Source organism: Microvirga massiliensis (assembly GCF_001006805.1).
Taxonomy (GTDB): domain Bacteria; phylum Pseudomonadota; class Alphaproteobacteria; order Rhizobiales; family Beijerinckiaceae; genus Microvirga; species Microvirga massiliensis.
In genome coordinates, this window is the sequence record NZ_LN811356.1 from 207314 (window position 1) to 264984 (window position 57671).

The following is a 57671-nucleotide window of genomic DNA, read 5'->3' on the forward strand; positions in this document are numbered from 1 at the left end:
ACCGCCACCGGCTCGATCGGGGCCGAGCCGCCTTCGCCTGTGGCCGGGAAAGCCTCCGTGCGCACGATGATCACCTTCTTAGGTCATGGGGACGAACTAAGAGTTTATTAACCATACTGCTGTGAGCATCCGGTCTCTCCGCGGAGGTTGCCCGATGCTGACGCGCCTAACCGATGAGGAGTGGACAGTTGTCGTGACGCTGTCCCCTGCTTGGTTTCGGCTTTGTCTGCTACGCGGAGCCGGCAGGGCCGGAATGCCGACGAGGACCGCTGGGCATCGCTGGAGATGGGGGGAGCCAGCACCGTCAGGCGCCGCACGGCGATGAGCACGCCGCTCCCGCCAATCGATGCGCCGCCTGAGGCTGCGATCGAATCTGCTGTGAACAGCAATCCGACAGCATCCGACATGCCTCCCAAGCTGGATACCGTCCTACTGGTGAGGCGCCTGCAAATCGACATCCGCGAGCTCCTCCGGCACGTTGCATGTCGGGCCGGGTCATCGGTCCAAGTCGTTCCAGGGACGAACGGCCGAGCGGAGCCGTCCGGTTCCACTGTCCCAAGGCCTGCCCTGGAACCCTATGCCGCGCTCCTGGTGATCGCGCCGGAGGTCATCGCCCGAGATGGACAGCTGCTCGGACAGCTCTACGAGAGCCTGGCGATTCTGACGGACTTGGCGGCCCCCGCCGATGTGAAATCCATCTCCCTCACACGAGCCTTTGTATGGGGCGACGACGAGGAACTGCCTGGCGAGACGAGGTCCGAAGCCCGGTGGCTGATCCGCTGGGCGCGGGGGAGCGCGGTGTTCGGCGTCTTGGTCTTCATGGCCACGATCGTGCTGTTGGTCCATGTGGACAGGGGGCGACGGGCCCTCCAGCAGCTCGAGCAGATCCGCACGGAGTACCAAGCCGCCGCGAACAGTCTTGGCGTGGCGCGCGCCGCGTCCACGGCCGCCGGCAGCGCTGCAGAATACGACTGCCCCCAGCCAACCGGGCCGCCAGCGGCATACGGGCCGAGCGCGCCCGCGGGAGAAGCTGGCCGGAGCGGCCAAGCGCACCTCCTGTGCGCGCAGATGTTGGATGCGCTAAGTCGCATGAAGATCGTCCGGCAGGAGCTGCGCACTTGGAACGTGATCTCCAGCCGCCTTGCCAACGTCTCGCCGATCAATTGGCTCGCCCCGCGGGAGCCGGACCGCACGATTAGACTCCCGGAGGAGGAGTGGGAGTCCAGCGAGGTGCGGACCCTGATCCTCCTGGCCGCGCTGACGGGCTTCGTCATGCCGATGCTGCTGGGCCTGCTCGGCGCGTGCGTCTACGTCGTCCGCGAGATAGACCAGCAAATCCAGACCTCCACGCTTGAGGCGCGGGAGAGCATCCACGGTAGCCTGCGCCTGCTGCTGGGCGCGACCTTGGGCGGGCTGCTCGGCGTGATGTGGACCGATGGCCAGCCGGTTCGGCTTGAGGGCGTGTCGCTGACGCTCGGCGCTCTCGCCTTCTTCGTCGGCTTCAGTGTCGAGATCGTCTTCCGCTTGGTGGATACCCTGGTGCGGACGGTGGCCAACAGGATCAGCAAGCCGAGCTGACGCCCGCAGGGTGCAGCGGGCGGTAATCGCGCGCCGTCATCGGCCGGCAGCCTCAGACGTCGATGGTCCCGCCGTCCCCCTGCAGCATGGCCAGTGCTGCCTGCCTGCGACGCTCGGTCCGGTCGAGCCAGCCCCGCCCGAAGCGGTCGAATTCCGGGAGGCCGCGGTAGTAGGCGGCCTGATGCCTGGCCAAGGCGCCAATCACCTCCGACGCGTTCGCGGCCAGGGCGGCGCGCAGCGTCTCCGGGCCGACGGAGCCGTCCACCTGGTCCGGGGGGAGGCCGAGCACCTGCTGCAGCAGCTCCGCGCCGCGCCGGGTGCCCGCGTTCACGCCGAAGTCGAAGGTACTGAGATCGACACCTGCCGGCAGGGCGTCACCCCGCAGCGCGTTCCAGTAGAGCGTGCGGTAGATCGCCGCCGCGATCTGCCGAGGCATGTCTTGCACGTCGGCGGGACCAAGCGTCGGGCTGTGATCCCAGTGCCGCAGGGTGGCCAGCGTGATGCCCATGTTGGTCGCACCCCCAGGGTCGGCCGGATCATCGACATAGCCGCCCTCCTGGGCGAGCGTGAAGGCGAGGCAAGTGTCGAACAGGTCAGCCATCGGTGTTCTCCATCAGGTCGGAACGTGTCCAGGCTAGGTCCTGCGGATGGATTTGACGAGGCTGAAGCGGAGTGCAAAGGCCACGCTGGAGCTGAGGTTTCTGGCGGTCTTCTCGCAGCGGAGCGCAATGCGCTTGAAGCGTTTGAGCTTGCCGATCGCGTGCTCGATGCGGGCGCGGTAGAGCGCCTTTGGGAAGAGCGCGGGCCGGTTCTTCTCGCTGGACTTGTGCGAGATCATCGGAGTGATGCCGCGCTCGCGACGGCTGTGCGTTTGCCCTTGCCGGCATAGCCCCTATCGCCCACCGCAACTCGGGGTGCGATCTCGGGGCCACCGTCGAGGTGCATCTCGAATTGCACTTGCCCGCTCCTGGGATGGCGCGGATCGCACGGCGATCGTTCGCGGCCTGCAAGCGGACACTCTGACGGTCCGAACTGCGTCAAACCTGGTAATATAGCGAAGACCTGGGAAGGTCCGCTGTGCCGGTGTTGACGGACCTTGAGCGCCACTAAGCCAATTTGACATTGCCTGAGCACTCGCGGGATTCATAGTATCCGTAGCTCTCGGAGTCCCGCCAACCTTCTGCCGCTGCTACCAGGGTCGAAATCCGTTTCAGGTCAATCAGTTCTCGAGCGTTTGGTGATCTTTGCTGCCGAATGTCTTGTAGAGCCCTCGGAACGGCCTCAGGCCGAGTGGGAACCAGTCGGCCACCTAGCGACAGCTCTCCTGTAAGAGTCGAGAGCGCGTTCTGCCACCAAACAGGGGCCCGTTTTTGTTGAACGCGCTCCAGACGCGAGGCCACAGCGTGACGCACGCGCGACACACAATGTCGCCTACGCGTTAGACGCCAACCCCAGGGATGGCGACCGTTCGAGATCGGCGCCCGGAGCAGCCAACAGGACTCGGATACCAGAACAGCAGGACGGGAACCCCATGAAAACGCAGGCTCGCGTTGTCGTCATTGGCGGCGGCGTCGTCGGAGTTGGAACACTGTATCATCTGGCAAAGAAGGGCTGGAGCGATGTCGTCCTGATCGAACGCAAGGAATTGACGTCAGGGTCGACCTGGCACGCCGCCGGTCTCCTGCCGCTCTTCAACATGAGCTATTCGGTTGGCCAAATTCATAGGTATTCGGTCAATCTCTACAGGTCGCTGGAGGAGGAGACGGGGCAGCCCGTCGGATTCGCACAAGTCTCCAATATTCGTCTCGCCCGCACCCGGGATCGGTGGGACGAGTTCATTTACTACAAGGGCGTCGCCGATACGATCGGCATAAAGGTCAATGTCCTGACGCCCGCCCAGGTGAGGGAGATCTGGCCGCTCTGTGAGACGGACGGCATTATCGGCGCGATTCAACATCCCGACGACGGCTACATCCAGCCTGCAGATCTGACGCAGGCTCTGGCGAAGGGAGCCCGGGCCAGAGGGGCCGAGATCTACCGCTACACGACCGTGATCGGTATCGAGCGCAAGGCGAGCGGCGACTGGCTGGTCAAGACGGATCGTGGCGACATTACCTGCGAACACGTGGTGTCTGCCACCGGAAACTTCGCCCGCCGCACCGGCGCGATGGTCGGGCTCGAAATCCCCGTTATCCCGGTCGAGCACCAGTACATTGTCACCGAGCCCCATCCAGTCGTATTGGAGCGCCAGCGAATGGGTCTCCCGGAGATGGGCGTCCTGCGCGAGGCCGACTCGTCCTGGTATATGCGGGAGGAGAATGGCGGTTTCATTCTTGGGCCGTACGAGGTCGGTGCGCCCTGCTGCTACGTCGATGGGCCTGCCGACGACTCGGAATACGAGCTGTTCCAGGAGGACTTGGAGCGCCTTGCCCCCCATATCGAGACGGCGATCGCGCGCGTTCCCGCTTTCGGCGAGGTGGGTGTCAAGAAGGTCTATAACGGAGCCATTGCCTATACGCCGGACGGCAGCCCGATCATCGGCCCGGCATGGGACCTGAATAACTTCTGGCTCAATGAGGGCCACAGCTTCGGCGTCACGGCTGCGGGAGGCGCCGGCTGGCAGCTCGCAGAATGGATCGTCGAGGGCGAACCGAGCATCGACATGATGGGCGTCGACCCGCGCCGGTTCGGCCCTTACGCGACCCGAGGCTATATGCGGGAGAAGAACGAAGAGGCCTACGCCAACGTCTTCACAGTGCATTATCCCGACGAGGAGCGCTCGGCGGCCCGGCCGCTGAGGCGGGCGCCCTGCTACGACCGCATGAGGGCGCTTGGTGCCGTGTTCGGCTCCGTCTACGGCTGGGAGCGGCCGAACTGGTTCGCTCCGGACGGCTATGGCTTGCCTGAAGAAGACCTCGCGAAGCCGGACGTGCTCCTGAACGAAAACCATCCGCCCGTGAGGAATGGCGAGCGGCCGAAAGAGAAGTGGAGCTTCCGCCGATCGAATTACTTCGAGTTCGTCGGCCGCGAGGCGCGTCACGTGCACGAAGCCGTCGGCCTGCAGGATATGAGCGCGTTTGCCAAGTATGAGGTCTCAGGGCCGGGAGCCGAAGCCTTTCTCGACAATCTGGTGGCAAACAAGCTGCCGCAAAAGGTCGGCCGCTTGGCCCTCACGCACATGCTTTCGCTGAACGGCGGCGTGCGCTCGGAATTTACGATCTTCCGGGAGGCGGCGGATCGCTTCTACCTGGTCGGCATGGGCGCAGCCGAGCGACACGATTTCGACTATCTGTCCAAGCTGCGGCCGCGGGACGGTTCCGTCGATATTCAGAAGGTCACGACGCAATATGGCGTTCTGATCGTTGCCGGTCCCCATGCCCGGGACGTCCTGCAGAAGGTCACCGATACGGATCTTTCCAAGGAAGGCTTCCCGTGGCTATCGGGCAAGATGATCAATATCGGTGCGGCTCATGCGCGGGCGTTGAGAGTCAACTTCGTCGGCGAGCTCGGCTGGGAGCTCCACCATCCGATCGAAATGCAAAACTACATCTTCGATCTTCTCATGCAGGCGGGCCGGCCCTACGGAATCAAGCCCTTCGGCATGCGCGCCATGGATTCGCTCAGGCTCGAGAAATCGTATCGTCTCATCCCGCGCGAGCTTTCGATCGAGTACTGCGCCCTGGAATCCGGTCTCGACCGCTTCGTTCATCCGAACAAGGGGCAGTTCATCGGCCGGGATGCCTTGGTCGCATGGCAACAGCGCGGGTTCGCGAACCGCTTCGTGACCCTGGAGGTGCATGACGTGGCGGATGCCGACGCCCGCGGCTCGGAGCCTATTCTGAAGAACGGCGACCTTGTTGGACGCTGCACGTCGGGCGGCTTTGGATGGCGATTGGGCAAGTCGCTGGCGCTCGGCATGGTGCGCCCGGATCTCGGCGAGGTCGGCAGCGAGCTGGATATCAGCATCCTCGGCAAGACTCACCGCGCGATCGTTGTTCCGGAATCGCCCTTCGACCCGGACAATCTGAGGCTGAGGGCGTGAGCATGACGGGCAGCAGCGTGACGCGAGGGTATCGAGTGTCATCGCACGACCGCGGGCTTGGTTGGCTGGAGCGAGGTTAGCGCTCCGAGCGGGAGCTCTCGCGCATGAGCATCGACTGCTCCGGAATCAGGAGGTGGCCTCTCACCGACGCGAACCCTCCCGCACTTCGCGTCGGCTTCGTGCTTGCAAACAACTTCACCTTGTCGGCGCTCTCGCTATTCGTCGATGCTTTGCGACTTGCCGCTGACGAGGGTGACCGCTCGCGACCGATCCGCTGCACGTGGTCAATCATGGCAGCAAAGCCTGAGCCGATCCGTTCGAGCTGTGGTCTTCTGGTGCAGCGAACGAGCCCGCTGGCCGATCCCCACTTGTTCGACTACGTCGTAGTCGTCGGCGGCCTGCTGCATGCGGGCGAGCAGGTCGACGATGCGATTGTCCAGTACCTGAAATCGACCGCCAAGGCGGGCGTAGCTTTGATCGGCGTCTGCACCGGCAGCTTCATTCTGGCACGCGCGGGATTGATGAAGGGGCGCCGGTGCTGCGTGTGCTGGTACCATTTCCAGGATTACGAAGCCGAGTTCCCAGATCAACGGCCGATTGCGGATCAGCTCTTCGTCGTCGATCGCGATCGCATCACCTGTTCGGGCGGTAGCGGGGTTGCCGACTTGGCGGCATTCCTGATCAGCCGGCATCTCGGGCAGACAGTCGCGCAAAAAAGCCTTCATGTTCTCCTGCTTCAGCACGCCCGATCGGGCAGCGATGCGCAGCCTCATCCTCCCTTGAACGACAGAGTCGGCGATGACCGGGTGCAGCGCGCCTTGCTGATTATGGAACAGCACATGGCGGAGCCTCTGTCCATCGATGTCATCGCGTCGAAGCTGAACATCTCCGGCCGACAACTCGAACGGCTTTTTCGGACGAACCTGAGCATGAGGCCGGTCGTCGTCTATCGTCAACTACGGCTACGCTACGCGCGCTGGCTGATCGAGAGCACCCACAAGAGCATCACTGACGTTGCAGTCGAGACCGGGTTCTGCGACAATGCTCACTTCTCGCGCCAGTTCAGGGAGCATTTCGGGATGCCCCCCAGCAGAGTGCGGGCATCCCGGTCGGCTGCGAGCCGGAATGCAGTGGACCGGCAGTCGGCTATGCGAGACAATCCCCGACTGTACTGAATTCACCAGGCCGCAATGTTTGTCGAAATTTTTCAAGTACATGTCGATTTTTGGCTAGGCGGCTCCAAGGGGCACTGACACAATCACTGTTCCGGACGGCATAAAGATCGTCACGCGTCGAACGCCAATTGTTCGAAACGCAAGGCCAGACGAGGGTGGAAACGAACGTGACGAAGGCCGCGACGCCGGACTCTACATCCATCGACGCACGGAGCCCGCGGGCTCTCCCCAGCCTCTGGGGTACGCTGAGCTCCCATGAGCGAGCTCTGCCGGGCGATCCGAAGCCCGACGTCTGCTCAGGACCTCCCCGCCCGTACTTGCGTGCCTAACCAGTGCCGGCATCCATCGGCGATGAGACATTCGTGAGTTGTGCCATGGCAAAGAAGCGAGTCATCGTCCGTGATGTCAGCAAGGTCTTCGGGTCGAATCCGGAGGCGGCGCTCAACCTTATGAGATCGGGGGAAAACAAGGACAGTATTCTCGCCAGAACGGGCACCGTGGTCGGCTTGAACCGCGTCTCCTTCGATGTGGCTGAAGGTGAAATCCTCGTCGTGATGGGTCTGTCGGGCAGCGGCAAGTCCACTATGCTGCGCTGCATCAACCGACTCGTCGAGCCGTCGGCAGGCAGCATCATCGTCGACGGTACGGAGATGATGTCGCTGTCCACAAAGCGCCTTCTGGAGTTCCGCCGTGCCAAGTTCGGTATGGTGTTCCAGCATTTTGCGCTGTTTCCAAACCGGACGATCTTGGAGAATGTCGAGTATGGACTCGAAATTCAGAGAATCGATCGACGACAGCGAACCGAGAAGGCGATGCACGCCATTGAGATCGTTGGTCTGAAGGGTTGGGAGAGGAAGTATCCGAGCGAGCTCTCTGGCGGCATGCAGCAGAGAGCCGGACTGGCGCGGGCGCTTGCCGTCGATGCCGATATTCTGCTCATGGACGAGGCTTTCAGCGCTCTTGATCCACTCATTCGTCGGGAAATGCAGCAGGAACTGCGACAACTGCAGCAGAACCTGCACAAGACGATCGTTTTCGTCTCACACGATCTCGACGAAGCGATCAACCTTGGTGGGCGCATCGTCCTCATGAAGGATGGCGAGATCGTCCAGATCGGATGGCCCGAGGAAATCCTCTTGCGGCCAGCGACCGATTACGTGCGACGCTTCGTAGAGCACATCGACGTCTCGTCGGTGTTGACCGTCGAGCGGCTCGCCGACAGGGCTGTTCCCGTCCTGCGCTCGAGGCAGACCGTGTCCGAGGCGCGCGATGATATCGGCAACGGCAATATCGGGATCTTGTACGTCGTCGATGATTCCGGACGCCTGGTCGGGCGGGTCGCATGCGACGTGCTTACCGCGTCGCCGCGGCCCTCGCAAACTCTCGATCAATTGATGCGGACCGATATCGCTTGCGTGCAAGCCGACATCACGCTCAAGGCCGCCCTGCCGGTCCTGGCCGCCGAGCCGGACGGCGTGGCAGTGGTCGGGGAGGGCGGGCGGTTTCTCGGATCTCTCACCAGCCGGGGCGCTGTCGCGGCGCTCGCTGGCATCCCGCATGTCAGTGCCTCGTCGGGCACCATGAAGGACGGAGAAGCGGCATGGAGTGGTCAATCCCAAAGTTCCCGCTCGACGAACTCTGCGACCAAGCCCTTACTTGGCTCACCTATCACGGTTCAAGCCTGACCCGGGCCGTCAGCAAGGTCGTCGCTGACTGGATCGATGTCTCGACAGCCGCCCTCGTGTCGATTCCGCCCTGGCTGACGATCGCCGCGTTGGTCCTGGTGGCATGGCGGCTTGGCGGCACGCGCATCGCAATCATGACTGCGGCGGGATTCGGCTTCCTCTGGAATCTCCGCCTTTGGCAGCCGACCATGGAAACCATGGTGCTCGTAACCCTCTCGACAGTGGCGGCCCTGCTGATCGGTATTCCTCTCGGAATCGCCTGTGCGCTCAACAAGCGCACATGGCAGACCGTCAGTCCCTGCCTCGACATGGCCCAGACCATGCCGAGCTTCGTCTATCTCATTCCGGCCATTCCCTTTTTCGGGCTGGGCCCGGTCTCGGCATGCTTCGCCACGATCATCTTTGCGATGCCGCCCGTGATCCGGTTGACTGCTCTCGGCATCATGCAGGTGCCACACCAACTCATCGAAGCCTCCGACGCGTTCGGTTCAACCCCAGCACAGAAGCTTTTCAAGGTTCAACTCCCACTCGCCCTTCCGACCATCATGGCGGGCATCAACCAGACGATCATGCTGGCGCTCTCCATGGTGGTGATCGCCGCCATGATTGGCGCCGGCGGCCTGGGCCGCGAGGTCTGGAGATCCATTCAGCGTCTCGAAGCCGGCGTCGGCTTCGAGACGGGAATCGCAATCGTCATCTTGGCGGTCATTCTCGACCGCATCACGCAGAAGATGGCGCAACGCATGCGCCCCTCCGGCGCGACCGCACACTGACCAGAAAGGCCGGTGTTCCGGAGGGTTCGCATCCCCACAGAGGGGTGTCCTGAAACCAGGAATGTAAGGGAGTTATTCCGTGTTCCAGAAACTCGTCACTGCAGCCGTTACTGCCGCTGCCGCGGCAGGCCTGATGCTGGGCAGCGCTGAAGCCCAGAGCAAGAAAGTGAAGATCGCCTACGTCGAATGGTCCGACGCCATCGTCGCCACGAACATTATCAAGACCGTGCTCGAGTCGAAGGGCTACGAGGTCACGATCACGCCGCTCGCCGCCGCGGCCATGTGGCAGGCCGTTGCAACGAGCGAGGCGGATGCGATGGTCGCCGCTTGGCTGCCAGCGACACATGCCTCGTATTACGGTCAGCTCAAGGACAAGGTCGATTTGATCGGGCCGAATGTTACCGGAGCGAAGATCGGCTGGGCCGTTCCCAAATACACGCCGCTGGAATCCATCGAGGACCTGAAGAGCAAGGCAAGTCTCGTCGACGGCAAGGTCATCGGGATCGATCCTGGCGCCGGTCTCATGAAGGCGTCGGACAAGGCCATCAAGGAATACGGGCTGCCGGTCAAGCTCGTCGACGGCAGCGACGCGACCATGACGGCTGCCCTGAAGGACGCCTACGATAGGAAGCAGAACATCGTCGTCACGACGTGGACGCCTCACTGGATGTTCGCGCGCTGGGAGCTGAAGTACCTGGCCGATCCCAAGAATGTCTTCGGCGGGGAGGAGACCGTGAATACCGTTGCCCGCAAGGACCTGAAGAAGGACATGCCGGAGGTGCACGCCATCCTGTCCAAGTTCAAGCTTTCGCTCGATGACGAGCAGAAGGTGATGGTCTGGAATGAGGAAAAGGGAGCGAAGCCGGCGGAGACGGCCGCACGCTGGGTCAAGGAAAATCCGGACAAGGTCGAAACTTGGTTGAACTGACAGGTTCGGCTATTCATTGGTCGCCTGACCGCGGACTGGGCCACCCATGCAGGGTTGGCCTAGTCCGGCTGAACTCCGTCTCGGGCATTTCGATCGAAAGTGTCAGTAAGGTATCGTATTAAACTATTCCGCCGCCACACGACTCGCACGCCATTGCGCGAGGAGAGCGCGTAGCGCAGCGGGTTTCACGGGCTTGTTGAGGAGGTGCACGTTCATGGCTGCGGCTTCGTCCCGCACCGCGGGCGAGCGGTCGGCGGTGATCAGGACCGCGGGAAGGTCGGAGCGGATCTGCCAACGCAGCGAGCGAATGACGTCGAGGCCGTCGCCTTCATCAAGGTGGTAATCCGCGATCACGACGTCCGGCGTATTGTGCGCCGCATGGATCGCGTCGAGCGCGGAGCGCAGGTCGGACGCCGTCATGACCAGACAGCCCCAGCCATTCATCAGCGTGCGCATGCCTTCGAGAATGGCCGGCTCGTTGTCGACGGCCAGCACCCGAAGCCCTGCGAGAGGCGCAACGGGAATGCGGGGTTTCTCGTCCGTTGCAGCTGAAACCGGCACCGCCGCAACGACCGGAAGCTCGATGCGAAAGACGGATCCTTGTCCGGGTTCCGACGTCAGGGAAAGCGGGTGATCGAGCACGCGCGCAATCCGCTGTACGATCGACAGACCGAGGCCGAGCCCGCGGGCCACTTTGGCGCCCTGGTCGAGGCGCTGGAACTCGCGGAAGACGAGTCGCTGCTTCGAGGCCGGAATGCCGAGGCCCGTGTCCCACACTTCCAGAATGAGTCGTCCCTTGCGGCGGCGCGCGCCGACGAGAACGCGTCCCTGAGGGGTATACTTGATGGCGTTCGAAATCAGGTTCTGCAGGACACGCCGCAGGAGCCGGCGGTCGGATCGGACTGTGAGACTCGGCGGGACGAAAGTGAGGTCCAGCTTCTTCTCCTGCGCGATCGGCTCGAAATCCCGCTGCAACTGGCGGAACAGCTCGTCGATCCTGAAGCTCGACCATTGTGGCTTCATCGCGCCGGTGTCTAGACGCGAAATCTCGAGAAGTGCCGCCAGGATCTCCTCGACGGCATCAAGCGACGCATCGATGTTCTCGGCGAGTGTGGCATCGCCTGCCTCACGATCCCGTTCGACCAGGGACGTGGTGTAGAGCCGTGCAGCGTTGAGCGGCTGCAGAATGTCGTGGCTCGCGGCGGCGAGGAACCGCGTCTTCGAGATGTTCGCTTCTTCGGCATCAGCCTTCGCGCGAGTGAGCTCCTCGTTGAGATGCGTCAGTTCCTCCGTGCGTTCGCGGACGCGCTGCTCCAGGGTTTCGTTGGCGCGCGCGCGAGCCTCTTCGGCAGCAACGGCCTCGGTCACGTCCGTGTAGGTCGTGACGAAGCCGCCATCCGGCAGCTCGTTCGAACGGATCTCGAGCACCTTGCCTGAGGAATGGAGCCGCAGGCGCACCGGCACGAGATCATGGATGAAACTGTGAATGCGGTCCGCCACGAGCTCGTCCAACGGCCCTGGGCCGTAGGCACCGCGTTCGGCATTGAAGCGCACGATCTCCTCGAGCCCGATCCCAACGCGCACGAGGTCGGCCGGAATATCGTAGAGGTCGATGAAGGCCCTGTTCCAGGCGAGGAGCTGCAGGTCCCGATCGAGAACGGTGATGCCCTGGCCGGCATGGTCGATGGCGTGCTGCAGGAGATCGCGGCTGTATTGAATGGCCGCGGACGCGTCGTCGAGTAGCTTCAGCGCTGCTTTCGTGGAGACGTTTCGCCGCCGGAGCAGCAGCGAGAGGGCAAGGCGAGAGGAGGCCGCGCCGATTGCGGAGGCGAGCAGATGCTCCGCATAGCGCAGAAGATGGATATCGGCCTCGGCGCGTCCATCGAGAACCTGGGCGCGCCCATGCGCGAAGCTCGCGAAGGAGCGGCTCGTTCGTTCGGCGCCGAGATAGCGCGCGACGGTCGCCTGCAACTCGTCGATTGTGACGCTCGCACGAAACAGCCGAAAGGTCGGCGCGATGGAGAGTTCGGACTCACCCACGAAGGTGTTGGCCTGGAGGCGCTCGAGAGCGGTTGCGGGTCGCGCCAGCGAGAAAACCACATAGGCAAGGAGATTCAGCCCTAGGCTCCAGACGACGCCATGGCTCAGCTGCGGGAGATCCGCCCCGAACAGGGCCGTCGGGCGGAGTGCTTCGATTCCGAAGGGCCCCGACACGATGAGATCCGACCAGGCGCTGTGTGCGGTGACGAGGCTCGGGAGGAGGAGCGTATAGATCCAGGTCAGGAAACCTACGACGAGACCGGCACTCGCGCCGCGCGCAGTGCCGCGGGACCAGATCAGGCCGCCGAGAAAGGCCGGCGCGATCTGCGCAATGGCGGCAAAGGACAAAAGGCCGATCGCCGCGAGGGCCGCTTGTCCGGACATGCGGTAATACGCATAGGCGAGGAGGAGGACGACGACGATCGCGAACCGGCGAACACCGAGCACGAACCCCGACAGGTCAGCCACGGGCGCCGCATGCCGTGCCATGAGATAGGCGCGCCGCCGCAGCACGATTGGCATGACGAGGTGGTTGGAAATCATGATCGCGACGGCGACGGATTCGACGATGACCATCGCGGTCGCGGCGGAGAGGCCGCCCAGGAATGCGATCAGCGCCATCCGGTCGGCCCCGCCTCGCAGAGGGAGCGCGAGAACGGTCATGTCGCGATCGATCTCGTTCGGTCCGAAGGTCACGACGCCGCCGAGGGCGATCGGGATCACGAAGAGATTGATCAGAATGAGATAGAGCGGAAACAGCCAGCTCGCGCGCCGCACGTCCTCGATCGCGCGATTCTCGACGACCGCCATGTGGAACTGTCGCGGCAAGAGCAGCGACGCGCAGCTCGAGAGCAGCAGCAACGTCAGGAAGCCGCCGATCGACGAGGTTTCCGCCAGAAGTTCGGCTGTGAGGCTCTCTGCGCCGAGCCGGGCGCCGATATCGCTCACGCCGTCGAACATGACATAGGTCACGTAGAAGCCAACCGCGAGAAAGGCGATGAGCTTCACGACGGACTCGAGCGAGATCGCCATCATGAGGCCATCCTGGTGCTCCGTGGCGTCGGTGTGCCGTGTCCCGAACGCGACGGCAAATCCCGCCAGGACGATGGCCACGACGAGGGCGAGGTCCCCGAGAACGGGCATAGTCCTCGCAATGGTGCTGCTTTCTCCATCGGTGAGAAACACGCCCAGCGAGGCCGAGACGGCCTTGAGCTGCAGGGCCATGTAGGGAATTGTCCCGATCACGGCGATCAACGAGACGAGGGCCGCAACCCGCTCGCTCTTCCCATAACGGGCGGCAACGAAATCGGCGATCGACGTGATATTCTGTGCCTTCGCGATCCTGACGACCCGCGTCACCAGAGCATGCCCGACGCCGATGACCAGAACCGGCCCGATATAGATCGTCAGAAAGTCGAAGCCCGAATGGGTCGCGAGGCCGACCGATCCGAAGAACGTCCAAGAGGTGCAATAGACCGCGAGCGCGAGGGCGTAGATCGTCGAGCGCCACCGCCCCGTCATGAGCCTCCGGCCGGAGGTATCTCCCCAATGCGCGACGGCGAAGAGTAGACAGAGGTAAAAGACGGCCGATAGAACGACGGCCCAACCGGCCACGATGCATCTCCCTGGAACGCGGACCCGTCGAGACTATCGGGAAAGCGGTCGGAGCGCCAAGGCGTCTCGGCGGGCGCTGGGCAGAGCGAAGCTCGGGAAAGGCTGCGAGAGCGCCCGATCACGGAGCCGTGAAACCAGCGACGAGCCGGAACATGGCGCACCCGAAAGCGTTGGCGGGCAGGCCCACCGGCCGTGAGTTCATCTGTTTCTTGATTTGCCAATTACGTGCCAAAGGAGTGGTGGATGTCACGCTCCCTCCGAGGAACCCTTCTCGTCACCGGGGCTGTCCTCTGCAGCCTCGCCGCCCTGTCCGACCCGTTGCCCCCAGACACGACCTATCGGCCTCTCCCGACGCTTCCCCTGTCGGAAGTCAGAGCCGCTGACGAGGCGCAGAAGCCGCAGGTCATGCAACGGCAGGCCGATCTGCTCAACCAGCGCTACGATCTGTCGGACCGGCCGATTCCCGGCGTAATGATGTCCGGCGGGCGCAAGCCGGTGCAGGGCGGTGTGCGCGTCAAGCTCCCTTCCGGCGTGACCTGGGACAGCCTCGCGGCAATGAGCCCGGACGAAATCCGTGAACGGGGACTCCTGCCCGCCGGCTTCATGCCGCTGCCGCATGTCAAGCAAGCAACCGGCGGCCAAGTCTTTCCAAACCGCGAGATCGACGAGATCCAGCGGCAGGAGGGGCGTTCTCTGCGCCGCTTCGATGTCGATTTCGATCTCCCTGACCGGTTCACGCCGGAATTCCCGCCGCCGATCTTCCTGACGACGCATCCCGAACTCGGCGACGTGTCCCGTGGCCAGCTCCTGACGATCAAGAACTACTACGAGCTGATGAACGGCATCATCACTCCGGTCCAGATGGAGGGACTGCGCATCCTGCTCACGCCGTTCCCGCAGGAGGAGTTCAACCAGACCGAGGACCGCAAGGTGGCGGATCAGAGTCTCGGCGTGACCTGCCTGGACTGCCACTCGAATTTCCACACCAACGCGGCCTTCCATCAGACGCCGGATGTCCGCCCGCAATCGGCTCGCTTCCGCCTCGACACGACGAGCCTGCGCGGGATGTTCAACCAGCAGATCCACGGATCGAAACGGTCACTGCGTTCGGTCGAAGATTTCTCGGAGTTCGAGCAGCGCACGGCCTACTTCAACGGCGATCATGTCAGCGCGACGCGCAAGGGAGTGCACCTGCCAGACCGGCCGAACCAGGTCGCCATGATGGCGCAGATGCAGAACATGATCGATTTCCCACCCGCGCCAAAGCTCGACCCGTTCGGCAAGCTCGATCCCGCCAAGGCCACGGAACAGGAACTCGCAGGCGAGAGAGTCTTCTTTGGCAAAGGACGCTGCGGCGAATGCCACATCGCTCAGACATCGTTCATGGACAACAACATGCACGACCTGAAGCTGGAGCGCTTCTATCCGGTCGGGCAGACCGTGAACGACATGGTCATGCTGCCGGACGGCCCGATCAAGACGTTCACCCTGCGCGGCATCAAGGACTCACCGCCTTACATGCATGACGGCCGCCTCCTGACGCTCGCCGACACCGTCGAGTTCTTCAACCTCGTGCTCGGCGTGAAGCTGACGCAGCAGGAGAAAGATGCCCTGGTGGCCTACATGCTCAACCTCTGACCGGGGCAGATTCCCGTCGTCACGGGTAAGGCCCAAGTTCGAAAGACGGAGGATGCCATGCGACTTCTCGCGACCCTCTCGGGCTTCGCCATTCTGCTGACGCTGCCGGTCTCGGCGCAGGTCGGCAATCCAGCTGGCATGGCGCCTGGGACACCGCAGAGCGCACCCGGCGTTCCGGCGCCGCATGAGCCCAACACACAGGACCGGTTGTTTGCGCGCATCGCCACGATCGGCGGGATGGCGGAGGTCGAGCTCGGCAGGATGGCCGAGCAGAAGGGCGGCAGCGATGCCATCAAGGACTTCGGGCGGCGCATGGTCCAGGACCACGGCAAGGCCAACGACCAGCTCGCGGGCTTGGCAAAGCAGGCCGATATCCCACTGCCCGGCGAGCTCGATCCGGAGCACAAGGCTATGCGCGATCAGCTCCAGGCCATGAGCGGCTCCAACTTCGACCGCGCCTATCTGCACGGGCAGATCGCCGACCACCAGAAGACCGTGCAACTCCTCGAGTGGGAGATCAATTTCGGCCAGGATGCCGGGATCAAGCGCTTTGCGTCCGAGACCCTGCCGACCGTCCTCCATCATCTCCAGATGGCTCAGGACCTCATGACGCAGATCACGGGACAAGCCCTCCAGGGCGCGGCGCCCGGCACGACCCTGGCGAGCAACGAGCCAGCGCAGCGGCAGGGCACGCCAGGGGGTGACGGGCAGAGGGGCTCGGGAACGCGCAACACCCGGTAAGCCGACAGAAGACCTCTCTCGTCAGGCTGCCTCGGCGCGATCGGCTGGGCGGCCCTCGCCGGGCTGTGTCGTCGATGCAGGCCAAACCCGTCGCACCTCGACTCGCGGGCCTGTCCGGGTTACCTGCAGGGGACGCCTGTCGTGAGGCTCCGAGCGATCCCGCTACCCGGGTGGATGCCTGCCTCCGACCCCATCCAGGCCGCTCACCTCGGGACGAGAGATGAACAAAGAGTTCAGAGCAGACGAGCTTGCGTTGCAACGCTTTGGCATTGGCCAGGCCGTTCCCCGGTCGGAGGACCCGCGCCTCATCCGAGGTGGGGGCTGCTACTCCGACGATGTCAGCCTGCCGTCGCAGGTCCATGGCGTGTTCGTCCGCAGCCCCCATGCGCACGGGATCATTCAAGGCCTCGATGCGTCCGCGGCCCGTGAGATGCCCGGCGTGCTGGCGGTCATTACGGGCGAGGACCTGGAGAGCGCCGGCTACAAGGACCTGCCCTGTGCGATGGCGCTGAAAGGCCGCGACGGGAAGTCGTTGCGGAAGCCCGCCCATCCCTCGCTCCCGCGTGACCGGGTGCGCTATCTCGGCGAACCCGTCGCGCTCGTCATCGCCGAGACGGCCCTTGAGGCCCGTGATGCCGCCGAAGCCATCGTCCTCGACATCGAGCCGCTTCCGGCGGCGACCACACCGGCGGAGGCGCTCGCGGCCGACGCACCATCGATCCACGACGATGTGCCCGGCAATCTTGCGCTCGATTACCACTATGGGGACGCGCGCCGGGTCGAGGAGGCCTTCGCGCGCGCGGCGCACGTCACACGGCTGCAGCTTTCGAACAATCGCGTGGTCGTCAGCCCGCTCGAGCCGCGTTCGGCGCTGGCCGAGTATGATGCAGGCGAAGAGCGCTGGACCCTTCACGTCGGCAGCCAGGGCGTCTTCGGCCTTCGGAACACGCTCGCCACGGAGATCCTCGGAGTCGAGCCGGAGAAGCTGCGGGTCCTGACCCGCAATGTCGGTGGATCCTTCGGGATGAAGGCGTCGCCCTTCCCGGAATATGTCGCTTTGCTGCACGCCGCCCGGGCGCTCGCACGCCCCGTCAAATGGACGGACCAGCGCTCCGAGAGCTTTCTCTCGGATCACCAGGGCCGCGATGCCGAGTCGACGGCGGAGCTCGCGCTCGACGCAGAAGGCCGGTTCCTCGCGGTGCGGATCAGCGGGCTCGCCAATATGGGCGCCTACCTCACGCAGGTCTCGCCGCTCTTTTCGACGATCAACATCGCCAAGAACGTGGTGAGCGTCTATCGCACGCCCGAAGTCGAGGTCTCGGTCCGGTGCATGTTCACGAACACCACGCCGATCGGGGCCTATCGCGGCGCCGGGCGGCCCGAGGGCAACTACTACATGGAGCGGCTCATCGACAGCGCCGCCGCCGAAATGGGGCTCGATCGCCTGGAGCTGCGGCGGCGCAATCACATCCAGCCTCAGGAGATGCCCTATGCCGCGGCATCGGGCATGACCTATGACAGCGGCGAGTTCACGTCCCTGCTCGACCGCGCCGTCGAGGCGGCGGACTGGTCCGGCTTCGAGGAGCGCCGGCGCGAGAGCCAGGAGCGCGGCAAGTTGCGGGGCATCGGCGTCGGCCAATACCTGGAGGTGACGGCGCCGCCGATGAAGGAGATGGGCGGCATCCGGTTCGAGCCGGATGGCACCGTGACGATCATCACGGGTACGCTCGATTACGGACAGGGCCACGCCACACCCTTCGCGCAGGTCCTGCACAGCAAACTCGGGATCCCGTTCGAGCGCATTCGCCTGCTGCAGGGTGACAGTGACGAACTCATCGCCGGCGGCGGTACCGGCGGCTCGAAATCGATCATGGCGAGCGGCACCGCGATCCTCGAGGCGAGCGACAAGGTAATCGAGAAGGGCCGGCAGATTGCCGCCTCCATCCTGGAAGCGAGCTCCGCCGATATCGAATTCTCCCGCGGCTGGTTCACGATCGCCGGGACGGACCGTGCAGTCCACATCATGGACGTGGCGCAGCGCCTGCAAGCCGGGCTCGTGCTGCCGGACGACGTCCCGCACACCCTCGACGTGCAGCATGTCCACGAGAATTCTCCCTCGGCATTCCCGAACGGGTGCCACATCGCCGAGGTCGAAGTGGATGCCGAGACGGGCACGGTCGAGGTCGTCCGGTACTCGATGGTCAACGACTTCGGGACCCTCATCAATCCGATGCTCGTCGAAGGGCAGCTCCATGGCGGGGTCGTTCAGGCCCTCGGCCAAGCCTTGCTGGAACGGACGGTCTACGACGCCGACGGGCAGCTCCTGACGGGTTCCTATATGGATTATGCGCTGCCCCGGGCCGACGACGCGCCTGCCTTCGCCTTCGAGAGCCGGCCGGTTCCCGCGACCACGAATCCGCTCGGGGTCAAGGGTTGCGGAGAGGCCGGCTGCGCCGGCGGTCTGCCTGCGATCATGAATGCCGTCGTCGATGCCCTGCGCCCGCTCGGCGTCCGGCATGTCGATATGCCCGCTACTCCGCAGCGGGTCTGGGAGGCGATACGCGCGGTGAGCTGACGCAGCTCGTCTCCCCCTATCTCTCAACCGTCTTTGTCGTAAAGCACGGCGACATGCCGTCCCGAGGTCCGACTATGAATGCGCCTTCCTCCACCCTGTCGCTGCCGGCTCTCCGCCCCGAAGCGGAAGGAGCCCCGAGCAGCGGGATCGTCGATGTCGCGAATGCCGGGCGCGAACGCCCGGGACTCATCCCGCTCTGGGTGGGCGAGGGGGATCTGCCGACACCTGCCTTCATCTGTGAGGCAGCGACGCGATCGCTCGCGGAGGGCGAGACCTTCTACACCTACCAGCGCGGCATCCCCGAGCTCAGGGAATCCCTGGCGCGGTATCACACGAAGCTCTACGGCCAGCCGTCGGATCCGGAACGGTTCTTCGTGACCATCGGGGGCATGCATGCGGCCCAGATCGCCATCCGGATGGTGGCTGGAAGCGGCGACGAGGCGCTGATCCCGACGCCGGCCTGGCCGAATTTCGCCGGCGCGCTCGAGGTCGCGGGCGCGAGGACGGTCGGCGTGCCGCTGACCCTGGACGAGCGTGGCTGGTCTCTCGATCTAGATCGCCTCGCCGATGCGGTCGGGCCACGGACGAAGGTGATCGTGATCAACTCGCCGGCGAACCCGACCGGCTGGACCGCAAGCAAGGCGGATCTGCGCGGCATTCTCGACATCGCGCGACGGCACGGGCTCTGGATCATCGCCGACGAGATCTACGGGCGGTTCATCTATGACCCCGAAACGGGCCCGGAAGGACGGGCGCCGTCGTTCCGCGACGTCGCCGAGGGCGACGACCGGATTCTCTACATCCAGACATTCTCGAAGAACTGGTCGATGACCGGATGGCGTCTCGGCTGGCTCGAAGCATCGCCGGCCTTCGGGCAGATCATCGAGAACCTCGTCCAGTACTCCACATCCGGCGTGCCGGTGCCATCGCAGCGCGCCGGGATTGCGGCTCTCGAGCATGGCGAAAGCTTCCTTGCGGATCAGATCGCACGGGCGGCTGCAGGCCGGACGATCGTTCGCCGGCTCGTGGCAACCGGCCACGTCGATCTGCCGGCCCCCGCCGGCGCATTCTACGCGTTCCCGAAGATCAAAGGCGTGAGCGACTCGAAGGCGCTGGCGATCCGGCTCGTCCACGAGGCTGGCGTTGGCGTCGCGCCAGGCTCGGCCTTCGGGCCGGGAGGCGAGGGGGCTCTGCGTCTCTGTTTCGCACGCAAGGCCAGCGATCTCGAGGAGGCGGTGCGGCGCATCGCGGAGGCTCTGCCGCGCATCATCGGCTGAGGTCCCGACCGCAAAAGGCCGCCGGCCCAAGAGGGAACCTGTCGGCAGGGTTCGGGTTGCCCCGCGGTGTTTGCTGCTCCACAGGGGATTGCTCGTGGCCGGACAACAAGATGGACGTGAGACGCCGCTCGATTGCATCGTCGTCGGAGGCGGTCCTGCCGGCCTGACGGCCGGCATCTATCTCGCGCGTTTTCGCCGGCGTTTCCTCCTCGTCGATTCCGGACAGAGCCGGGCCGCCTGGATCCCGCGCTCGCACAACCACCCGGGCTTTCCCGGGGGCGTCAATGGAATCGAACTCCTCGAGCGCATGCGCGAGCAGTTGTCCCGGCAAGGTGGCGGCCTAGTCGAAGGCTCGGTCTCGGGAGCCGCGTGCCATCAAGATGGGCTCTTTCGCGTCGCGATCGGTGACCAGACCTTCGCGGCCTCTCACCTGATTTTGGCGACGGGCGTGATCGACGTGGAACCGCCGCTGCCGAATGTTCTCGAAGCGGTGCGCCGTGGCTTGGTCCGTCAATGTCCGATCTGCGATGCATTCGAGATGATCGACCGCTCGCTGGTGGTGATCGGGAGCGGTGCAACCGGCCTCGGTGAAGCGCTGTTCCTGCGAACCTATACGCCGCACATCGTGCTGGTGACGCTCGGCCAACCGCTCGGTCTCGATGACGCGAGCAGACGGCGGATGCACGAGGCCGGCATCGAGGCGATCGAAACGCCGATCGTCGAGATCACGCTCGAAGGCGATCGCCTGGCACGGCTCATCTGTGCAGATGGACGCGTGCTGATCTTCGATGCAGTCTATTCGGCACTCGGCATTCATCCGCGCGCGGATCTCGCGGCAGCCCTAGGGGTTGCGCTTTATCCCGATCGGCGGATCGTCACCGACGATCATCAACGCACATCGCTCGACGGCTGCTACGGCGCCGGAGATATCGTCACCGGCCTCAACCAGCTCGGTGTCGCGATGGCTCAGGCGCAGATCGCGGCCGTCGATGTGCACAATCGCCTGCGTGCACGAGAGGGGCTGTGTCTTCCTTCATAAGGATGTAGCGCGCGGGCAGGATTGTCCTTGCTCACCTCTCACCGTCATTGCGAACGAAGTGAAGCAATCCAGGAGCACATCCGTCGACGGGTAGATTGCTTCGCCTCCGGCTCGCAAGGACGAGAGTGCGGCGGAAAGGGCTGTGCGCACTGCCTCCGGCTCGCAAGGGCGACAGTGGGTCCGCGTCAGGCTGGATGACTGCGGCTCGCAATGACGAGGTGGCTCATGCATCACTCCGTTTCGGGCAGTGCTCCTCGCGTCCTCACGCCCTCATCGTCATTGCGAAGGAAGTGAAGCAATCTACCCCTCGACGGACGCGCTCCTGGATCGCTTCGCCTGCGGCTCGCAGTGACGGAAGTGCGGCGGAAAGGGCTGCGCGTTACGCGTGCAACTCTCAATGACGATGAGGTGCACAGGGCACCTCATGATATCATGCACTGCCGATGAGAATCCCTGAGGCGAAGACCAGTGAGCCTCCCAGGACGACTTGCAGAGCCGCGCGCCAGAACGGTGTCTCCATGTAACGGTTCTGCACCCAGGCGATCGCCCAAAGCTCGATGAACACGATGATCATCGCGATCGTGGTTGCCGTCCAGAAATCCGGGATCAGATACGGGAGCGCGTGGCCGAGGCCGCCGACCGCGGTCATGACGCCGGAAGCAATTCCCCGCTTCAGCGGTGAGCCACGGCCCGAGATCGTGCCGTCGTCCGAGGCGGCTTCCGTGAACCCCATCGAGATTCCAGCGCCAATCGAGGCTGCAAGGCCGACGAGAAAGGTCTCCCAGGTATTGCCTGTCGCGAAGGCGGCCGCGAAGATCGGTGCGAGCGTCGAGACGGAGCCGTCCATCAGCCCCGCCAAGCCAGGTTGCACCCAAGTGAGCACGAACTCGCGATGCGCTTCGAGATCCTCGGCCTTGCGTGCGCTCGGGGGCAGATACTCCTGCAGGAGATTCTGCCACGTTGCCTCATGGCCGGATTCGGCGGCTGCAAGATCGCCGAGCAATTTCCGGGTTCCGGCATCCCTCGTCTGCTTGGCGGCATTCAGATAGAAGTCGCGGGCTTCCATCTCCATGCGCGCGGCTTCGTCACGGATCCGTTCGAGGCCGAGATTCCCGACGAGCCACACCGGCCTGCGTTGATAGAAGCCAGCGACATGCTCGCGCCGGATCAGTGGAATGACATCCCCGAACCGGCGCCGATACTCCTCGATCAGCCGGACTCGATGCTCGTCCTCCTCGGCGGCCATCTCGTCGAAGAGCTTGGCGGATTGCGGATAGTCCTGGCGCAGGCGCTGCGCGTACCAGCTGTAGATCCGTCCATCGTCCTCTTCGGATGAGATCGCGAGAGCGAGCACCTCCTGTTCCGACAGATCCTTGAACTGCCGCCGATGCGAGAACCCGGGAATCATCGTTCCTCCAAGCTTTCAGGACATGTGCTACATCTTGCCTTCGACCAGAGATTGCATGCCGTCAATCCTGATTGCGCGAATTCTTGGACGGAGATTGCGCTACGTCCAGCACCGCGCCACTACTCTCACCCGGCTGCTTTCGCAGTCGACCCCTGGAGGGAGAGGTCGACGCCCGAAGGGCGGCGGGTGAAGGGGGAATCTCTGCGCTCGCCAAAGTGGAAATGCAGACACGCAATTCAACACTATGCGTAATCTCTTACGGCATCCTGGGCGTTGTGCCGTATGCTTCAGCCATCATCTCGATCGCTGCGAGCTTCGTATCGAACTTCGACCAATCGTCATCTTCTGCGATGGGCGCCCAGATGGCCTCGACCTCGTCGATCAGCATGGTGCAGGGCGTCGTTCCGCGGAAATAGGGATGATCGAGATTGGCCGTTGCCGATGGTGAGAGAGCTTCGAGTGCGGCCTGCAACTCATCGAAATGATCACCTTGATACAATGCGCGCGACGGGCTTCGCTCCAGGCGCTGTGGATCGGCGAGGCCGCCCCGTAGATCGAAGAAAGTCTGCTCGAATGGCGCGCGGCTCTCGTGCAGGAACCTCCAGAGGGCGCGTGCGAGGCGCGCATCCTCCTGTGGGCCAGGAGACGATACGCCGAGACGCCACAGGAGTGTCTCGATGAAAGCTTTCTGGAGTGTAGGCTCGAACGTGGCGAGCGTCGCTTCGAGAGCGGGCTGTGATGCGAAGTCGAGCAGGCACTCGGCGAGGCGCGTCAGATTCCAGAGCAGCGTGTCGGGCTGCCGCCCGTAGGCGTAAAGGCCCGTCTCGTCGAAATAGGCTGCCGTGAAAGCCGGATCATAGAAAGGCAGGAAACGCCAGGGGCCGTAATCGAAGCTCTCGCCCGTGATGTTGATGTTGTCAGTGTTGAGAACGCCGTGCACGAAGCCAGCGATCATCCATTGCGCACCCATGCGCGCAACGCGCCGGCACACTTCGGCGAGGAAGCCGGTAGCGCGCTGCTCCACCGAATCGTTCCAGACTTCGGGCATGTACGTCTGCACCGAATAGTCCAGCAACCTGGCGATGTTGGCTGGCTCCCGAAGGAACAGGAAGCGCTGAAACGTTCCGATGCGGATATGCGAGTGGCTGAGCCGCACTAGCACCGAAGAGCGCGTCGGGGAGGGCTCATCGCCGCGATAAAGGGCCTCGCCGGTTTCGATCAGGCTGAACGACTTGGAGGTTTCGACACCGAGAGCCTCGAGCATCGAGGTTGCCAGAATCTCGCGAACGCCTCCCTTCAGGGTGAGGCGCCCATCGGCACGGCGGGACCAGGGTGTCTGCCCACTGCCCTTCGTGCCGAGATCGAGAAGACGCCCATCTTCGAAGTCCGCGAGCTGCGCGAAAAGAAACCCTCGCCCGTCCCCCAATTCCGGGTTGTACACGCGGAACTGGTGGCCGTGATAACGGAGCGCCAGCGGTTGCATGAGGCTTTCGGGAAGCGGCTTGAAGCGCCCGAAATGTTCGATCCATTCCTCGTCAGACAGGGTGTCGAGGCCGACCCGGCGCGCCCAGCTCTGGTTCCGGTAGCGCAAGACGTGCTGCGGGAAGACGGCCGCCGATACGACGTCATAGAAGTCTCCACCGAGCTCGGCGTGGCGCCGGGAGGGGCGATAGCGTGGCGATATGGGCATGCTGTGCAGTCTTCCTCCGGAAGTCTCTTTCCCCAATGCCACGGGAGCACGGAAGTTCAGGTTGATCCCCGAAGCCGTTTCAGTCCAGGCTAGGCAGGAGGGGAGTCTTGGAACGAAATCGGTGGCTCCGCTTTCCTCGACAGGTCCGGGAGAGAACCATGAAACTGACGCTTTTCGCCAGCCTCTGCGCCACTGCGCTCTTGACCTCGCCCGCTTTCGCGCAGGGGAGCGACGCACCTCAAGCCACGCAGCCCGCCGTAACCGCTCCGGCGCCGGCGCAACCCGGTCAGGGGGACGCGCCACAGACAGCGCCGGCGCCGTCCACGGGCGGGCAGGCGTCGCCTGCTGCGCCCGCAGCGAGCCCGGCTCCCCAGCAGGCTGCTGCTGCCGGTGGGTCGCAGGGAAGACCGGCCAATCTGTGCAACGAGCTCGTAACATTTCTGACCCCGAAGCCGGCTCCGGAGGGGACGCAGGCCAATGCCGCGGCGCCCGGTGGTGCAGCACAGCCGCAGCCCGCCGCATCCGGTTCCCCACAGCAGCCATCGCAGGGATCGGGAGGACAGGCATCCGGAGGACCGGTCCCGCAAGGGGCAGCCGGGCCTGCCGTCGAGGCGGCCCAAGCACCGCAGCCGAAGAACGATACGGCTCCCGAGCGTTCCGGAATAACGGCGCCCATTCCGAAGGCGGAGCAGAACGCGACCCCTGTGACGCAGGACGATCTCGCACGAGCCCAATCTCTCGCGGAGGCAAACGATTTCCGGGGTTGCAAGGAGATGGCCCAGAGGCTCCGGCTCGCCGGCAAGCCGCTTCCTCCTGCCGTCATCGCTCTTGCGGGGCTTTCGGTCGAGACGCTGGAGCGGGCGCGCATGCCCTGAGCCACTTCAGCGAGCATTCAGGCGAGGATACCGGCCGCAGCCGCTCCGAACAGGGCGGCAGCGAGAATGATCGCGTCGTGAAGGCCGAGGAGCCAGCGCGGCGCGCGACTCTGGTGCAGGAGACCGGTTGCCGCGACGGTGACGAGCGACCAGCCGGCTCCGAACAGGACGGCCGCTATCGCGAAGGCGGCTTCCGTCATGCCTTTTGCGAATGGCAGAAAGCCCGCGACGGTCATGGCAGCGCCGAACACCAGAACGGGGACCGGCCGGGCCCGGGCGCCGAACGCAGCTAGCGGAAGGGCCGGCGCATACATCGCGACCACATGCCAAGCGATCACGCCCGAGACGGCGCCCCCGAGTCCACAGCCTACCATAGCGATCGGCGCGGCGCCCATCAGGGCACTCATCAGGAGCCATGACGATCCTGCCGCGATCGTGGCCCACGCAAAAGGCCTCCACTGCAGACGAGGCTGCGCCTCTTCCTCCACGTGCGATTGGCGTGGCAGAGGCAGCGAGGCCGCGGCGACGAGCGAGCCGATATGGGCCAGCGCCGCGGCGAGCGCGGCTCCCGTGAAAACCCGCGGAGCAGCGAGTGCTTCCGCAACGGCGATGATCGAGGGGGCCGCGAGTCCTGCGAGGGCGCCGGCCCCGAACACCAGCGCGATCGTTCCCAGGCCGCGTCCGCCGAGCGGTACGGCGGCATGGCGATAGAAGAGGCTGAAGCCGCCTGCGATCCCGAGCCAGAAGCCTCCCAGCAGGAGGGCGGCAAAGTTCTGCGTCTCGAGGGCAAAGGCGAGAATGATGCCGCCGGCTGAGCCCAGGGCGGCGCCGAGCGACAGCGCGGCGCGGCGCCCGAAGGCATCGCACAGGAACGAGGCCGGCAGGCTTGCCGATGCGGCTCCGGCATAGAAGGCGGCGAGCGGCAACGTCGCCCATCCACTCGACGGGGCGAGTTGCAGACCCGCGAGAGGCAGGATGCTCAGCGTCAGCACCTGGGCCACGATCGAGAAGGCGAAGCCCAGGGCGAGGCGCCCCACGCCCGGGCGGGCCCACGTCGACTCGACGGGGACCGCAGGTTCACACAGGCAGTCGAGACGGCCGGCGCGCGGTAGGGCGGTGTTCATGAGGGCAGGTCGTCGTCCGACAGAACGCGCACGGCCGCACCCTGGATGTCGTCGTATTGTCCGTTGCGCAGCGACCACATGAACGCAGCGAGCCCGGTCAGACCGAGGGAAAGCGCGATCGGAACGAGATAGATGAGGACATCCATGGATCAGGCCTCCTGCAGGACGGGCAGAGCCGGCGTCGCACCTTCAGCGGATAGCTCCGTGCGAGCCGGCAGCCGTGCCCGAAGCGCGTTCAGGGTGACGAGCGTCGAGGAGCCCGACATCGCGAGCGCTGCAACGAGCGGCGTGACGAAACCCAGGAAAGCGAGTGGCACGGCAAACAGGTTGTAGACGAGGGCAAGCCCGAGATTCTGGCGCATGAGCGCGCGGGCCCGACGCGCGACGAGCAGCGTATCGCAGACGGGTTGCAGTCGCTCGCCCAGGAAGACAGCGTCGGCCTGGGCCTGGGTGAGATCCGCAGCCGTGATCGGCGAAAGCGAGACGTCGGCCGCCGCGAGGGCCGGCGCGTCGTTGAGTCCATCGCCGACCATGAGCACGCGGCGGCCGGAGCGGCGGAGGTCCTCGATGACCTCAATCTTTCGCGCCGGCTTACAGCCGCTCTCGAAGCTGCCGACTGCCAGGGCCGCTGCAATCGGTGCAACGGCCTCCTCGCGATCGCCGGACAGAATGCGGCACTCGAGACCAAGCTCGCGCAGCCTGCGCGCCGCCGCGACCGCATCTGGCCGCAGGGCCTGACGGACTGCGAGGACGGCACGCTCCGATCCCCAGCTCACGGCGATCAGCGAGGCGTCCGGATCGCGGCGCGCCGCGTCGTGCACGAGGTCCTCGGCCCCGCAGAAGGCCGGGCTCCCCAGGCGCAGCTCGCGCCCGTCGAGATCGACCCGCACGCCTTGTCCCGTCTCCTCGACAACGCCGTCGTACGGCCGACGGGATTGCGCTTCCGTTGCCACAGCCGCAGCGAGAGGGTGATGGCTCGAGATCGCAAGGCGGGCTGCTGCCTCGAGAAGAGAGGCCGATATGGAGCCGGCATTCGCGACACGCGGTTCCGGGAGCGTCAAGGTTCCCGTCTTGTCGAAGATGACGGTGTCGATGGTGGCGAACCGTTCGAGCGCATCGCCTGCATTGAGAAAGACTCCCGAGCGGAAGAGTGCGCCAGAGGCGACGACCTGCACGACGGGAACAGCGAGCGCGAGAGCACAGGGACAGGTGATGATCAGGACGGCAACCGCCGTGATGATCGCATCGTGCGCGCTCGCGCCGAGAAGCATCCATGTCAGCGCCGTCAGCGCTGCGGTCGTATGAACGACCGGAGCGTAGGCCCGCGCGACACGATCGGCGAGCTGCACGTAACGCGACTTCGCCGCCGATGCGTTCTCGAGGAGGCGCTCGACATCGTCGAGAAGCGTGCCCGTTCCGGCAGCCGTGACCGACACGGTCATGGTGCCGGCCTGGTTGAGCGAGCCGGCATAGACCTGGGATCCCGCCTCGATCTCGCGCGGCGTGGTCTCACCGGTCACGAGGCTTTCGTCCACCGCCGATGCGCCGTTCAGCACGATTCCGTCGACGGCGATGCGTTCGCCCGGGCGGACGAGCACGCGGTCGCCTGCCTGCAGGACGGCCGTTGGAACCAGGGTGACCTCACCGCTGGAGTCGAGCCGGTGCGCCACCTCAGCCTTCAAGGCGGCGAGGTTCCCGGCGACGGCGCGCGTCCGGCGCCGCATCGCGTGATCGAGATAGCGACCGCAGAGCAGGAAGAACAGCAGCATCACGACCGAGTCGAAATAGGTGTGCTCGGCGCTGTTGATCGTCTCCACGACCGACATGATCAGGGCGAGAAGAATTCCGATCGTGATCGGGACGTCCATGTTGGTGCGCCCGGCCCGCAGGGCCGCCATGGCGCTGCGGAAGAACGGCTGTCCCGAATAGGCGACGGTCGGCAACGCAATGAGCGCCGCCAGCCAATGAAAGAAGTCGCGTGTTTCGGGCGTGATGTCCGTCACGTTCCCGGACCAGACCGAGACCGCGAGAAGCATGATGTTCATGGAGGCGAAGCCCGCCACGGCCAGACACTTCAGCAGCCATTGCGTGCGGCGGGCCTCCTCATCCTCCACGGTTCTGGCCTGGTAGGGATGAGCCTTGTAGCCGAGTTCCCGAAGACGCTCGAGAACGCGTGCAGGATCGAATGCCCCTTCCCACGCGACCGCCAGACGATGGCGCGTGTAGTTCAGGCGCGCCATGGCGATGCCGGGCAGTTGCCGGACGCCGTCCTCGATTTCGGTGATGCACGCCGCACAGGTGATCCCTTCGACGGCGAGCTCGAGATGCGAAGTACCGTCATCCTGCTGCCGCACATAGAGGGAGAGATCAAAGGACTCGGCCATGGGACGAACTCAGAGAGTGATGCGGCTCTTGGAGCGGAACATCCGCTCTTCGCCTCGGCGCAATTCGATGACGAGATCCCACTGCCCGTGCCGCGCGGTCGTGTGCCCCTCGAACCGGCCGGGAGCCGTTTGCGAGAGAGTCACCGGAGCATCATCGCGGCGGTTTGCCGGATGGGCCAGTTCCATCGTGGCGTCGAGCGTCGGGATTGCCTGATTCTGCGCATCCCGAGCGATGACGACGATGCGTGTGCCATCTTCCTCCGGGGCAAGGTTGGCCTCCACGTTCCAGTGGCGGGCCTCCTGCGCGCGGGCCGCTTCGGTGTCACGGCCGAAGGCGAGCCCGGCCTTGTAGGAACTTTCAGTCTCGACGCCGCCGAAGGTCGACACGGCGAAGCGTACGAACACCGCATTGGCCGCGAAGACCACGCCGAAGAACGCAAGCAGGCAAATGAGAACCATCCGACCGGTCAACGGGCGGCCGCCGTCATGAAGAACCGCTGTCTGGGACTTGTCGCTCATGTGTATTCTCCCGTCAGGGGCCACGGAAATTGTCGCTGACGCGAACCATTTCGCCGCTCTCGGCATCAGTGAGCACGAAGGTGACGATGGTCGCGGACGAAACATGGTCGGAAGCCGTCAGCAGCACCCGTGCCTCGAAGGTCTGGTCGGGGCCGACCGAGAAGTTCGCCGTATTTTCCGAGCCGGCTTCGGTGCCGATCGCCTCCAGGCGGGCGGGCAGACCTTCGACCGAGAGCGTGTAGTGACGCGGCGCCAGATGCTTGTTCGAGACACGGATCGTGTAGGCGTTCCGGATCGATCCGTCGGACAGGCGGACGAAGATCGGGTTGCGGTCGTGGATGACGCTCAGGCCCATCGTGTCGCGGAACGCGAGAGCACCGATCATGATCAGGCCGACGGCGGCAATCGCGACGGCGTAGAAGACCGTTCGCGGACGGACGAACTTGCGGCTCTCCGACTTGCCCTCGATCCGCGCGCGGACGTTCAGGTCGGTGTCGTAGCCGATCAGACCCGTCGGGCGACCGAGCTTCGTCATTACCGAGTCGCAGGCGTCGATGCAGAGGCCGCACTGGATGCAGTCGAGCTGCAGTCCTTGGCGAATGTCGACTCCCGTTGGGCAGACATTCACGCACTGAAAGCAATCCACGCAGTCGCCGGCGGGCAGGCCTTCGCGCCGGAGGGCTTCGTTCTTCTTCATCGATCCGCGCGGTTCGCCGCGATCGTAGCGATAGGTGACGTTGAGCGCGTGCTCATCCGTCAGCGCGGCCTGGATCCGCGGCCACGGGCACATATAGGTGCAGACCTGCTCCCGCATGTGACCGGCGAGCACGTAGGTCGTGAAGGTCAGGATCCCGATCCAGGTATAGGCGATCGCCGGCGCCTGCAGCGTAGCAAGTTCCTTCACGAGCGTCGGTGCATCGGCGAAGTAGAGAACCCAGGCGCCACCGGTCCACCAGGCGATCACGAGCCAGATCCCGTGTTTCAGGATCTTGCGCGAGACAATGTCGAGGGTGAGCTTCTGCGAGTCCTGGCGCATGCGCTCGCGGCGATCGCCCTCGACCCAGCGCTCCACGGCGTAGAACAGATCCGTCCAGACAGTCTGCGGGCACAGATAGCCGCACCAGATGCGGCCCGCGACCGCATTCATGAGGAACAGAACGAGCGCCGCGAGAACGAGCAACCCCGTCAGGAAGTAGACCTCCTGGGGCCAGATTTCGATGAAGAAGAAGTAGAAACGGCGCCCGGGAAAATCGACGAGCACTGCCTGATCGGGGGCATGCGGCCCGCGATCCCAGCGCACGAAAGGCAGGAGATAATAGATTCCGAGCGTGATCCCCAGGAGAGTCCACTTCAGCGTGCGGAAGCGGCCCTTGACGGCCTGGGGATAGATCTTCTTGCGAGGCGCATAGAGCGGCCCGTCTTCAGTCGCAGATTGAGAGGTGAGGGGAGCGGCCATCGGAGCATGCGTCCTGTCGTTGACGCAGCGATAGAACCCATGCCGTCCGGGCGCTTTGACCTAGGTCAAGATTGTGCGCACCCGCGGAATTTCTCCGGGTGAGGAGACAGCGCTTGCATTTGCAAGCACTGCACAACACCCGCGCTCGATGAAGATCGTGGCCTCCTACTTCTCGCCACCGCCGAGTGTCTGCACATACACTGTCAGCGCCTTGATGGTCGTCTCGTCGAGACGGCCCTGCCAGGCCGGCATCATGCCGCCGCGGCCGTTCCAGAGAGTCTCCATGATCACGGCGCGATCCGAGCCGTAGAGCCAGATCTTGTCGGCGAGGCTCGGCGCGCCGAGCTCATGATTACCGGTGCCGGTCTCGCCGTGGCAGGACGAGCAGCTTTCGGCAAAGACCCGCGCGCCGGTTTCGAGATCGGCGCCTTTCTCGACCGGAAGGTCGGAGAGCGAGCGCACGTAATCCGTCACGGCTGCGATCTCCGACCGCTTGAGCATTCCGTCGCGGCCGAAGGCCGGCATCATTCCCTGGCGCGTCTCGGCATGCGCGGAGCGGATCCCGTAGCGCACGGTCTGCTCGATATCTATGATCTTGCCGCCCCAGAGCCAGTCGTCGTCGTTGAGGTTCGGGTAGCCCTTGGCGCCGCCGCCACCGGCGCCATGGCATGGCGCGCAGTTGTCACCAAATGCGGCCTTGCCCTGTGCCATCGCGAAGGCGAGAAGCTCCGGATTCGCGGAGACCTCTTCCAACGGCGTTTCGGCGAGCTTGGCGGTCATCGTGGCACGCTGGGCCTTGAGAGCATCGAGGTCCGCAACGATCGCTTCGCGCGAGTGCCATCCGAGCAGACCCTCGGTATAGGAACTCACGAGAGGCCATGCGGGATAGGCGATCATGTAAGCGAAGGCCCAGATGATCGTGCCGTAGAAGGTCCAAAGCCACCAGCGCGGAAGCGGCGTATTCAGTTCGGCGATGCCGTCCCATTCGTGCCCGGTCGTCGTCGTTCCGCTGACCGGGTCGACCTGCTCATGCGTATCGTGAGCCATGAAATCAATCCTCCCGAAGAGGCATGCGCGCAGCGTCATCGAAATGCGATTTCCGCGACGGCGCGAGAGCGTAGACGAGCACCATCAGGAAGACGGCGACGAAGTAGAGGAGCCCCCAGGTCTGGGCGAACTCCGCAAAGAACTTATAGGTCGTCGACATGAGGATTCCTCAGCGAATGTTCGCCTTGTTGTCGTACAGCTTGAAATCGACTTGCGTGCCGAGCATCTGCAGGTAGGCGATCAGAGCATCCGCCTCGCTGATCCGGCCCGGATTGGCATCGAAATCTCTGGAGACGGCATTCGGATAACGCTCCGCGAGTTCCGACGCGCTAGGGTGGTCGGTGGTCGCCTGCGTGCGCAGATCGGCCGCAGCCTTGTCGATCATCTCGGGCGTGTAGGGCACGCCCAGAAGAGCCTGCACCCTCAGGTCCTCGGAGAGGCGCTCGGTATCGACTTCGCGCTCAGCGAGCCACGGATAGCTCGGCATGATGGAGCCGGGTACGACCGCGCGTGGATTCATGAGGTGCTCGCGGTGCCAATCGTCCGAATACTTGCCGCCGACGCGCGCGAGATCCGGACCGGTGCGCTTCGAGCCCCACTGGAAGGGCCGGTCATACATGCTCTCAGCCGCGAGCGAGTAGTGGCCGTAGCGCTCGACCTCGTCCCGCAGCGGGCGGACCATCTGGCTGTGACAGTTGTAGCAGCCCTCGCGGACATAGACGTTGCGGCCGGCGAGTTCGAGCGGCGTGTAGGGTCGCACGCCGTCGACCTTCTCAATCGTGCTCTTGAGGTAGAAGAGCGGCACGATCTCGACGAGGCCGCCGATCGAGATCACGATCAGCACACCAATGACAAGGATGATCGAGTTCGTCTCGAAAATCTTATGGCGGTTCCAGAGAGACATCGGTCGTTCCTTATTCGGCAGGAGCGAGCTGGGGCCGGCCCGAGAGCTTGGTCTCGTCAGCAGGCACGGGTTTCGTGATCGTCATCCAGACGTTCCAGGCCATGATCAGGCTGCCGACGACGAAGAGGGCGCCGCCGATGGCACGGATGACATAGAAGGGATGCATCGCCTCTACGGTCTCGATGAACGAGTATTCGAGGAAGCCGAGGGTCGTGTAGGCCCGCCACATCAGGCCCTGCAGGATGCCCGCCACCCACATCGACGAGATGTAGAGTACGATTCCCATCGTGGAGATCCAGAAGTGCCAGCTGACGGCCTTCAGGGAGTAGAGCCGCTCACGGTTCCAGAGCCACGGCACGAGGCAGTAGATGGCGCCGAAGGAGATGTAGGCGACCCAGCCGAGCGCGCCCGAATGCACGTGTCCGATCGTCCAGTCGGTATAGTGGCTGAGCGAGTTCACGGCCTTCACGGACATCAGCGGCCCCTCGAAGGTCGACATTCCGTAGAAGGCGACGGACACCACCATCATGCGCAGGACCGGATCGGTGCGCAGCTTGTCCCAGGCGCCCGAGAGCGTCATGAGGCCGTTGATCATGCCTCCCCACGAGGGCATCCACAGGATGACCGAGAAGGTCATGCCGAGCGTCTGCGCCCAGTCGGGCAGGGCGGTGTAGTGCAGGTGGTGCGGCCCGGCCCAGATGTAGGTGAAGATCAGCGACCAGAAGTGGATGATGGAGAGCCGGTACGAGTAGACCGGCCGGTCCGCCCGCTTCGGGATGAAGTAGTACATGATGGCCAAGAAGCCTGCCGTGAGGAAGAAGCCTACGGCATTATGACCGTACCACCACTGCACCATCGCATCCTGCACGCCGGACCACACGATGTAGGATTTCGGCGAGAACAGCGAAACCGGTACTGCGGCATTGTTGCCGAGATGCAGAACCGCGATCGTCAGGATGAAGGCGAAATAGAACCAGTTCGCTACGTAGATGTGCGACTCCTTGCGCCGCATCACCGTCACCAGGAAGACCAGGAAATATATAACCCAGACGACCGTCAGCCAGAGGTCGGCATACCACTCGGGCTCCGCGTATTCCTTGCTCTGCGTGATGCCCAGCAGGTAGCCCGTGCCCGCAATCACGATGAAGAAGTTGTAGCCGAGCACCACGAACCACGGCGCGATGTCGCCTGCGAGCCGGGCTCGGCAGGTGCGCTGCACCACGTAGAACGAGGTGCCGATGAGAACGTTTCCGCCGAAGGCGAAGATGACCGCCGAGGTGTGTAACGGGCGGACGCGGCCGAAGCTCAGCCAGGCGAGATCGAAGTTCAGCGCCGGAAATGCGAGCTGCAGCGCGATCAGGAGTCCGATCGCGAATCCCGCAACGCCCCAGAACACGGACGCGAGCGTCGCGAACTTCACCGGGCCCAGATTGTAGTTGGGCTTTCCGTTGATCTCACGCGCCGGCAACTCCGCTGGGCGCGAATAGAAGCGATCGATGATCGCGAAGGTGGCAGCCGCACTCGCGGCCGCGAAGAGATAGGCGTGGAATGCGTATTCCGGCGTGTGAGCCTTCGCCGCAACGATGATGCTGACGAGAGCGAGCGCCGCGAAGGCGACGGCAGAGCCTGCCTTGCCGAACGTCATGCGCTTGTCAGCGGGCTTCCACTCGGGGATCAGATGCGCTTTAGCCATGAGCAATGAACCTTATTCGGCGGCGGCCCGACTCTGCGAACAGGCTTCGCCTTCAGGCTCAGGCTCTACGGTTCACGGGATGCCCCGGCATTGATGCAAATCAAGACGGAGAGGATTCCGCTACCCTCACGTCAGGAAGATGGTGTGACGCGGCTCCGTAGAAATACGTACCCAGCGTGCAGACGATAAGGTTCGCGTGCTCAGGTTTATCTGAGGGCAGTTGTCGTGAAGTGATTTTCTCGTGGCGTCGGTGCCGCCACTCTCACCCAGACGCGGAGTGTCCGCCGCTTCACCTCTCCCTTTGCGGGAGAGGTTGCCCCGAAGGGGCGGGTGAGGGGGAAACACTGCGCCATTTAGATTAAGAGCAATCGCAGCTTCGATGCCGCGCAGCAATGCGCCGTCAGCCGCGCGCAATCGCCTCGAGGCGCTCCGGATTCATGATCCGGGCTCCATCCGGTACCACGAGCAGGACTTTGTCCTTGGCGAGCTTGGTGAAGGTGCGGCTGACCGTCTCGATCGTGAGGCCGAGGAAATCCGCGATGTCCTGCCGGCTCATAGGGAGCGAAAGGGTGACGGAACTCTGGCCTATACGGGCGAGCCGCTCACGCAACCCGACCAAGAAGGCTGCGATGCGTTCCTCGGCGGAACGCCGCCCCAACAGAACCATCTGGTCCTGAGCGAGGCTGAGTTCGTGTCCCGCGAACTCGTGCAGCCGGCGCAGGAGATGCGGCTTCTCGTCTACGTATTCGGCGAAAGTCTTGCGTGGAAACCGGCAAGCACGGGTTTCCGTCACCGCCTCGGCGGAGACGCCGTAGCGGTCGAGCAGCGCGAGACCCAGGAAATCTCCCGGCAAGGCAAAGCCGACGATCTGACGGCGGCCGTCCGGGAGCAGCTTGTAGAGGCGCACCATGCCTTCCGTGACATTGAATACGGCATCGGCGGGCTGCTCCTGTGAGAACAGAGCCGAGCGGGGTGCGAAGCAGCAAGACTGGCTCAGGGATTCGATCTCCGCGAGTTCCTGCTCGTTGAGGGCCGCGCACACGCTCAGGAGCCGTACCTTGCAATCGGCACAGGCCGCCCGTCCGTGCTGACAGGCCATTCCCGGAACGACAGGGGACGTCGGTGGAGTGCTGGTGGTCGCTGCTTGAGCCACGGTCAAGCCTCTTTCGGTTCCATATCACCTAGCACAAGTCCCACCTGTCAGGCTTGTCGCTCGTGCATGGTTGACCTGCATCAATGTCGCAGAACGGCAGATCTGCGAAGTACGGAACATTACGAAGGTCGGCCATGCAAGATCTTTTCAATGCCGCCCCCCTGCCGCCGGCTCAGGCGCGACTCGCCTATCCGCTCGTGCAGATGTTCGATCCCGCGGTGACGCTGGACGCGTGGCTTGCTCATGCCCGGAGAATTGCGCGGCGCAAGCCCGACCACGGCGGAATGATCGCCGTCCGGGACAACCGCGGGATCCTCCATGCCGTTTTCACATACTCCGTCGAGCGGGATTTCCGCCGCGGCGCATGCCTGCGCATCGCCGACCTGATCGTGGGGCGCCTGCCCGGAGCCTTGGTGAACGGCGCTGTGCTGGGCGCCGCGCAGGATCTCGCGCGTCGGATCGGCTGCAAGACGATCCTGATCGACGTGCCGACCCTGCCGGAAAGCACGCGACCTCTCGACGTCGCCCTCGAGGGGATGCCGCCCCTGGATTACGCTCCGGCCGTGGTGGTCTTCGAGCGGCAGGCGAGCTGACGCTCTCCCGCACGAGCCTTCCTCACTGCGCTCAAGGCACTTCTCGCTTCAGGCGCGTGCCAGTTCGCCGGCAATCCAAGTATGTGTGGCAGAGCCATTTGCGTCGAGCGCGACGAGGTCTGCGCACGCACTGGGCGCGATGCGGCCGAGGTCCGGCCGCGAGAGGAAACGCGCAGGCGTGCCGGAGGCCATCGCGAGCGCATCCTCGAGCGGAATTCCGAAGCTCGTGCAGTTCCGGACCGCCGCCGCCATATCGAGCGCCGACCCGGCGAGCGTCCCGTCGGCCAGCGTGCAGCGACCATCGGCGACCCGGACCCGTGCTCCGAGGAGGTCAAAGCCCTCGACATTGGTGCCCACCGGCGACATGGCGTCCGTCACCAGCATCATCCGGGCCGGACCCATGACCTTCCACGCGAGCCGCACCGAGATCGGTGCCACGTGGAATCCGTCGGTGATGATCCCTGCGAAGCCCTGATCCTCTACCAAGGCGACGCCGACGGTGCCCGGAGCGCGTCCGGCGAGAGGCGCCATGGCGTTGTAAAGATGCGTGAAGCCGGCGAGGCCCTCTTCAAAAGCCGCGCTGAGCTCGTCGGGGCCAGCCTCCGTATGTCCCGCACACACATGAATCCCGCGGCGCGTCAATTCGCGGATCGTGCCCGGGGGCACGCATTCTGGCGCCAGTGTCACGAGCGTCGTGCCGGCAGGGCCGAGCGAGGCGAGGAGATCGATGTCTCCCTCCGTGATCTCGACGATGCATCCGGCCGGATGGGCGCCTTTCCGGCGCGGATTGATGAATGGTCCCTCGAGGTGGATGCCGAGGATGCCCGGGACGCGCGCCTCGAGGGCTTCGCGAACGGCGGCGATCGCTCGTGCGATCATCTCACGCCGGTCGCTGATGAGGGTGGGAAGAAGTCCCGTCGTGCCGAACCGCCGGTGCGCTTCCGCGATGGTCCGCAGGCCGGAAACCGAAGGCTCGTCATTGAAGAGAACGCCGCCGCCACCATTCACCTGGACGTCGATGAATCCGGGGGCGAGCAGGCTCCCGGGGCCGAGGTCGAGCGTTTCGCAGGCGAGATCCAGGCTTGCGCAGAGCTCCCGAACCAGGCCGTTTTCGAGGACGACCGTCGCTCGTTCGCGCATTCTCTCGCCGTCGAACACACGATCCGCCCGGATCGCGACCGGGGACCGGCTCATCAGAGTGTCTCCGTGACCTTCGTGAGGCTCGGTGGAGAATCCGGGTCGAACCCCCGGGCGCGAGCCTCGCGCTCGATCGCCCGATAGGCCGGGACGAGCATCACCACCGGATCGAGAGCCGGGTGGTCGTCGGAGAGCCATGGCAGGGTTCCGTGCGGACCGCCGCAGACCTCTATGGGCACGCGCTGCCCCGAGAGCTCGGCTATGAGATCATCGACGCTGCCGGCAACCTCGTCGTGCTGGCGCAGGGCCAGCAGCGGGGTGGACGGGCCGAGTGCCGCGCGTGGGCCATGCCGAAGCTCGGCTGCGCTGTAGGACAAGGCCGGAAGGCGGAGCGTCTCCGATATCTTCAGGGCGATCTCGCGGATCGGACCGAAACCGGTCCCGCGCCCCGTCACAAAGGGAGTCGTCCCAGGCGTGAGCTGGGCCATCCAAGCGGACCAGTCGAGGCTCTGGGCGCGTTCGAGGCGTTCCGGAACGCGCCGGACGGCCCCGAGGAGTTCCTCGTCGCCGGACCATGCCGCAACCAGCGCCGCACAGGCCAAGCAGGAATTCACCACCGTTTTCGTCGCGGCTACCGCGTGTTCCGGCCCAGCCTCGAGGGGCAGGACGAGCTCGGCTGCCTCGGCGACCGGCGATGCGGGGTCGTTTACGATCGCGAGCGACACAGCGCCTCCCGCCCGTGCGGCCCGGGTGGCTGCGAGGAGATCGGGACTGCGCCCCGATTGAGAGACGACGATGAAGAGAGCGTCATTCATCTTCGGGACGCTCCGGTAGCTCGTCACTACCGAGGGCGCAGAGGCCGAGACGATGAGGCCGAGCCGCGTCTCGACGAGGTAGCGGAGATAGACGCCGGCATGTCCGGAACTGCCGCGGCCGCAGACCACCACGAAAGGAAAGGAACGGTTGCCGATCCGGCCTGCGATATCCAGGAAGGCACCGGAGCGGAGGAACCGGGCGGCCGCTTCCGGCGCCTCCCGGATCTCGACTGCCATCGACGTTCGCGAAGCCATGATCGCCGGAACTCAGCTCGCGTCCGCGCGAGCAGGCGCCGGTCTGCCCGCGATGTCCGCGAGAGCGTGTCGGAGATCGTCGCCGTTTCGCGCGAGGATGTCCGCCGCGTAGGGCCGGTCGACTCCGAAGACGATCAGCGCCGCGATCTTCACGTCACCCTCTGCCTGAGCGAGCGCCTGGATGGCGGTTCTTTCGTCGCAGCCCGTGATCTGCGCGACCATCAGCTCCGCACGCCGTCTGAGTTTCGCGTTGGTGGCCCGCATGTGCACCATGAGCCCGCGATAGACGCGCCCAAGGCGGATCATCACGAGACTGGAGAGCAGGTTCAGGACGATCTTCTGCGCCGTCCCGGCCTTCATGCGGGTCGAGCCTGCAATCACCTCCGAACCGGTCTCGACGAGGATGGGATTCGTACAAACGTCGAACAAGGGCGCGTCGCGATTGTTCGCGACACTGATCGTCATCGCGCCGCGGCGGGTCGCTTCCGCGATGGCGGTGACCGTGAATGGAGTGCTTCCGCTGGCAGCGACACCGATGACTACATCCCCTGCGGTGATTCCGGCTTTCGAAATCTGTTCGGCCGCATCCGCAACGGAGTCCTCCGCATTCTCGACTGCGCGCAAGAGCGCTCCTTCACCACCCGCGATGATGAACACGACTCTGTCATTGGGCCAGTTGAAGGTGGGCATGAGCTCGGCGCCGTCCTGGACTCCGATCCGGCCGGAGGTGCCGGCACCGACATAAACGAGTCGCCCTCCCTTTCGCAGGCGATCTGCTGCGGCGTCGGCTGCTGCAGCAATCTCGGGCAGAGCGGGCCCTACAGCCGCTGCTGCCGCGAGTTGTCCCTCGTAAAGCGCCTTGACTACTTCGAGGCTCGGCCAGGAATCGAGATCCTCGTAACGCGTGCTCTTGGCTTCGGTCGCCATGGTGTTCCGTATTGCTGGCCAGAATATAGATCCCGCCAGGACGACAACAACCGCGCCGGCCTCGGTCCTGGCCCGCGCCCGGCGCATCCAGCGCTCGGGGAAAGGATTTATGCAGCCCGGTGAAGCTCGCCGCCGGGCATCGGGTGCGGCACGCCGGTTGTGGTGGGAAGGCTAAGGGGAAGGCCCCGAAGCGACCGGACTGCAAGATAGCCGAAGGCCTGCGCTTCAAGGAAATCACCATCCCAGCCGACATCTTCGACAGGATCGACCGGCACCGCCAAGCTCTCGCGCAGCCGCTTCATGAGATGTTGATTGTGACGTCCGCCGCCGGTCACGAGCCATCGTTGCGGCGCGTGCGGCACATTCCGGAGGGCAGCCACGATCGAGCGGATCGTGAACTCGGCAAGCGTTGCCGCGCCATCGGCGTCCGAAAGCGCCTCGACGGCCTTCGCCCAGGCCTGGAAGTCCTGCCGGTCGAGCGATTTCGGGGCAGGGCGCTCGAAGAACGGGTGCTCGAGAAAGGCGGCCGCAAGCGCCTCATCGGCCTGTCCCGAGGCGGCGAGGCGGCCGTCCCTGTCGAACGGAACGCCGCATCGGCGCAGGACGAAATCATCGATGAGGGCGCTGGCGGGGCCGGTGTCGAAGGATATAACCGTATCGCCGTCGATGTAGGTGACGTTCGCAACTCCTCCGAGATTGAGCACCATCAGGGGCTGCGGGAGCCCGGAGGCGAGGGCGCGATGAAACAGCGGGACCAAGGGAGCGCCTTCGCCCCCGGAGGCGACATCCGCGTGGCGGAACCGGTTCACCGTGTCGATGCCGAGTTGCGCCGCGACGCGTGCGCCGAGCCCGAGCTGGCGCGTGAAGCGCTGCCGGGGCCGGTGAAAGACGGTCTGGCCGTGCAGGCCGATGACGTCGATATCCTGGGGCACTATCGATACGGCTTCCATAAAATCCCGGATCGCGCCGATATGCGCGTCCGTGACAGCCTCCTCGAGGTCCTGGAGCGGATCGGACTGCGCCCGGGTGGGCTCGGTGATCAGGTCGAGCAGTTCGCGCCGGAGCGACGCCGGATATTCGAACATGCGGCCCGAGCCCGTGGAGACCCGCTGATCGCCATCGGTCTCGACGATGGCGACGTCGATGCCGTCCATGGACGTGCCGCTCATGACGCCGATTGCGCGTCGCAGGACAGGTTCGGCCATAAATCACCCACGGGTCGAGGAGCCGCCATTCGCCGTCTCCGAGCCAGTCGCAAGCGGGCGGAGATGGCGGGATGGCCATCCGGAACAGACCTCACTCATACGCGCTCATACGCCCGACGCAATTAGGCCGCGGAGCAGGCGACTGCTCCGCGGCCCAAGGCAGAGAATGTCGTCGATTCAGCGCGAGCGGGCCAGCCAGGCGATCGAGTTCCCGCCATTCTCCGCGTGGCCGCCTCTGTCGCTCCGCTGCGCTGCGCCTCGCTTCATCGCGGGGTGGGCCTCTCCACGCGACGCATGGCTGTCGTTGCGATGGCCGCCATTCGCCTTGTGCCGCCCATCGCGGGACTGTCTCTGCTGTGGAGCCTCGTTGTGCCTGGCGGATAGCTGCCTTTTGGACTGCTGCTTCTGAGGCTGCTGTGGCCGGCGCGCGTCGCGTCGCGGCTCACGCTCCACAGAGGGATTGCCCTGCTGCGGCTCGACAGCCACGAGATCCAATCCCGCGGGAGCCGGCATGACCGGAACCTTCAGCCGGGTGAGCTTCTCGATGTCGCGTAGATAGGCGCGCTCCTCGTCGTTGCAGAACGAGATCGCGATGCCGGCCGCCCCGGCGCGGGCCGTCCGGCCGATCCGGTGGACGTAGGATTCGGGAACATTCGGGAGCTCGAAATTGATGACGTGGGTCACGCCCTCGACGTCAATTCCGCGGGCCGCGATGTCCGTTGCGACGAGAACGCGGCAACCGCCGTCGCGGAACGCGCTCAGGGCTCGCTCGCGCTGGTTCTGAGACTTGTTGCCGTGGATCGCGGCAGCCTCGATGCCGGCTGCGAGAAGGTGGCGGACCACCCGGTCCGCGCCGTGCTTCGTGCGGGTGAACACGAGCGTGCGCTCGATGGCAGGATCCTGCAGGACGGCCTGGAGCAGTGCCTGCTTGCGGGCGGTCGGCACGAACAGGACGTGCTGGTCGACGCGCTCGGCCGTCGTGGCGACGGGTGTCACTGCGACCTTGACGGGATCCGTAAGGTACTCGTCCGCAAGGGCTGCGATGCTCTTCGGCATCGTGGCCGAGAAGAAGAGGCTCTGGCGCTTCGCCGGGATCAGCCGCACGATGCGCTTCAAATCGTGAATGAAGCCCAGATCCAGCATCTGGTCGGCTTCGTCGAGGACAAGGATCTCGAGCTCGCGCAGATCGAGGGACCGACGATCGACGAGATCGAGAAGTCGGCCCGGCGTGGCGACGAGGATATCGACGCCGGACGCGAGCGCACGTTCCTGCCGGCCGATCGGCACGCCGCCGAAGACGACCGTAGTGGTAAGGCGCAGATTGCGCCCATAGGCGCAGAAGCTATCCGCGATTTGGCTCGCGAGCTCGCGCGTGGGGCTCAGGACGAGGACGCGGCAACGCTTCGGCTGACGTGGCGCCGGCGCCTGAGCGAGGCGATGGAGAATGGGAAGCGCAAAGGCCGCCGTCTTGCCGGTGCCGGTCTGGGCGATCCCGAGGAGATCACGGCCCGCCATCGCGTCCGGGATCGCCTTGATCTGAATGGGAGTCGGAGTGGTATAGCCTTCGGTCGCGAGCGCCTTCTGAAGGGGCGCCACGAGGCCGAAATCGGAAAATGTCGTCAAGGAATCTGTCTTTCGGGCAGATGTGAAGAACCGCGCTCTCGGGCGACGGCTCCGGGAGACCACCCGCGTGAACAGGGCTGTCAGGGTAGTGGGCGCTTGAAGATGAAGGCTGGACCAGTCTCGGCCGTCACGCCGCCTCGCTCACGAATCCGGTCTCGGACACGGGCGCCACGGGTGTGATATGCGGGCACCAAGTCCGGATGTCAATCTCCGGGCTTGCGCTGAGTTTAGAGCCTTCCCGCTGGGTCGCGCCGGTGGATTGCCCCGTCTCCGGCCCGCAATGACAGGGTGGAGTTGACATCCCCTCTCCGTCATTGCGCGCGAAGCGAAGCAATCCAGTTGCGCATGCCGAGACCGGTATGTCGATGCCGATATCGGAACGGTTTCGGCGAGAACTGCGTTTTCAGCACAAGATGGCTCGGAACGATGAGCACTGCGGACACATTAGCCGTCGGGCTCATGCACGTACCCCGTGCAATCACTAAGCCCGAGACTTCGTCGAGCTCGCTTGAGCATCGATCTTCACGTTCAGGAGGAAGTAAACATGGACCATGATCGTATCGAAGGTTCCTCGAAGACGCTGATGGGCCGCCTGAAGAGCTTCTTTGGAGGTATGATAGGCGATAGCAAAATGCAGGCCGAGGGAAAGATGGATCAGGCTGAGGGCAAGATTCAGAACGCCGTCGGCGGCGTGAAGGATAGCCTCCGCGAAGCAGGCGATCCGAACCGGCGTTGACGATAACTCATTTCGGAATAGAGAATTCGTCGAGACGCGGCCCATTCTGCGTCTTGACTTACATTAGATGCGAGGCGAAATCGCATATACATCGTGCATCCCGCACAGTTCCGATTGCCTGCACACGAGACGAGACTGGTCCGATTGCCTGCACACGAGACGAGACTGGCGCGTGGCGGCTCGTTCGGTTAATGGCGGCGGCTCGCCGCTGTACTCTTCGAGCCCGCCATGCCGCCGCAATCTCCCGCCGAACTCTCCATTGGAATCGATTTTGGCACGAGCAACACGGTAGTGGCTATCGCAGGGCCCGACGGCCCTGCAGAGGCGATCGTCTTCGACCACCACGGAACTGCGCTGCAGGTTTACGTAACGGCGCTGTGCTTCTGGGATGAGCGCCATGGCGCGTCACGGCGCACGCTCGTAGAGGGCGGTCCTTGGGCGGTGGACCAGTTTCTCGATGGCCGCTCGGCGCATCGCTTCATCCAGTCTTTCAAGACTTTCGCAGCCAGTGCCAGCTTTCAGGAAACCCGGATTTTCCGTGAACGCTATCGGTTCGAGGATCTGCTGGCAGCCTTCCTGAGAACTCTCACGCGGCATGCCAGCCGGAGCTTGGATCTTTCGACCGGCAAGATCGTGATCGGCCGGCCTGTGCGCTTCGCAGGGAACAAGCCGGACGAACAACTCGCCATGGAGCGGTATCGCGCGGCGTTTTCCCGGCTGGGCGTCCAGGATGCGTCATATGTCTACGAGCCCGTCGGAGCGGCGTTCTTCTACGCATGTCAGCTCGATCGCGACGCGACGGTGCTGGTCGCGGATTTCGGCGGTGGTACGAGCGATTTCTCGATCCTGCGGTTCACCCGGTCCGGCGGGCAGGTCCGCGCCGAACCGCTCGGACAGGCCGGGATCGGGATTGCCGGAGATGCTTTCGACTACCGGATCGTCGATCACGTCGTGTCGCCACGCCTCGGCAAGGGCGGCCGGTACCGCTCGCTCGACAAGGTGCTGACGATTCCAAACCATTACTATGCGAATTTTGCTCGCTGGAATCAGCTCGCGATGATGAAGGGCAGTGGGGACCTGAAGGAGTTGCATGCACTCGTGCGGGTTGCGCTCGCTCCCGAGCCCCTCCGCAAATTCATCGACATCATCGAATATGATCTCGGCTTTGCGCTGTATCGCGCCGTCTCGAGCGCGAAGTTGGCGCTCTCGATGCAGCCCGAGGTCGAGTTCCGGTTCGAGGGGGAGGGGGTCGAGATCGCGGCAACCATCACCCGCAAGGAGTTCGAGTCATGGATCGCCGGCGACATTGCGCGCCTCGCTACAACACTCGACGAGGCGCTGGAGACCGCAGCTGTCGCAGCCGGTGACATCGACCGGATCTTTCTGACCGGCGGCACATCGTTCGTCCCGGCCGTGCAGCGCCTTTTTGTGGATCGTTTCGGCGCGGAGAGGATCACCTCCGCTGATCAGTTCGAGTCGATCGCCTTAGGGCTTGCCCTGATCGGTCAATCTCCCGATTCGAAGCGATGGTCGGTCCGCCACTGAATGCAGACCTGACCACTGGCGGGCATTCACCGGAATTCCTGCCGCAAGTCTCGCCGAGATCAGATCACCCGCCCTCGAATATAAGTGACCACCGCTTCGGTGACGAGGACCACTGCGAAGATCGTGAGGAGCACGACCGCGACCTGGTCCCAGTAGAGCAGGTTCAAGGCGGTATCGAGAGCGACGCCGATGCCGCCGGCACCGACCAGGCCGAGGATCGCCGACTCGCGGATGTTGATGTCCCACCGGAAGAGGGCGATTGACCAGAAGCTCGGACGGACCTGCGGCCAGTATCCCAGAATAATCGTCGACATCCGAGGCGCCCCCGCCGCGGTCAGGGCCTCGATCGACCCGCGATTGGCTTCCTCGAGCGCCTCGGCGAAGAGCTTCCCCGTGAACCCGATCGAGCGGAACGCGATGGCGAGCGTTCCCGCCAGCGGTCCGGGGCCGAAAACGGCCACGAAGAGCAACGCCCAGATGAGCGAATTCACCGAGCGCGACGTCACGAAGATGAACTTCGCGAAGAGGTTCAAGCCGGCATTGGGGGTGACATTGCGGGCTGCCATGAGGCCGACCGGAAGCGCCATCGCGAGCGCGAGGATCGTCCCGAGAGTCGCGATGTGGAACGTCTCGATCAGTGCGTCGAGCGTGGGGCGGAAATAGTCCAGATCCAGGGGCCACATGCGCCCGAACAGATCTGCAACCTGCTCGGGCGCATCGTAGAGGAACTCCGGGATGATCTCGATCGTCCGGAGCGACACGATGACGGCGACTGCGGTGAAGAGATAGAAACCGTAGCGCGCCAGGCGCTGGAGCGGCGTATAGCGACGCCACTGGCGGTCGAGGCGAAGAGCGACGGTGCTCACTGGAAGACCTTACGGGCCCAGCCGGACACGATCTCGGCCAGCATGATGATGGCAACGATCACGATCAGGATCGCGAGCACGAAGTCGTAGTCGAAGCGCTGATAGGCGGTGAACAGGGTCGCTCCGATCCCGCCGCCACCGACGATGCCGACCATCGTGGAGTTCCTGAGATTCGAGTCGAGCTGGTAGGTCGAGAAGCCGATGAAGCGCGGGAGCACCTGCGGCTGCACGCCCATGATGAGGATGCCGAGAAAACCGGCACCCGTCGCTCGCACGGCTTCCACCTGCTTCAGTGAGATTTCCTCGATCGCTTCTGCGAAGAGCTTCGAGATGAATCCGATCGAGCCGACTATCAAAGCCATGACCCCAGCGAGCGCGCCGAATCCGATGGCTTTCACGAACAGGATCGCGACGATGATCGGATGAAAGGAGCGGCACAGGGCGATGAACAGGCGCGTCGGCCAGGTCACCCAGGGCGGCATGAGATTGCGCGCTGCCAGGAAGCCGATCGGCAGTGAGAGGATCACGCCGAAGAAGGTTGCGATCACGGCGATCTGGAGGCTTTCCACGATTCCGTCGACGAGGAGCTGCCAACGCTCGAAGGTCGGCGGGAACATCCGGCTCAGCAAACGGCCGCCGTGGTCGAGACCGACGACGAAGCGCTCCCAGGTGAAGCCGAGGCGCGAGCCCGCGTAGACGACATAGGCCGCAAGGAGAAGCCAGCCGATCCGCGCCGCCCAGTTGGACTCGAACGGGCGTCGGGCTGCGTGCGGGGTGTTGCTCATTCCAGCCAGCTCTCCCCGCCATAGATGCGTTTCAGATGCGCGTCCTCGAGCCCGTCGGGCGATCCGTCATAGACGATCTCGCCGCCAGCCATGCCGATGATCCGCCCTGCGAAGCGCTTCGCGAGCTCGACGTTGTGGATGTTGACGACAACCGGTATGTCGCGCTCGCCGGCGAGCCGCGCGAGAATCTCCATGATCTCAACGGAAGTCTTGGGATCGAGAGAGGATGTCGGCTCATCCGCGAGGATCAGGTCCGGGTCCTGCATGATCGCTCGGGCGATTCCGACGCGCTGACGCTGCCCGCCCGACAGGGCATCGGCCCGCCGTGTTGCGAAACCGGATAGACCAACCGCATCCAGCAGCTCGAACGCGCGGTCGATATCGGTCTGTGGAAAGAGCCGGAGCCATGCCCGCCACACCGGCACGTAGCCGAGGCGTCCGCACAGGAGATTCTCCATGACCGTCAGACGCTCGACGAGATTGTACTCCTGAAACACCATCCCGATTCGACGACGTGCATCGCGCAACGCCCCACCGGATAGTTTTGCGAGATCCTTGCCACGGAACAGGATCTCGCCCGCCGTTGGTTCGACGAGACGATTGATGCAGCGGATGAGCGTGCTCTTGCCCGTGCCCGAGGGACCGATGATCGCGGTGACGCCCTGCCCGGGAATGACCAGATCGATGTTCTTGAGGACCGGAACGCCTGGCCGATACTCCTTGCGGAGCTTTCGGATGGTAAGAGAGCGAGGCTCGACCCCGCTCTCCATGGACGCTGCGGCCACTTGCGTACCCGCGTTCATCAGGGCTTCTTCGCTTCGCCGGCCTTCTTGCGCGCCGCCTCCGCTTCGCGGGCAGCCTCCTTCTCGTAGGCAGCCTTATTATATGGCGTGCCGGACTCCTCGGCGACGCGCCGGACGACGGCCCAATCCTTCTTGTAGGTGATCGGGAAGAAGCGATCGTCGCCGTTGAACTCCTTCGTCATCTCCGGTGTGAAGCGGAAATCGTAGAAGCACTTCTTCACCTTCTCGGCGAGTTCCGGCTTCAGATCATGGGCGTGGGCGAAGGACGAGGTCGGAAACACCTCGCTCTTGTAGATCACGCGGAAATCGTCCGCCTTGACGGTGCCGCGCGTGATCATCCGCGAGAAGACGTCGGACGCTACCGGAGCGGCATCGTAATCGCCCGCCTCGACGCCGAGTACCGACTTGTCGTGCCCTCCGGAGAAGACGGGCTGATAATCCTCACCGGGCTTCAGCCCCTCCTCGGGGAAGAGCACCTGCGGGGCGAGGTTCCCGGAGTTCGAGGACGGCGAGGTGTGAGCAACCTTCTTGCCCTTGAGGTCGGCCAGCTTCTGATAGGGGCTGTCCTTCTTGACGATCATGAATAGCTGATAGCCTCGGACCTGCTCCGCGGTTCCTTTGGCCGCGAAAGGCACCGCGCCCGCCATGTTGACGGCGAAGCCCGTCGGCCCGGTCGAGAATCCGGCAACGTGCAGGCGGCCCGAGCGCATCGCCTCGATCTCCGCGGAGTTCGACTGGACCGGGTAATAGACCACCCGCTTGCCCGTGCAGGTCGAGAGATAATCGGTAAAGGGCTTGAAGATGTTCTGGTAGACGGCCGGATCTTCCACGGGCGTGTAGGCGAAGACGAGGGCCGACGGATCCCGATGGCGTGACGCATCGGCCGGCGCGTCCGCTACGAGATCACCGTCGGCATCGCAGTACATGTCATCGAGCTGGCCACGGTTCGTGCAGGCTGCCTCGGCAAGGGCCGGAGTATGGGCCCAGGCGATGGAGCCCGCCCCGACTGCCGCAAGCAGAAGTGCTCTGATCATCAATGTTTCCTCCCTGTTCACCATCATATGGTTTCCCGGAAGGCGGTGCTTCCGGGTCTGGCTGCCTTGTGACCGTAGCCGGCAAACGGGTGGCTTGCAAAGACCATGCGGGAGACCAAGGGACCGGACATGTGGATGAGCCGAAGGCAAGGGCGCGTGCGGATTGCCGTCGCAGACGGGGCCACCTAACGTGTTTGGGTCAAACTAAACACGGAGGAAACCATGGTTCGCCCACTCGGTGCACTCGCGGCGCTCGCCGCCGCGACGCTGCTCGCCGGCGTGAGCTTCGCCCAAGCCCAATCAGGCAAGGTCACGATCGTCACGTCGTATTCGAAGGATGTCACGGATCCGTTCAAGAAGGCTTTCGAGAAGGCTCATCCCGGCACGACGCTCGAGGTCCAGAACCGGAACACGAATGCCGGGGTGAAGTATATCGAAGAGACCAAGTCCAACCCGCAAACCGATTTGTTCTGGGCTTCGGCGCCGGATGCGTTCGAGGTGCTCAAGGGAAAATCCCTTCTCCAGAAGTATCAGCCCAAGGCAACCGGAATTCCCGAAAAGATCGGAGCCTTCCCGATCAATGACCGCGACGGCACCTATTTCGGCTTCGCGGCATCCGGTTACGGCGTCATGTGGAATGAGCGCTACGTGAAGGCCAACAAGCTCCCGGAGCCGAAGGATTGGTCCGATCTCGCGCAAGCTCCTTATTATGATCATGTCGCGATCGCTGCTCCAGCACGCTCGGGCACCACGCACCTGACCATCGAGACCATTCTTCAAGGCGAGGGTTGGGATCAGGGATGGCGTACCATCAAGGAGATGGGCGGCAATTTCCGCCAGATCACCGAGCGTTCGTTCGGCGTTCCCGATGCCGTCAATTCCGGTCAGGTCGGCTACGGCATCGTGATCGACTTCTTCGCCTTCTCGGCGCAGGCCTCGGGCTTTCCGGTGAAGTTCGTCTACCCGAGCGTCACGACGATTGTGCCGGCGAACGTTGCCATCGTGGCCGATGCACCCAACAGGGCCGGGGCCGAAGCCTTCATCGAGTTCCTCCTGTCGCCAGAGGGTCAGGAGGTGCTCCTGGAGCCGAGCATCCGCCGTCTCCCGATCAATCCGGCCGTCTACGCCAAGGCGCCGGCGGATTATCCGAACCCGTTCAAGGACCCGTCTCTCGGGGCTCGCGTCAAGTTCGATGTCGATGTCTCGGAAAAGCGCACGGCCGTCGTCGATGCGCTGTTCGACCAACTCGTCACTTTCCAGCTCGATTCCCTCAAGGAGGCCACGAAGGCCGTTCACGAGGCGGAGGCGGCGCTGGCCAAGAAGGACAACGCTCAGGCGCGGACTCTCGTGAAGGAGGCTCGCGATCTCATCGCGGCGATGCCGCTGAACGAGACGCAGGCCTCCTCGCCGGAGATCGCCGGGGCCTTCACGGGAGCGAAAGAGAAGGGAGCTCGCCAGGCCGAGCTAGAGGCCCAGTGGGCGAGCTTCGCCAAGGAGCGCTATGCCCAGGCGCAGGCGAAAGCCGAAGAGGCGATGAAGCTCGCGCGGTGAGGTCGAGGGGCGGCTGCCTGCCGCCCCTCATCGCCAACATTCAGTCGGAGGAGGGCGCCCGTGGCGCTTGCACTGTCTCGTCCAGTGATGCGGATGCAGGTCTCGCCCGGCCAAGCGATGGCCGCTGGCATGATTGCTCTCTTCCTTCTGATCTTTCTCGTCGTCCCGGTCGCCACCGTCATCTATGTCGCTTTCACCGAGAAGGGGACCGGAGCCTTCACGCTTCTCAACTTCGTGGATTTCGTCCGCACGGATCTCTTCGTGCGGTCGTTCTGGAATTCCTTCTACGTCTCCGCGATGGCGGTGGTTCTCGCGTCGATCTTCGCGCTTCCGCTCGCCACCATCACGTCGCGGTTCGAGTTCCGTGGATCGGTTCTCATCCAGACGCTCGGGTTCCTGCCGCTGATCATGCCGCCTTTCGTCGGCGCGATCGCCATGCAACTGCTCTTCGGTCGTAACGGCACAGTGAACCTGCTCCTCGATGACTGGTTCGGTTTCAAGGTGCCATTCATGGAGGGGTTGAACGGCGTCGTCTTCGTGCAGGCGGTCCATTATTTCCCGTTCATTCTCGTTAATGTCTCAGCGGCCCTGAGCAATATCGACCGCTCGATGGAGGAGGCTGCGCAGAATCTGGGCTGCTCCGGCCTGCGCCTGTTCCACCGCATCGTTTTTCCGCTCGCTCTCCCGGGCTACTTCGCCGGCGCCTCCCTCGTCTTCGTTAAGGTCTTCGACGACCTCGCCACCCCGCTGCTCCTCAACGTGAAGGATATGCTGGCGCCGCAGGCCTATCTGCGCGTCACGTCCATCGGAATCACGGATCCGATGGGCTATGTGATTGCGGTCGTCCTGATCGTGGTCTCCATCCTTGCGATGTGGGCCTCTGCGGCGGCCATGAGAGGGCGCGACTACGCGACGGTGCAGCGTGGCGGCGGTGGGCTCACCAAGAGGACGATGCGCCCTTGGGAAACTGCCGTCGCCTATCTTGTCGTCGGCCTGATCCTCGCTCTCGTGCTGGCGCCTCATATCGGACTTCTGCTTCTGTCTTTCGCGACGATCTGGTCGTTCAGCCCCTTGCCCGACGGGTTCACGCTTGCGCATTACGCCCGCGTGTTCAGCGACAGTTCGGTCTATATCAAGAATACTCTGATCTATGCGTCGCTCGCCGGCGGGATCGACGTGGTGCTCGGAACGGCGATCGCATATCTCGTTCTGCGCACGCGCCTCCTCGGCCGGGAGTGGCTCGATTGGGCTGCTAGCGCAGCTCTTGCCGTGCCGGGCGTGGTGCTCGGGATCGGGTATCTCCGCACTTTCTATGGTGTGCAGATGCCGGATGGGAGGCCCCTCGCGACGCTCTGGATCATGATCGTGCTCGCTTTGGCCATACGGCGTCTGCCCTATGCGCTCCGTGCGTGCTATGCCGCCCTGCAGCAGATCTCGACGTCTCTCGAGGAGGCTGCGGAAAATCTCGGCGCCACGAAGACGCGGACCGTGAGACGGATCGTCGTCCCTCTGATGATGGGCGGCATCCTGGCCGGCTTCATCTCGAGCTTCGCGACCGCAGCCGTGGAGCTCTCCGCTACTCTCATGCTCGTGCAGTCGAATTCCGATGCACCGCTCGCATACGGCCTCTACGTCTTCATGCAGTCCGCGGCCGGGCGCGGACCCGGCGCCGCCCTCGGGGTCATCGCGGTTCTGCTCGTGGCGATCTGCACCCTGCTGTCTCACTTCGTCATCGAGCGAACCCGAAGGGTGAAATGAGCCATTGAGTCAGGATCGCCCGCATCACCGGAGATTGCCCGGACGTCAGATCACGGATATCGCGCGAAGTCGGACAGCGACATGCAAGGTAAGGTAACGACATGCCTCCGGACAGCGAGGAGGCCGGTATGAACCAACCGGTGAGAATGCCGGGACTCGCGACGCGCGGAGCCGGCATCCGTGTCGAGAACGTGAATCTGTCCTATGGACCCCTACACGTTCTGAAGGACATCAATCTCGAAGTACATCCCGGGGAGTTCTTTGCCTTCCTGGGCCCGTCGGGCTGCGGCAAGACAACGTTGCTGCGTCTCATAGCCGGGTTCAACCAGGCCGACACGGGACGGGTTCTGGTGAGCGGCGAAGATATTTCCGCACTCCCGCCGTGGAAGCGCGACGTCGGCATGGTTTTTCAATCATACGCCCTCTGGCCTCACATGACGGTCCGGCGCAATGTTGCCTTCGGGCTCGAGGAGCGGCGGTTGCCCCGGTCGGAGATTGCGCAGCGCGTCTCCGAATCGCTTGCCCTCGTCGGCCTCGACCAGCTTTCCGACCGCCGCCCGTCGCAACTCTCTGGCGGCCAGCAGCAACGAGTCGCTCTGGCGCGGACGATCGCGGTTCGACCCAAGGTGCTGCTTCTCGACGAGCCCTTGTCGAATCTCGATGCGAAGCTGCGTGTTCAGGTTCGCCGCGAGCTCCGCGAACTGCAGCAGCGACTCGGGATCACGACCATCTTCGTCACGCATGATCAGGAGGAGGCGAATACGATCTGCGACCGGATCGCCGTGATGAATGATGGCATCGTGCAGCAGGTCGGTACACCGATCGAACTTTACCAGCGGCCCGCAAATCTCTTCGTGGCGGGCTTTCTCGGAACCGCCAACATCCTCGAAGGCGAGATCTCCGGCTTCGGATGCGACAAGGTCTTCCAGGCGCCCGGAGGAGTGAAGATTCCCGTCGACTCGGGAGCAGACGCAGCTCCGGGTTCGAAGCTCGCCTTCCGCCCGCAGGATGCCTCGCTCCATGCCAAGGACGAGTCCGGTGCAATTCCCGGAGCCATCGTCAACCGGGAGTTTCTCGGCTCATCCATCCGCTACGGCGTGAAGATCGGTGGAAAGGAAATCCTGGTCGATATTCCGTTCCATAGCGGAAGCACTCTTCACGAGGTTGGCGACGCGGTCGCAGTCAAGATCGCTCCGAGTTCAGTTCTGTGGCTTGCGTCCTGAGCTTTCAGAACGATGTAGGACCATATCGATAGGCGAACCTCGCGTCGTGTTCATAACGGGACCAGAATTGAAGTTGCGACAACGCGTGTGGGGACATGCTGCGCAAGTTCACGAGTCCTGTCGTTCATCTGCGCGCCACACTTGAGCATCTATTGTCAAAACAGCGAGCCACCTCGTCTTTGCGAGCCGCAGGCGAAGCAATCTACCCTTCGATCAATGCGCTCCTGGATTGCTTTACTTCGTTCGCAATGACGAGGAGGGCGTGAGAAATGGAGGGGTTCGGCCGCCGATATGGAGTAGCGCTGGACCCACTTCCGTCATTGCGAGCCGGAGGCGAAGCAATCCACGAGGCGCGCGGAATGAGGGAGAGGGCGTAAGGCAAAAACTCCCGCACGATCAGCGCGCCGGAGTCTCTCCAAGGACGATGCAGGCTCGGGGTTCATTCCCCTGCAAGGTTCGGCTATCGATCCCCGCATGAACGCACCACGAAAGGGCTCGCTCAGGGCCCTCATCTTCGACATGGACGGGACGCTGACCGATAGCGATCCGATCCACCGCCTCGCCTTCGAGAAGGCACTCGCACCCTATGGCCAGGCCATGCCGGAGGAAGAGTACCTCAGGATGATCTCCGGTCGGACGAATGCCGAGATCGGACGCATCCTGTTTCCGGACTCGCCCGAGGCACACCACCTCGCATTCGCCCGCGAGAAGGAGCAACTCTTCCGCAATCTGGCCAACATGCTTCTGCCATTGAGCGGCCTCGTCGGACTGCTCGACCGGGCCCGCGACCGGGGCCTGCTCCTGGCGATGGTCACGAATGCTCCGCGCGAAAACGCCGAGCACATGCTCGAAGCCCTTGGTCTAGAGCAACGCTTCTCCACCGTCGTGCTAGGCGAGGAGTCGCCTCGTCCCAAGCCGGACCCGCTGCCTTACAGGATAGCACTCGAGCGTCTCGGTATCGACGCGCCTGAAGCGGTCGCCTTCGAGGACTCGGTGCCCGGTGTCAGGTCGGCGACTGGAGCTGGTCTATTCACCTTCGGCGTCATGACCACCCAACCGGCGTCGGTGCTGACAGAAGCCGGCGCTCGGGAGGTCATCCAGGATTACGAAGATCCTGTCCTTCTGGAATATCTCAGGATAGCCCTGTCAGAGCTGTGAGATCGCGTGGGCTCCGGGAAAGCAAGACTGTGCCCGATTTGGACGGGCGCAGTCCCGAACCTTCAGAAGCCTGATCAGGACTCTGCGAAACGCCGTGCCAACTGCTCGAGGCGGTCCGGAATGGGCTCCTCCATCAGGTCCTGGTAATAGGACCGAAGCTGATGCCCGATTTGGCCGAGAAGAACGACCCTCGCAATAGGGACGGCAATGACGCGTATCTTGGGCAATTCGGGTGAGGACATAGTCGGCTCTGGGTTCTAACCAATCTGGTCGTGTCATTTACGCGGGACTGGCTCGAAAGTTTCACCGTGGCGGTAAGAGCGTGGCAGGTTTGTGCGCCACGTCACACATGAGGCGATGGAACGGCATGACCGGCGGGCATACGTCCAATCAGAGCGCCTTCACGGGGAGGGCAAGTCCCTCGGCGGCCGGTCAGCGGCTCGCCCCATCTTGCCGGGCAGGGGCCAGTGACGCAAAGGTGCGGCCGAGTCTCCGACCCGCTCCCCAGTTCACCCGCTGCGAGGATCCATGATCGATCTCTACTACTGGACCACACCGAACGGCCACAAGGTCACGATGCTCCTGGAGGAGACCGGGATTCCATACCGGATCATTCCCGTGAACATCGGCAAGGGCGAGCAGTTCGATCCAGAATTCCTGCGCATCTCGCCGAACAACCGCATACCGGCGATGGTGGATCACGAACCGCCGGGTGGTGGCTCTCCCCTGTCGCTGTTCGAATCGGGCGCGATTCTCCTCTACCTCGCCGAGAAGACCGGACGGTTCATTCCATCGGAGATACGTGGCCGTGCGGAAGTCCTTCAGTGGCTGTTCTGGCAGATGGGCGGGCTCGGGCCGATGGCGGGCCAGAACGGCCATTTCAACATCTATGCGCCCGAGAAGGTGCCCTATGCCATTGATCGCTACACGAAAGAGACCAATCGCCTCTATGGCGTCCTGGACAAGCGCCTAGCCGATCGCGAATTCGTCGCGGGCGAGTACTCGATCGCTGACATGGCCTCCTATCCCTGGATCGTGCCCCATAAGGCGCACGGGCAGGATCTGGACGAGTTCCCCCATCTGAAGCGCTGGTTCGAGACCATCAGGGCGCGGCCGGCGACGGAGCGCGCCTATGCAAGAGCGAAGGAAATCAATCCTCAATCAGGCCAGCCCATGACAGATGAAGAGAAGAAGGTGCTCTTCGGCCAGACGGCAGCGACGGTCGGCCGCTCATAGAAGGCTCAACGCTGCTTGGCGACGCCGGGCAGCGAGTCCGCGGCTCTTCAGCGAGGCTCCGGACGGGCACGAAGCCGCTCGCGATGGGCCGAGTAGAGGCTGCTCGCGATGATCACGCCGGCCCCTAGCCAGGTCCAGTGATCCGGAATGGCGCCGAAGACGACATAGCCGAGCAGAGTCGCCCAGAGGATCTGGGAATAGGCAAAAGGCGCGAGCACGGATGCGCCGGCGTAGCGAAAGGCGATGACGACGATCCAGTGACCAGCCGTCGAGGACGCGCCGACGAAGGTGCCGAGGAGAATCTCCCACCAGCCCGGCGTCTTCCAGAAGAAGGGCACAAGCAGCGTCAGGCAGGCGAAGCCCACCAAAGCCGAATAGGTCATCGTGGTCCTCGCATCATCCAACGCGCTCGTCCGGCGCGTGGCCACGAGAGCAATGGCCCAACAGAAGGAGGAGAGGATCGGCAGGATCGCGCCGGGATGGAAGGCCCCTGTCCCGGGCCGGACGATGATCAGGACGCCCAGGAGGCCGATCACGGCCGCGGTCCAGCGGCGCCAGCCGACCGTCTCCCCGAGGAAGGGGATCGACAGCGCGGTCACGAAGATCGGCGAGACGAAGGTGATCGCAAGGGCTTCGGCGACAGGCAGAACCTGCAGCGCGCTGATGAACAGAATGGCCGAACCGACGAGGCCGAGCCCACGGATGACCTGCAGGCCCGGCCGTTTCGACGTGAAGGGGTTGAGCTGGCGGAATCGGAGCGCCGCCAGAAACATGATGAGCGCGAAAACGGCGAAGCGCAGCCAAGCGACCTGGATGACCGGAAGCGTGCCCGTCAGATATTTCACCGTCACGTCCGATGCCGCGAGAAAGACGGTGGAGGCCAGGACGAGCAGGATTCCCTTGACGGGGCGGTCGAGGTGCCCCGTGGCAGGCGCCGTATTGGCAGGCGACCTCAGGGGCACGTCGTCTTTGGTGCGGAGCACGGCGGCCCTCGAAGCAGAAGAGTGAGGCGTGGTCTGTATCACCCTCTGTGCCGCGACTCACCGTCTCGAGTGCACAGCTGCCATGTCGGATTTGCGCGCCGGATCGGCGGGCCATGAGCTCGGGCGGCGCTTCCGCCGCCCGCCTCGACTGCGCGAGAATCCATGCTGCTGGGAGTCGGTCGAGCCGAAAAGAGCCGGGTAACTAAAGCGCAAGGGCGATCACGTAAGGACATAGCCAGTCACGGCGAGACCATTTCCTTTCGGAAAGCACTCCCTTTGCCGTGGTCAGGCCCCGGCCGCGGGTGCTTGCGCGGTCGTGGGCCGCCCCCAACGAGATCATATCGGTTCGGGAGGGGGAGCCCATGTCTTCAAGGCGGGCCGCCAGCCATTGCTACGCCCGCGCGGTGAAGCAGGCAGGGCGCTTCGAACATGCATGGCGATGCCGGGCGCTCGCACGCCCGGCAAAGCGCATTTGGAGCTTCAGCGCCCGAGCCTCTGCGCATGCCAGCGCAGGTGATCCTCCATGAAAGTCGCGATGAAGAAGTAGGAGTGGTCGTAACCCTCCTGGCGACGCAGGGAGAGCGGAATCGAGGCGCGAGCGCAGGCCGCTTCCAGGAGCTCGGGCTTGAGCTGCGTCGTCAGGAACGGATCGGCCATGCCCTGATCGACGAGAAGCTCGGGGATACGGTAGCCATCCTCGATCAGGGCGCAGGAATCGAATTTCCGCCAGGCTTCGCGATCCGGGCCGAGATAGCCGCTCAGCGCCTTCTCGCCCCAGGGGCAATTCATGGGCGAGGCGATCGGTGCGAAAGCCGACACGGCGCCGAAGCGTCCGGGATTTCGGAGCGCGATCGTGATCGCGCCGTGGCCGCCCATAGAGTGTCCCATAATCCCCTGCCGCGCCGGATCGGCGGGCAGTTCCGCCTCGACGAGGCGTGACAACTCGCGCTCGATATAGGATTGCATGCGGTAGTGACGCGACCATGGGCTTTGCGTCGCGTCGACATAGAAGCCAGCGCCGAGGCCGAAATCATAGGCTCCTTCCGGATCGTCGGGGACACCCTCGCCACGCGGGCTCGTATCCGGGGCAATCACCATCAGACCGAGTTCTGCGGCAACGCGTTGCGCACCCGCCTTGATGGTGAAGTTCTCCTCCGTGCATGTGAGCCCGGAGAGGAACCACACGACGGGCACTTTGCCGCTCGCTGCCTGCGGAGGTACAAAGGCGGAAAAACGCATCGGCGTTCCCGTCTCCGAGGAATCATGGCGATAGACGAACTGGGTGCCGCCGAAGCACTGCGCTCGGGAAACGACATCGAGAGCCATTGAGCACTCCTCAGTACATGATCACGGAACGGATCGACTTGCCCTCGTGCATGAGATCGAAGGCCGTGTTGATCTCCTCGAGCGGCATCGTGTGGGTGATCAGATCATCGATGTTGATCTTTCCCTCCATGTACCAGTCGACGATCTTCGGCACGTCGGTCCGGCCTCTGGCCCCGCCGAAGGCTGTTCCCTTCCACACGCGCCCGGTGACGAGCTGGAATGGACGCGTCGCAATCTCCTTGCCGGCCTCGGCCACGCCGATGATGATGCTCTCGCCCCAGCCGCGATGGCAGCATTCGAGAGCCTGCCGCATAACGTTCACGTTGCCGGTGGCATCGAAGGAGAAATCGGCACCGCCGCCCGTGAGGTCGACGATCGCCTGCACGACCTTGTCGTGGCCGACCTCGGCCGGGTTGACGAAATGCGTCATGCCGAATTTCTCGGCCATGGCCCGCTTGGCGGGATTGAGATCGATTCCGATGATCTTGTCGGCGCCGACCATGCGGGCGCCCTGGATGACGTTGAGCCCGATGCCGCCGAGGCCGAAGACGGCGACATTGGCGCCGGGCCACACCTTCGCGGTGTAGAGCACGGCGCCGATGCCGGTTGTGACTCCGCAGCCGATGTAGCAGATCTTGTCGAACGGGGCGTCCTCGCGAATCTTGGCGAGCGCAATCTCCGGCAGCACGGTGAAATTCGCGAAGGTCGAGCAGCCCATATAGTGGAACACCTGCGCGTCATCGCAGCGGAACCG

General features: G+C 64.1%; 48 protein-coding genes and 1 pseudogene (1 of these 49 cut by a window edge). 21 read left to right on the forward strand and 28 right to left on the reverse strand.

Features of this window, described 5'->3' with window-relative positions; translation table 11 throughout:
- The first annotated feature begins 591 nt into the window (after positions 1-591).
- Positions 592-1578 (forward strand): hypothetical protein, encoded by a 987-nt coding sequence (locus BN1233_RS21425; protein ID WP_147707413.1) that lies wholly within the window; start codon positions 592-594, stop codon positions 1576-1578.
- 52 nt (positions 1579-1630) lie between these two features.
- Here BN1233_RS21425 and BN1233_RS21430 read toward each other — a convergent pair whose 3' ends face one another.
- Together BN1233_RS21430 and BN1233_RS21435 are read right to left on the reverse strand one after the other, a co-directional pair.
- The gene (locus tag BN1233_RS21430) at positions 1631-2179 is read right to left on the reverse strand and encodes a glycoside hydrolase family 108 protein (RefSeq protein WP_046865643.1); all 549 of its coding nucleotides are present in this window, start codon (positions 2177-2179) and stop codon (positions 1631-1633) included.
- A gap of 33 nt (positions 2180-2212) precedes the next feature.
- Positions 2213-2416, reverse strand: coding sequence for a hypothetical protein (locus tag BN1233_RS21435; protein WP_074078330.1), 204 nt, complete (start codon positions 2414-2416; stop codon positions 2213-2215).
- 693 nt (positions 2417-3109) lie between these two features.
- Between BN1233_RS21435 and BN1233_RS21440 the strand changes: the two genes are divergently transcribed.
- The 6 genes and pseudogenes from BN1233_RS21440 to BN1233_RS21460 all read left to right on the forward strand — a co-directional run bounded on the left by BN1233_RS21440 (position 3110) and on the right by BN1233_RS21460 (position 10181).
- Complete coding sequence (locus BN1233_RS21440; protein ID WP_046865644.1) at positions 3110-5620, forward strand: GcvT family protein; 2511 nt, start codon at positions 3110-3112, stop codon at positions 5618-5620.
- Positions 5621-5910: 290 nt separating this feature from the next.
- A pseudogene (locus BN1233_RS49800) lies at positions 5911-6213 on the forward strand (DJ-1/PfpI family protein); the annotation flags it as partial.
- A gap of 246 nt (positions 6214-6459) precedes the next feature.
- Complete coding sequence (locus tag BN1233_RS49805) at positions 6460-6795, forward strand: helix-turn-helix domain-containing protein (protein WP_244889837.1); 336 nt, start codon at positions 6460-6462, stop codon at positions 6793-6795.
- A gap of 374 nt (positions 6796-7169) precedes the next feature.
- Complete coding sequence (locus tag BN1233_RS21450) at positions 7170-8480, forward strand: quaternary amine ABC transporter ATP-binding protein (protein WP_046865646.1); 1311 nt, start codon at positions 7170-7172, stop codon at positions 8478-8480.
- A complete protein-coding gene (locus BN1233_RS21455; protein WP_046865647.1) occupies positions 8396-9253 on the forward strand; it encodes an ABC transporter permease in 858 nt (285 codons plus the stop codon). Before BN1233_RS21450 ends, BN1233_RS21455 begins: the two co-directional genes overlap by 85 nt.
- Positions 9254-9386: 133 nt before the next feature.
- Complete coding sequence (locus BN1233_RS21460; protein WP_046865840.1) at positions 9387-10181, forward strand: glycine betaine ABC transporter substrate-binding protein; 795 nt, start codon at positions 9387-9389, stop codon at positions 10179-10181.
- A 123-nt stretch (positions 10182-10304) separates the two neighbouring features.
- On the opposite strand, the gene BN1233_RS21465 is transcribed toward BN1233_RS21460, so the two are convergent.
- Positions 10305-13838 (reverse strand): hybrid sensor histidine kinase/response regulator, encoded by a 3534-nt coding sequence (locus tag BN1233_RS21465; protein ID WP_046865648.1) that lies wholly within the window; start codon positions 13836-13838, stop codon positions 10305-10307.
- Between the two features lie 240 nt (positions 13839-14078).
- On the opposite strand from BN1233_RS21465, the gene BN1233_RS21470 reads away from it, so the two are divergent.
- The 5 genes from BN1233_RS21470 (at position 14079) to BN1233_RS21490 (ending at position 21105) form a co-directional block, all read left to right on the forward strand.
- Positions 14079-15473, forward strand: coding sequence for a cytochrome b6 (locus BN1233_RS21470; protein WP_046865649.1), 1395 nt, complete (start codon positions 14079-14081; stop codon positions 15471-15473).
- 57 nt (positions 15474-15530) lie between these two features.
- Positions 15531-16214 carry a DUF4142 domain-containing protein gene (locus BN1233_RS21475; protein ID WP_063776660.1) on the forward strand — a complete coding sequence of 228 codons (684 nt, stop codon included), beginning with the start codon at positions 15531-15533 and terminating at the stop codon, positions 16212-16214.
- A gap of 220 nt (positions 16215-16434) precedes the next feature.
- Positions 16435-18789, forward strand: coding sequence for a xanthine dehydrogenase family protein molybdopterin-binding subunit (locus BN1233_RS21480; RefSeq protein WP_046865650.1), 2355 nt, complete (start codon positions 16435-16437; stop codon positions 18787-18789).
- Between the two features lie 74 nt (positions 18790-18863).
- The gene (locus tag BN1233_RS21485) at positions 18864-20066 is read left to right on the forward strand and encodes a pyridoxal phosphate-dependent aminotransferase (protein ID WP_046865651.1); all 1203 of its coding nucleotides are present in this window, start codon (positions 18864-18866) and stop codon (positions 20064-20066) included.
- A gap of 94 nt (positions 20067-20160) precedes the next feature.
- Positions 20161-21105, forward strand: coding sequence for an NAD(P)/FAD-dependent oxidoreductase (locus BN1233_RS21490; protein WP_046865652.1), 945 nt, complete (start codon positions 20161-20163; stop codon positions 21103-21105).
- 430 nt (positions 21106-21535) lie between these two features.
- Here BN1233_RS21490 and mbfA read toward each other — a convergent pair whose 3' ends face one another.
- Entirely contained in the window at positions 21536-22513 is a 978-nt protein-coding gene (gene mbfA, locus BN1233_RS21495; protein WP_046865653.1) for an iron exporter MbfA, read from the reverse strand.
- Between the two features lie 256 nt (positions 22514-22769).
- Positions 22770-24203: a protein adenylyltransferase SelO gene (locus BN1233_RS21500; protein ID WP_046865654.1), complete on the reverse strand. Its 1434-nt coding sequence runs from the start codon at positions 24201-24203 to the stop codon at positions 22770-22772.
- Between the two features lie 158 nt (positions 24204-24361).
- On the opposite strand from BN1233_RS21500, the gene BN1233_RS21505 reads away from it, so the two are divergent.
- Positions 24362-25078, forward strand: a complete 717-nt coding sequence (locus BN1233_RS21505; protein ID WP_046865655.1) for a hypothetical protein — start codon at positions 24362-24364, stop codon at positions 25076-25078.
- A 17-nt stretch (positions 25079-25095) separates the two neighbouring features.
- Here the strand turns inward: BN1233_RS21505 and BN1233_RS21510 are convergent, their stop codons facing one another.
- The 10 genes from BN1233_RS21510 to BN1233_RS21555 all read right to left on the reverse strand — a co-directional run bounded on the left by BN1233_RS21510 (position 25096) and on the right by BN1233_RS21555 (position 35304).
- Positions 25096-26202 carry a hypothetical protein gene (locus BN1233_RS21510; RefSeq protein WP_046865656.1) on the reverse strand — a complete coding sequence of 369 codons (1107 nt, stop codon included), beginning with the start codon at positions 26200-26202 and terminating at the stop codon, positions 25096-25098.
- Positions 26199-26348, reverse strand: coding sequence for a cbb3-type cytochrome oxidase assembly protein CcoS (gene ccoS / locus BN1233_RS21515; protein WP_046865657.1), 150 nt, complete (start codon positions 26346-26348; stop codon positions 26199-26201). Before ccoS ends, BN1233_RS21510 begins: the two co-directional genes overlap by 4 nt.
- Positions 26349-26351: 3 nt before the next feature.
- On the reverse strand, positions 26352-28586 hold the full coding sequence (locus BN1233_RS21520) for a heavy metal translocating P-type ATPase (RefSeq protein WP_046865658.1): 2235 nt from the start codon (positions 28584-28586) through the stop codon (positions 26352-26354).
- Between the two features lie 9 nt (positions 28587-28595).
- Positions 28596-29105, reverse strand: coding sequence for a FixH family protein (locus BN1233_RS21525; RefSeq protein ID WP_046865659.1), 510 nt, complete (start codon positions 29103-29105; stop codon positions 28596-28598).
- Between the two features lie 13 nt (positions 29106-29118).
- The gene (ccoG, locus tag BN1233_RS21530; RefSeq protein WP_046865660.1) at positions 29119-30561 is read right to left on the reverse strand and encodes a cytochrome c oxidase accessory protein CcoG; all 1443 of its coding nucleotides are present in this window, start codon (positions 30559-30561) and stop codon (positions 29119-29121) included.
- Positions 30562-30726: 165 nt separating this feature from the next.
- The gene (ccoP, locus tag BN1233_RS21535) at positions 30727-31608 is read right to left on the reverse strand and encodes a cytochrome-c oxidase, cbb3-type subunit III (protein WP_046865661.1); all 882 of its coding nucleotides are present in this window, start codon (positions 31606-31608) and stop codon (positions 30727-30729) included.
- A gap of 4 nt (positions 31609-31612) precedes the next feature.
- Complete coding sequence (locus tag BN1233_RS21540; protein WP_046865662.1) at positions 31613-31768, reverse strand: cbb3-type cytochrome c oxidase subunit 3; 156 nt, start codon at positions 31766-31768, stop codon at positions 31613-31615.
- A 9-nt stretch (positions 31769-31777) separates the two neighbouring features.
- Positions 31778-32512, reverse strand: a complete 735-nt coding sequence (ccoO, locus tag BN1233_RS21545; RefSeq protein WP_046865663.1) for a cytochrome-c oxidase, cbb3-type subunit II — start codon at positions 32510-32512, stop codon at positions 31778-31780.
- Positions 32513-32522: 10 nt separating this feature from the next.
- On the reverse strand, positions 32523-34157 hold the full coding sequence (ccoN, locus tag BN1233_RS21550) for a cytochrome-c oxidase, cbb3-type subunit I (protein WP_046865842.1): 1635 nt from the start codon (positions 34155-34157) through the stop codon (positions 32523-32525).
- Between the two features lie 448 nt (positions 34158-34605).
- Complete coding sequence (locus tag BN1233_RS21555) at positions 34606-35304, reverse strand: cyclic nucleotide-binding domain-containing protein (RefSeq protein WP_046865664.1); 699 nt, start codon at positions 35302-35304, stop codon at positions 34606-34608.
- A gap of 188 nt (positions 35305-35492) precedes the next feature.
- On the opposite strand from BN1233_RS21555, the gene BN1233_RS21560 reads away from it, so the two are divergent.
- Positions 35493-35951: a hypothetical protein gene (locus BN1233_RS21560; protein ID WP_048708556.1), complete on the forward strand. Its 459-nt coding sequence runs from the start codon at positions 35493-35495 to the stop codon at positions 35949-35951.
- Positions 35952-35999: 48 nt separating this feature from the next.
- Here the strand turns inward: BN1233_RS21560 and nagA are convergent, their stop codons facing one another.
- The 5 genes from nagA to BN1233_RS21585 all read right to left on the reverse strand — a co-directional run bounded on the left by nagA (position 36000) and on the right by BN1233_RS21585 (position 41913).
- Complete coding sequence (gene nagA, locus BN1233_RS21565) at positions 36000-37145, reverse strand: N-acetylglucosamine-6-phosphate deacetylase (protein WP_046865665.1); 1146 nt, start codon at positions 37143-37145, stop codon at positions 36000-36002.
- Positions 37145-38158 (reverse strand): SIS domain-containing protein, encoded by a 1014-nt coding sequence (locus BN1233_RS21570; protein WP_046865666.1) that lies wholly within the window; start codon positions 38156-38158, stop codon positions 37145-37147. The genes nagA and BN1233_RS21570 overlap by 1 nt, the downstream gene beginning before the upstream one ends.
- A 12-nt stretch (positions 38159-38170) precedes the next feature.
- Entirely contained in the window at positions 38171-39085 is a 915-nt protein-coding gene (locus BN1233_RS21575) for an N-acetylmuramic acid 6-phosphate etherase (protein ID WP_046865667.1), read from the reverse strand.
- 107 nt (positions 39086-39192) lie between these two features.
- Complete coding sequence (locus tag BN1233_RS21580) at positions 39193-40290, reverse strand: anhydro-N-acetylmuramic acid kinase (RefSeq protein WP_046865668.1); 1098 nt, start codon at positions 40288-40290, stop codon at positions 39193-39195.
- A gap of 177 nt (positions 40291-40467) precedes the next feature.
- Positions 40468-41913: a DEAD/DEAH box helicase gene (locus tag BN1233_RS21585; RefSeq protein WP_046865669.1), complete on the reverse strand. Its 1446-nt coding sequence runs from the start codon at positions 41911-41913 to the stop codon at positions 40468-40470.
- A 508-nt stretch (positions 41914-42421) separates the two neighbouring features.
- On the opposite strand from BN1233_RS21585, the gene BN1233_RS44820 reads away from it, so the two are divergent.
- On the forward strand, positions 42422-42649 hold the full coding sequence (locus BN1233_RS44820) for a CsbD family protein (protein WP_342341660.1): 228 nt from the start codon (positions 42422-42424) through the stop codon (positions 42647-42649).
- Between the two features lie 228 nt (positions 42650-42877).
- Positions 42878-44194 (forward strand): Hsp70 family protein, encoded by a 1317-nt coding sequence (locus BN1233_RS21595; RefSeq protein ID WP_046865671.1) that lies wholly within the window; start codon positions 42878-42880, stop codon positions 44192-44194.
- A 59-nt stretch (positions 44195-44253) separates the two neighbouring features.
- Here the strand turns inward: BN1233_RS21595 and phnE (BN1233_RS21600) are convergent, their stop codons facing one another.
- The 4 genes from phnE (BN1233_RS21600) to phnD are packed head-to-tail and all read right to left on the reverse strand — an operon-like array spanning position 44254 to position 47682.
- Complete coding sequence (gene phnE, locus BN1233_RS21600; protein WP_046865672.1) at positions 44254-45060, reverse strand: phosphonate ABC transporter, permease protein PhnE; 807 nt, start codon at positions 45058-45060, stop codon at positions 44254-44256.
- Positions 45057-45845 (reverse strand): phosphonate ABC transporter, permease protein PhnE, encoded by a 789-nt coding sequence (gene phnE, locus BN1233_RS21605; protein ID WP_046865673.1) that lies wholly within the window; start codon positions 45843-45845, stop codon positions 45057-45059. Before phnE (BN1233_RS21605) ends, phnE (BN1233_RS21600) begins: the two co-directional genes overlap by 4 nt.
- Positions 45842-46648, reverse strand: a complete 807-nt coding sequence (gene phnC / locus BN1233_RS21610; RefSeq protein ID WP_046865674.1) for a phosphonate ABC transporter ATP-binding protein — start codon at positions 46646-46648, stop codon at positions 45842-45844. Before phnC ends, phnE (BN1233_RS21605) begins: the two co-directional genes overlap by 4 nt.
- Positions 46648-47682, reverse strand: coding sequence for a phosphate/phosphite/phosphonate ABC transporter substrate-binding protein (gene phnD, locus BN1233_RS21615; protein WP_082145572.1), 1035 nt, complete (start codon positions 47680-47682; stop codon positions 46648-46650). The genes phnC and phnD overlap by 1 nt, the downstream gene beginning before the upstream one ends.
- 222 nt (positions 47683-47904) lie before the next feature.
- On the opposite strand from phnD, the gene BN1233_RS21620 reads away from it, so the two are divergent.
- The 4 genes from BN1233_RS21620 (at position 47905) to BN1233_RS21635 (ending at position 53372) form a co-directional block, all read left to right on the forward strand.
- Entirely contained in the window at positions 47905-49233 is a 1329-nt protein-coding gene (locus BN1233_RS21620; RefSeq protein ID WP_046865675.1) for an ABC transporter substrate-binding protein, read from the forward strand.
- Positions 49234-49320: 87 nt separating this feature from the next.
- Positions 49321-50991: an ABC transporter permease gene (locus tag BN1233_RS21625; RefSeq protein ID WP_147707434.1), complete on the forward strand. Its 1671-nt coding sequence runs from the start codon at positions 49321-49323 to the stop codon at positions 50989-50991.
- A gap of 128 nt (positions 50992-51119) precedes the next feature.
- The gene (locus tag BN1233_RS21630) at positions 51120-52214 is read left to right on the forward strand and encodes an ABC transporter ATP-binding protein (RefSeq protein ID WP_046865677.1); all 1095 of its coding nucleotides are present in this window, start codon (positions 51120-51122) and stop codon (positions 52212-52214) included.
- Between the two features lie 474 nt (positions 52215-52688).
- On the forward strand, positions 52689-53372 hold the full coding sequence (locus tag BN1233_RS21635; RefSeq protein ID WP_046865678.1) for an HAD family hydrolase: 684 nt from the start codon (positions 52689-52691) through the stop codon (positions 53370-53372).
- Between the two features lie 74 nt (positions 53373-53446).
- Here BN1233_RS21635 and BN1233_RS48495 read toward each other — a convergent pair whose 3' ends face one another.
- Positions 53447-53614, reverse strand: coding sequence for a NepR family anti-sigma factor (locus tag BN1233_RS48495; protein WP_187144339.1), 168 nt, complete (start codon positions 53612-53614; stop codon positions 53447-53449).
- A 286-nt stretch (positions 53615-53900) separates the two neighbouring features.
- Between BN1233_RS48495 and BN1233_RS21640 the strand changes: the two genes are divergently transcribed.
- Positions 53901-54608 (forward strand): glutathione S-transferase N-terminal domain-containing protein, encoded by a 708-nt coding sequence (locus tag BN1233_RS21640; RefSeq protein WP_046865679.1) that lies wholly within the window; start codon positions 53901-53903, stop codon positions 54606-54608.
- 47 nt (positions 54609-54655) lie between these two features.
- On the opposite strand, the gene BN1233_RS21645 is transcribed toward BN1233_RS21640, so the two are convergent.
- The 3 genes from BN1233_RS21645 to BN1233_RS21655 all read right to left on the reverse strand — a co-directional run.
- Complete coding sequence (locus BN1233_RS21645; RefSeq protein WP_425311735.1) at positions 54656-55591, reverse strand: DMT family transporter; 936 nt, start codon at positions 55589-55591, stop codon at positions 54656-54658.
- A 480-nt stretch (positions 55592-56071) separates the two neighbouring features.
- Positions 56072-56917: an S-formylglutathione hydrolase gene (fghA, locus tag BN1233_RS21650; RefSeq protein ID WP_046865680.1), complete on the reverse strand. Its 846-nt coding sequence runs from the start codon at positions 56915-56917 to the stop codon at positions 56072-56074.
- 10 nt (positions 56918-56927) lie between these two features.
- Positions 56928-57671, reverse strand: partial view of an S-(hydroxymethyl)glutathione dehydrogenase/class III alcohol dehydrogenase gene (locus BN1233_RS21655; protein ID WP_046865681.1) — the 3' portion only. It continues 369 nt past the right edge of the window; only the last 744 of its 1113 coding nucleotides appear in the window; the start codon falls outside the window, past its right edge — the gene reads right to left on this strand; the stop codon is at positions 56928-56930.

Excerpts from the sequence above, each read along its gene's own strand:
- BN1233_RS21430 (WP_046865643.1), bottom strand. The coding sequence starts at position 2,179 with ATGGCTGACCTGTTCGACACTTGCCTCGCCTTCACGCTCGCCCAGGAG.
- BN1233_RS21435 (WP_074078330.1), bottom strand. The coding sequence starts at position 2,416 with ATGATCTCGCACAAGTCCAGCGAGAAGAACCGGCCCGCGCTCTTCCCA.
- BN1233_RS21440 (WP_046865644.1), top strand. The coding sequence starts at position 3,110 with ATGAAAACGCAGGCTCGCGTTGTCGTCATTGGCGGCGGCGTCGTCGGA.
- BN1233_RS49805 (WP_244889837.1), top strand. The coding sequence starts at position 6,460 with ATGGCGGAGCCTCTGTCCATCGATGTCATCGCGTCGAAGCTGAACATC.
- BN1233_RS21450 (WP_046865646.1), top strand. The coding sequence starts at position 7,170 with ATGGCAAAGAAGCGAGTCATCGTCCGTGATGTCAGCAAGGTCTTCGGG.
- BN1233_RS21455 (WP_046865647.1), top strand. The coding sequence starts at position 8,396 with ATGGAGTGGTCAATCCCAAAGTTCCCGCTCGACGAACTCTGCGACCAA.
- BN1233_RS21460 (WP_046865840.1), top strand. The coding sequence starts at position 9,387 with ATGCTGGGCAGCGCTGAAGCCCAGAGCAAGAAAGTGAAGATCGCCTAC.
- BN1233_RS21470 (WP_046865649.1), top strand. The coding sequence starts at position 14,079 with ATGTCACGCTCCCTCCGAGGAACCCTTCTCGTCACCGGGGCTGTCCTC.
- BN1233_RS21475 (WP_063776660.1), top strand. The coding sequence starts at position 15,531 with ATGCGACTTCTCGCGACCCTCTCGGGCTTCGCCATTCTGCTGACGCTG.
- BN1233_RS21480 (WP_046865650.1), top strand. The coding sequence starts at position 16,435 with ATGAACAAAGAGTTCAGAGCAGACGAGCTTGCGTTGCAACGCTTTGGC.
- BN1233_RS21485 (WP_046865651.1), top strand. The coding sequence starts at position 18,864 with ATGAATGCGCCTTCCTCCACCCTGTCGCTGCCGGCTCTCCGCCCCGAA.
- mbfA (WP_046865653.1), bottom strand. The coding sequence starts at position 22,513 with ATGATTCCCGGGTTCTCGCATCGGCGGCAGTTCAAGGATCTGTCGGAA.
- BN1233_RS21500 (WP_046865654.1), bottom strand. The coding sequence starts at position 24,203 with ATGCCCATATCGCCACGCTATCGCCCCTCCCGGCGCCACGCCGAGCTC.
- BN1233_RS21505 (WP_046865655.1), top strand. The coding sequence starts at position 24,362 with ATGAAACTGACGCTTTTCGCCAGCCTCTGCGCCACTGCGCTCTTGACC.
- BN1233_RS21510 (WP_046865656.1), bottom strand. The coding sequence starts at position 26,202 with ATGAACACCGCCCTACCGCGCGCCGGCCGTCTCGACTGCCTGTGTGAA.
- ccoS (WP_046865657.1), bottom strand. The coding sequence starts at position 26,348 with ATGGATGTCCTCATCTATCTCGTTCCGATCGCGCTTTCCCTCGGTCTG.
- BN1233_RS21520 (WP_046865658.1), bottom strand. The coding sequence starts at position 28,586 with ATGGCCGAGTCCTTTGATCTCTCCCTCTATGTGCGGCAGCAGGATGAC.
- BN1233_RS21525 (WP_046865659.1), bottom strand. The coding sequence starts at position 29,105 with ATGAGCGACAAGTCCCAGACAGCGGTTCTTCATGACGGCGGCCGCCCG.
- ccoG (WP_046865660.1), bottom strand. The coding sequence starts at position 30,561 with ATGGCCGCTCCCCTCACCTCTCAATCTGCGACTGAAGACGGGCCGCTC.
- ccoP (WP_046865661.1), bottom strand. The coding sequence starts at position 31,608 with ATGGCTCACGATACGCATGAGCAGGTCGACCCGGTCAGCGGAACGACG.
- BN1233_RS21540 (WP_046865662.1), bottom strand. The coding sequence starts at position 31,768 with ATGTCGACGACCTATAAGTTCTTTGCGGAGTTCGCCCAGACCTGGGGG.
- ccoO (WP_046865663.1), bottom strand. The coding sequence starts at position 32,512 with ATGTCTCTCTGGAACCGCCATAAGATTTTCGAGACGAACTCGATCATC.
- ccoN (WP_046865842.1), bottom strand. The coding sequence starts at position 34,157 with ATGACGTTCGGCAAGGCAGGCTCTGCCGTCGCCTTCGCGGCGCTCGCT.
- BN1233_RS21555 (WP_046865664.1), bottom strand. The coding sequence starts at position 35,304 with ATGGCCTGTCAGCACGGACGGGCGGCCTGTGCCGATTGCAAGGTACGG.
- BN1233_RS21560 (WP_048708556.1), top strand. The coding sequence starts at position 35,493 with ATGCAAGATCTTTTCAATGCCGCCCCCCTGCCGCCGGCTCAGGCGCGA.
- nagA (WP_046865665.1), bottom strand. The coding sequence starts at position 37,145 with ATGAGCCGGTCCCCGGTCGCGATCCGGGCGGATCGTGTGTTCGACGGC.
- BN1233_RS21570 (WP_046865666.1), bottom strand. The coding sequence starts at position 38,158 with ATGGCTTCGCGAACGTCGATGGCAGTCGAGATCCGGGAGGCGCCGGAA.
- BN1233_RS21575 (WP_046865667.1), bottom strand. The coding sequence starts at position 39,085 with ATGGCGACCGAAGCCAAGAGCACGCGTTACGAGGATCTCGATTCCTGG.
- BN1233_RS21580 (WP_046865668.1), bottom strand. The coding sequence starts at position 40,290 with ATGGCCGAACCTGTCCTGCGACGCGCAATCGGCGTCATGAGCGGCACG.
- BN1233_RS21595 (WP_046865671.1), top strand. The coding sequence starts at position 42,878 with ATGCCGCCGCAATCTCCCGCCGAACTCTCCATTGGAATCGATTTTGGC.
- phnE (WP_046865673.1), bottom strand. The coding sequence starts at position 45,845 with ATGAGCAACACCCCGCACGCAGCCCGACGCCCGTTCGAGTCCAACTGG.
- phnC (WP_046865674.1), bottom strand. The coding sequence starts at position 46,648 with ATGAACGCGGGTACGCAAGTGGCCGCAGCGTCCATGGAGAGCGGGGTC.
- phnD (WP_082145572.1), bottom strand. The coding sequence starts at position 47,682 with ATGATCAGAGCACTTCTGCTTGCGGCAGTCGGGGCGGGCTCCATCGCC.
- BN1233_RS21620 (WP_046865675.1), top strand. The coding sequence starts at position 47,905 with ATGGTTCGCCCACTCGGTGCACTCGCGGCGCTCGCCGCCGCGACGCTG.
- BN1233_RS21625 (WP_147707434.1), top strand. The coding sequence starts at position 49,321 with ATGCGGATGCAGGTCTCGCCCGGCCAAGCGATGGCCGCTGGCATGATT.
- BN1233_RS21630 (WP_046865677.1), top strand. The coding sequence starts at position 51,120 with ATGAACCAACCGGTGAGAATGCCGGGACTCGCGACGCGCGGAGCCGGC.
- BN1233_RS21635 (WP_046865678.1), top strand. The coding sequence starts at position 52,689 with ATGAACGCACCACGAAAGGGCTCGCTCAGGGCCCTCATCTTCGACATG.
- BN1233_RS48495 (WP_187144339.1), bottom strand. The coding sequence starts at position 53,614 with ATGTCCTCACCCGAATTGCCCAAGATACGCGTCATTGCCGTCCCTATT.
- BN1233_RS21640 (WP_046865679.1), top strand. The coding sequence starts at position 53,901 with ATGATCGATCTCTACTACTGGACCACACCGAACGGCCACAAGGTCACG.
- fghA (WP_046865680.1), bottom strand. The coding sequence starts at position 56,917 with ATGGCTCTCGATGTCGTTTCCCGAGCGCAGTGCTTCGGCGGCACCCAG.